The 57,331-nt window shown below is 71.3% G+C and carries 51 protein-coding genes (1 of these 51 cut by a window edge); 22 read left to right on the forward strand and 29 right to left on the reverse strand.

Going from position 1 to position 57,331, the window contains the following annotated elements; genetic code table 11:
- Positions 1–277: 277 nt before the first annotated feature.
- Complete coding sequence (locus tag ACWED2_RS30905) at positions 278–928, forward strand: YqgE/AlgH family protein (protein WP_449694031.1); 651 nt, start codon at positions 278–280, stop codon at positions 926–928.
- On the opposite strand, the gene ACWED2_RS30910 is transcribed toward ACWED2_RS30905, so the two are convergent.
- Positions 925–1,344 carry an SdpI family protein gene (locus ACWED2_RS30910; RefSeq protein WP_449694032.1) on the reverse strand — a complete coding sequence of 140 codons (420 nt, stop codon included), beginning with the start codon at positions 1,342–1,344 and terminating at the stop codon, positions 925–927. The two genes, ACWED2_RS30905 and ACWED2_RS30910, sit on opposite strands and share 4 nt — an antisense overlap.
- Before the next feature lie 66 nt (positions 1,345–1,410).
- On the opposite strand from ACWED2_RS30910, the gene ACWED2_RS30915 reads away from it, so the two are divergent.
- Positions 1,411–2,571, forward strand: coding sequence for an esterase-like activity of phytase family protein (locus ACWED2_RS30915; RefSeq protein ID WP_449694033.1), 1,161 nt, complete (start codon positions 1,411–1,413; stop codon positions 2,569–2,571).
- A gap of 152 nt (positions 2,572–2,723) precedes the next feature.
- Complete coding sequence (leuS, locus tag ACWED2_RS30920; protein ID WP_449694034.1) at positions 2,724–5,564, forward strand: leucine--tRNA ligase; 2,841 nt, start codon at positions 2,724–2,726, stop codon at positions 5,562–5,564.
- A gap of 355 nt (positions 5,565–5,919) precedes the next feature.
- On the opposite strand, the gene ACWED2_RS30925 is transcribed toward leuS, so the two are convergent.
- Positions 5,920–6,657 carry a TetR/AcrR family transcriptional regulator gene (locus ACWED2_RS30925; protein WP_449694035.1) on the reverse strand — a complete coding sequence of 246 codons (738 nt, stop codon included), beginning with the start codon at positions 6,655–6,657 and terminating at the stop codon, positions 5,920–5,922.
- A gap of 367 nt (positions 6,658–7,024) precedes the next feature.
- Here ACWED2_RS30925 and ACWED2_RS30930 point away from each other — a divergent pair, with 367 nt between their 5' ends.
- The 4 genes from ACWED2_RS30930 (at position 7,025) to ACWED2_RS30945 (ending at position 12,388) form a co-directional block, all read left to right on the forward strand.
- The gene (locus ACWED2_RS30930; RefSeq protein WP_449694036.1) at positions 7,025–7,894 is read left to right on the forward strand and encodes a ribokinase; all 870 of its coding nucleotides are present in this window, start codon (positions 7,025–7,027) and stop codon (positions 7,892–7,894) included.
- A gap of 28 nt (positions 7,895–7,922) precedes the next feature.
- Positions 7,923–8,660: a hypothetical protein gene (locus ACWED2_RS30935; protein ID WP_449694037.1), complete on the forward strand. Its 738-nt coding sequence runs from the start codon at positions 7,923–7,925 to the stop codon at positions 8,658–8,660.
- Positions 8,653–10,506 carry a phosphoenolpyruvate--protein phosphotransferase gene (ptsP, locus tag ACWED2_RS30940; protein ID WP_449694038.1) on the forward strand — a complete coding sequence of 618 codons (1,854 nt, stop codon included), beginning with the start codon at positions 8,653–8,655 and terminating at the stop codon, positions 10,504–10,506. Before ACWED2_RS30935 ends, ptsP begins: the two co-directional genes overlap by 8 nt.
- Before the next feature lie 451 nt (positions 10,507–10,957).
- Entirely contained in the window at positions 10,958–12,388 is a 1,431-nt protein-coding gene (locus ACWED2_RS30945; RefSeq protein ID WP_449694039.1) for an MFS transporter, read from the forward strand.
- Between the two features lie 78 nt (positions 12,389–12,466).
- On the opposite strand, the gene ACWED2_RS30950 is transcribed toward ACWED2_RS30945, so the two are convergent.
- On the reverse strand, positions 12,467–13,129 hold the full coding sequence (locus ACWED2_RS30950) for a DUF1707 SHOCT-like domain-containing protein (RefSeq protein WP_449694040.1): 663 nt from the start codon (positions 13,127–13,129) through the stop codon (positions 12,467–12,469).
- Here ACWED2_RS30950 and ACWED2_RS30955 point away from each other — a divergent pair.
- Positions 13,034–14,230, forward strand: coding sequence for a hypothetical protein (locus ACWED2_RS30955; RefSeq protein ID WP_449694041.1), 1,197 nt, complete (start codon positions 13,034–13,036; stop codon positions 14,228–14,230). The genes ACWED2_RS30950 and ACWED2_RS30955 overlap by 96 nt on opposite strands.
- A 3-nt stretch (positions 14,231–14,233) precedes the next feature.
- Here the strand turns inward: ACWED2_RS30955 and ACWED2_RS30960 are convergent, their stop codons facing one another.
- From ACWED2_RS30960 to ACWED2_RS30970, 3 genes are read right to left on the reverse strand one after another with little or no spacing between them, the layout of a single operon-like run.
- Positions 14,234–14,893 (reverse strand): response regulator, encoded by a 660-nt coding sequence (locus ACWED2_RS30960; RefSeq protein ID WP_449694042.1) that lies wholly within the window; start codon positions 14,891–14,893, stop codon positions 14,234–14,236.
- Entirely contained in the window at positions 14,890–16,026 is a 1,137-nt protein-coding gene (macS, locus tag ACWED2_RS30965) for a MacS family sensor histidine kinase (RefSeq protein ID WP_449694043.1), read from the reverse strand. Before macS ends, ACWED2_RS30960 begins: the two co-directional genes overlap by 4 nt.
- Entirely contained in the window at positions 16,023–17,222 is a 1,200-nt protein-coding gene (locus tag ACWED2_RS30970) for an AI-2E family transporter (protein WP_449694044.1), read from the reverse strand. Before ACWED2_RS30970 ends, macS begins: the two co-directional genes overlap by 4 nt.
- Before the next feature lie 263 nt (positions 17,223–17,485).
- On the opposite strand from ACWED2_RS30970, the gene ACWED2_RS30975 reads away from it, so the two are divergent.
- Together ACWED2_RS30975 and ACWED2_RS30980 are read left to right on the forward strand one after the other, a co-directional pair.
- Positions 17,486–18,463 carry a hypothetical protein gene (locus ACWED2_RS30975; protein ID WP_449694045.1) on the forward strand — a complete coding sequence of 326 codons (978 nt, stop codon included), beginning with the start codon at positions 17,486–17,488 and terminating at the stop codon, positions 18,461–18,463.
- Between the two features lie 206 nt (positions 18,464–18,669).
- Entirely contained in the window at positions 18,670–21,972 is a 3,303-nt protein-coding gene (locus ACWED2_RS30980; protein ID WP_449694046.1) for a PE-PGRS family protein, read from the forward strand.
- Between the two features lie 228 nt (positions 21,973–22,200).
- On the opposite strand, the gene ACWED2_RS30985 is transcribed toward ACWED2_RS30980, so the two are convergent.
- Positions 22,201–22,971: a dioxygenase family protein gene (locus ACWED2_RS30985; protein WP_449694047.1), complete on the reverse strand. Its 771-nt coding sequence runs from the start codon at positions 22,969–22,971 to the stop codon at positions 22,201–22,203.
- A gap of 67 nt (positions 22,972–23,038) precedes the next feature.
- Positions 23,039–23,431 (reverse strand): helix-turn-helix domain-containing protein, encoded by a 393-nt coding sequence (locus ACWED2_RS30990; protein WP_449694048.1) that lies wholly within the window; start codon positions 23,429–23,431, stop codon positions 23,039–23,041.
- A 66-nt stretch (positions 23,432–23,497) separates the two neighbouring features.
- On the opposite strand from ACWED2_RS30990, the gene ACWED2_RS30995 reads away from it, so the two are divergent.
- Positions 23,498–23,950 carry a MarR family winged helix-turn-helix transcriptional regulator gene (locus tag ACWED2_RS30995; RefSeq protein WP_449694049.1) on the forward strand — a complete coding sequence of 151 codons (453 nt, stop codon included), beginning with the start codon at positions 23,498–23,500 and terminating at the stop codon, positions 23,948–23,950.
- Here ACWED2_RS30995 and dnaB read toward each other — a convergent pair.
- The 12 genes from dnaB to ACWED2_RS31055 form a co-directional block, all read right to left on the reverse strand.
- Positions 23,947–25,359: a replicative DNA helicase gene (dnaB, locus tag ACWED2_RS31000; RefSeq protein WP_449694136.1), complete on the reverse strand. Its 1,413-nt coding sequence runs from the start codon at positions 25,357–25,359 to the stop codon at positions 23,947–23,949. The two genes, ACWED2_RS30995 and dnaB, sit on opposite strands and share 4 nt — an antisense overlap.
- 503 nt (positions 25,360–25,862) lie before the next feature.
- Positions 25,863–26,654: an ESX secretion-associated protein EspG gene (locus tag ACWED2_RS31005; protein WP_449694050.1), complete on the reverse strand. Its 792-nt coding sequence runs from the start codon at positions 26,652–26,654 to the stop codon at positions 25,863–25,865.
- 85 nt (positions 26,655–26,739) lie between these two features.
- Positions 26,740–28,092 carry a hypothetical protein gene (locus ACWED2_RS31010; protein WP_449694051.1) on the reverse strand — a complete coding sequence of 451 codons (1,353 nt, stop codon included), beginning with the start codon at positions 28,090–28,092 and terminating at the stop codon, positions 26,740–26,742.
- 1 nt (position 28,093) lies between these two features.
- Entirely contained in the window at positions 28,094–28,690 is a 597-nt protein-coding gene (locus ACWED2_RS31015) for a DUF3558 domain-containing protein (RefSeq protein ID WP_449694052.1), read from the reverse strand.
- On the reverse strand, positions 28,687–29,040 hold the full coding sequence (locus ACWED2_RS31020) for a hypothetical protein (RefSeq protein WP_449694053.1): 354 nt from the start codon (positions 29,038–29,040) through the stop codon (positions 28,687–28,689). The genes ACWED2_RS31015 and ACWED2_RS31020 overlap by 4 nt, the downstream gene beginning before the upstream one ends.
- A 141-nt stretch (positions 29,041–29,181) precedes the next feature.
- The gene (rplI, locus tag ACWED2_RS31025; RefSeq protein WP_003098743.1) at positions 29,182–29,643 is read right to left on the reverse strand and encodes a 50S ribosomal protein L9; all 462 of its coding nucleotides are present in this window, start codon (positions 29,641–29,643) and stop codon (positions 29,182–29,184) included.
- Between the two features lie 15 nt (positions 29,644–29,658).
- Complete coding sequence (gene rpsR, locus ACWED2_RS31030) at positions 29,659–29,907, reverse strand: 30S ribosomal protein S18 (protein ID WP_003098744.1); 249 nt, start codon at positions 29,905–29,907, stop codon at positions 29,659–29,661.
- A 51-nt stretch (positions 29,908–29,958) separates the two neighbouring features.
- Entirely contained in the window at positions 29,959–30,465 is a 507-nt protein-coding gene (locus ACWED2_RS31035) for a single-stranded DNA-binding protein (protein WP_206784298.1), read from the reverse strand.
- Between the two features lie 17 nt (positions 30,466–30,482).
- Positions 30,483–30,809 (reverse strand): 30S ribosomal protein S6, encoded by a 327-nt coding sequence (rpsF, locus tag ACWED2_RS31040; protein WP_200876551.1) that lies wholly within the window; start codon positions 30,807–30,809, stop codon positions 30,483–30,485.
- Between the two features lie 114 nt (positions 30,810–30,923).
- On the reverse strand, positions 30,924–31,802 hold the full coding sequence (locus ACWED2_RS31045) for a hypothetical protein (protein ID WP_449694054.1): 879 nt from the start codon (positions 31,800–31,802) through the stop codon (positions 30,924–30,926).
- Between the two features lie 79 nt (positions 31,803–31,881).
- The gene (locus tag ACWED2_RS31050; RefSeq protein ID WP_449694055.1) at positions 31,882–32,790 is read right to left on the reverse strand and encodes a hypothetical protein; all 909 of its coding nucleotides are present in this window, start codon (positions 32,788–32,790) and stop codon (positions 31,882–31,884) included.
- Positions 32,791–32,907: 117 nt separating this feature from the next.
- Positions 32,908–33,708: a hypothetical protein gene (locus tag ACWED2_RS31055; protein WP_449694137.1), complete on the reverse strand. Its 801-nt coding sequence runs from the start codon at positions 33,706–33,708 to the stop codon at positions 32,908–32,910.
- A gap of 110 nt (positions 33,709–33,818) precedes the next feature.
- On the opposite strand from ACWED2_RS31055, the gene ACWED2_RS31060 reads away from it, so the two are divergent.
- Positions 33,819–34,592 carry a deoxyribonuclease IV gene (locus ACWED2_RS31060; protein WP_449694056.1) on the forward strand — a complete coding sequence of 258 codons (774 nt, stop codon included), beginning with the start codon at positions 33,819–33,821 and terminating at the stop codon, positions 34,590–34,592.
- Here the strand turns inward: ACWED2_RS31060 and ACWED2_RS31065 are convergent.
- Positions 34,589–36,139 (reverse strand): glycosyltransferase family 87 protein, encoded by a 1,551-nt coding sequence (locus ACWED2_RS31065; protein ID WP_449694057.1) that lies wholly within the window; start codon positions 36,137–36,139, stop codon positions 34,589–34,591. The genes ACWED2_RS31060 and ACWED2_RS31065 overlap by 4 nt on opposite strands.
- 48 nt (positions 36,140–36,187) lie before the next feature.
- Entirely contained in the window at positions 36,188–37,246 is a 1,059-nt protein-coding gene (locus tag ACWED2_RS31070; RefSeq protein WP_449694058.1) for an ROK family transcriptional regulator, read from the reverse strand.
- Positions 37,247–37,322: 76 nt separating this feature from the next.
- Here ACWED2_RS31070 and ACWED2_RS31075 point away from each other — a divergent pair, with 76 nt between their 5' ends.
- Entirely contained in the window at positions 37,323–38,369 is a 1,047-nt protein-coding gene (locus ACWED2_RS31075; RefSeq protein ID WP_449694059.1) for a Gfo/Idh/MocA family oxidoreductase, read from the forward strand.
- Between the two features lie 54 nt (positions 38,370–38,423).
- On the opposite strand, the gene ACWED2_RS31080 is transcribed toward ACWED2_RS31075, so the two are convergent.
- The 3 genes from ACWED2_RS31080 to ACWED2_RS31090 all read right to left on the reverse strand — a co-directional run bounded on the left by ACWED2_RS31080 (position 38,424) and on the right by ACWED2_RS31090 (position 44,034).
- Positions 38,424–40,616, reverse strand: a complete 2,193-nt coding sequence (locus ACWED2_RS31080; RefSeq protein ID WP_449694060.1) for a transglycosylase domain-containing protein — start codon at positions 40,614–40,616, stop codon at positions 38,424–38,426.
- Between the two features lie 297 nt (positions 40,617–40,913).
- Complete coding sequence (locus tag ACWED2_RS31085; protein WP_449694061.1) at positions 40,914–43,571, reverse strand: transglycosylase domain-containing protein; 2,658 nt, start codon at positions 43,569–43,571, stop codon at positions 40,914–40,916.
- A 67-nt stretch (positions 43,572–43,638) separates the two neighbouring features.
- Positions 43,639–44,034, reverse strand: coding sequence for a DUF5318 domain-containing protein (locus ACWED2_RS31090; RefSeq protein WP_191313503.1), 396 nt, complete (start codon positions 44,032–44,034; stop codon positions 43,639–43,641).
- A gap of 245 nt (positions 44,035–44,279) precedes the next feature.
- Here ACWED2_RS31090 and ACWED2_RS31095 point away from each other — a divergent pair, with 245 nt between their 5' ends.
- The 4 genes from ACWED2_RS31095 to ACWED2_RS31110 all read left to right on the forward strand — a co-directional run bounded on the left by ACWED2_RS31095 (position 44,280) and on the right by ACWED2_RS31110 (position 47,426).
- Positions 44,280–44,825 carry a PadR family transcriptional regulator gene (locus ACWED2_RS31095; protein ID WP_086679623.1) on the forward strand — a complete coding sequence of 182 codons (546 nt, stop codon included), beginning with the start codon at positions 44,280–44,282 and terminating at the stop codon, positions 44,823–44,825.
- A gap of 72 nt (positions 44,826–44,897) precedes the next feature.
- Positions 44,898–45,986 (forward strand): inositol-3-phosphate synthase, encoded by a 1,089-nt coding sequence (locus ACWED2_RS31100; RefSeq protein ID WP_449694062.1) that lies wholly within the window; start codon positions 44,898–44,900, stop codon positions 45,984–45,986.
- 202 nt (positions 45,987–46,188) lie between these two features.
- Entirely contained in the window at positions 46,189–46,707 is a 519-nt protein-coding gene (locus ACWED2_RS31105; RefSeq protein WP_449694063.1) for an RNA polymerase sigma factor, read from the forward strand.
- Positions 46,704–47,426, forward strand: coding sequence for a hypothetical protein (locus tag ACWED2_RS31110; RefSeq protein WP_449694064.1), 723 nt, complete (start codon positions 46,704–46,706; stop codon positions 47,424–47,426). The genes ACWED2_RS31105 and ACWED2_RS31110 overlap by 4 nt, the downstream gene beginning before the upstream one ends.
- On the opposite strand, the gene ACWED2_RS31115 is transcribed toward ACWED2_RS31110, so the two are convergent.
- Complete coding sequence (locus ACWED2_RS31115) at positions 47,392–48,030, reverse strand: HAD family hydrolase (protein WP_449694065.1); 639 nt, start codon at positions 48,028–48,030, stop codon at positions 47,392–47,394. The two genes, ACWED2_RS31110 and ACWED2_RS31115, sit on opposite strands and share 35 nt — an antisense overlap.
- 66 nt (positions 48,031–48,096) lie before the next feature.
- Between ACWED2_RS31115 and ACWED2_RS31120 the strand changes: the two genes are divergently transcribed.
- The 5 genes from ACWED2_RS31120 to ACWED2_RS31140 all read left to right on the forward strand — a co-directional run bounded on the left by ACWED2_RS31120 (position 48,097) and on the right by ACWED2_RS31140 (position 54,507).
- Positions 48,097–48,555 carry a MarR family winged helix-turn-helix transcriptional regulator gene (locus tag ACWED2_RS31120; RefSeq protein ID WP_449694066.1) on the forward strand — a complete coding sequence of 153 codons (459 nt, stop codon included), beginning with the start codon at positions 48,097–48,099 and terminating at the stop codon, positions 48,553–48,555.
- Positions 48,545–49,762, forward strand: coding sequence for an MFS transporter (locus ACWED2_RS31125; RefSeq protein WP_449694067.1), 1,218 nt, complete (start codon positions 48,545–48,547; stop codon positions 49,760–49,762). The genes ACWED2_RS31120 and ACWED2_RS31125 overlap by 11 nt, the downstream gene beginning before the upstream one ends.
- Before the next feature lie 172 nt (positions 49,763–49,934).
- A complete protein-coding gene (locus ACWED2_RS31130) occupies positions 49,935–52,019 on the forward strand; it encodes a PhoX family protein (RefSeq protein WP_449694068.1) in 2,085 nt (694 codons plus the stop codon).
- 179 nt (positions 52,020–52,198) lie between these two features.
- Complete coding sequence (locus ACWED2_RS31135) at positions 52,199–53,833, forward strand: DUF7850 domain-containing protein (RefSeq protein WP_449694069.1); 1,635 nt, start codon at positions 52,199–52,201, stop codon at positions 53,831–53,833.
- On the forward strand, positions 53,830–54,507 hold the full coding sequence (locus ACWED2_RS31140) for an SDR family oxidoreductase (protein ID WP_449694070.1): 678 nt from the start codon (positions 53,830–53,832) through the stop codon (positions 54,505–54,507). Before ACWED2_RS31135 ends, ACWED2_RS31140 begins: the two co-directional genes overlap by 4 nt.
- On the opposite strand, the gene ACWED2_RS31145 is transcribed toward ACWED2_RS31140, so the two are convergent.
- The 3 genes in view from ACWED2_RS31145 to ACWED2_RS31155 are tightly spaced (at most 23 nt apart) and all read right to left on the reverse strand, a layout consistent with a single transcriptional unit that may run on beyond the window.
- Positions 54,504–55,811, reverse strand: coding sequence for an amidohydrolase family protein (locus ACWED2_RS31145; RefSeq protein WP_449694071.1), 1,308 nt, complete (start codon positions 55,809–55,811; stop codon positions 54,504–54,506). The genes ACWED2_RS31140 and ACWED2_RS31145 overlap by 4 nt on opposite strands.
- A 23-nt stretch (positions 55,812–55,834) precedes the next feature.
- Entirely contained in the window at positions 55,835–56,488 is a 654-nt protein-coding gene (locus ACWED2_RS31150; protein ID WP_449694072.1) for a response regulator, read from the reverse strand.
- On the reverse strand, positions 56,485–57,331 hold the final stretch of the coding sequence (locus ACWED2_RS31155) for a sensor histidine kinase (protein ID WP_449694073.1). Its footprint extends 953 nt past the window's final position; 847 of the gene's 1,800 nt are visible here — the last part of the coding sequence; the start codon falls outside the window, past its right edge; it ends in the stop codon at positions 56,485–56,487. Before ACWED2_RS31155 ends, ACWED2_RS31150 begins: the two co-directional genes overlap by 4 nt.

The following is a 57,331-nucleotide window of genomic DNA, read 5'->3' on the forward strand; positions in this document are numbered from 1 at the left end:
TTTGTTTATTTTGTGGTTGTGCTTAATCTTTAATATTTTTTCTTAACAGCACAACCCTTTCGGTGGGTGGCGTGTCCTGTGGGGGGGGGGGGGGCCCCCCCCCCCCGGTAAACACCCTCAGTGCGAGTACTGGGAAGGTGGCGTAGCCACCGACCAAGGGGTGGCCGACGCACTGAGGTCGCCTCTCGGCGGCTATGCGCAGTGTGGCTCCAGCCGGACGGTATTCCACAAAGGCGGTTCTTCAGTGAGCCCGGGGGACACGGAGTGCGCCGGCCACATGTTTCAAACGAGGCTGTTGGGGCGATTGTTCCCGAGCCGAAGTCATTCGCCCGGCCAAGGGTGGGATCATGGGTCTGTGCCAGCGGACGCCGAGGTTGAACCGGGAACGCTCCTGGTCGCCGCCCCCACGATGGTCGACCCCAACTTCCGCCGGACCGTGGTGTTCGTCATCGATCACCGCGAAGAGGGCACGCTCGGCGTCGTCCTGAACCGGCCGAGCGACGTCGCCGTGCACGACGTGCTGCCCAACTGGGGCGGGCACGTCGCCGAGCCGCAGGCGGTGTTCGTCGGCGGCCCGGTCGAGAAGAAGACCGCGTTGTGCCTGGCCGCGCTGCGCACCGGCGAAACGGCGGCGAGCGTGCCGGGGGTGATCGCGGTCCGCGGCCCGGTCGCGCTGGTCGACCTGGACACCGATCCCGAAGTGCTGGTGCCGAAGGTGCGCGGCGTGCGCGTGTTCGCCGGGTACGCGGGCTGGGATTCGGGGCAGCTGGCCGGCGAAATCGAGCGTGACGACTGGGTCATCGTGCCCGCGCTGCCGAGCGACATCCTGGCCTCGCCCGACGGCGACCTGTGGAGCCAGGTCCTGCGCCGGCAGGGCATCCCGCTGGCGCTACTGGCCACCCATCCGGGCGACCTCCAGCGGAATTAGGCGTCTTCCTTCTTGAAGACGCCGCAGCCGCCGGCACCGCACGCGCAGCCGCTGCAGCCGGCCGGCGCCGCCGGAGCCGGGGCGGGCACGCTCAGCGCGGCCCGGTTGCCGAGCACGCCACCGCCCATGACCAGCAGCACCATCGCGAGCACGCCCGCGACCGCGGCGGAGACCAGGCCGCCGGTGGTCGGCATGGCCAGCCCGGCCAGCCCGGTGAGCACGGCGATCGCGCCCCCGGCCATGGTCGGCAGTCCCGCGACGCGGTTGGCCAGCTTGAACGCCTCTTCACTGCGCAACGCCGCCTCGGTGCGCACCCCGGTGCCGCCCTCGCGCGTCAAGCGCTCGCGGAACCCGAGGAACCCACCAAAACCGACGAGCAGACCCAGCACGACCGGAACCAGCGCGATAGCGAACACGGGGTCAAGGATAAGCGTGACGTCCCGGCAACCTGCCGGATACCCTGATCGACTGTGCTACAGGCCATGTCACCGCGTGTACTGCCCACCGTCCTGACCGCTGCCCTGATCGGGGGAATCCTCGCCGCGGCGCCGGCGAGTGCCACCGAGAGTCACCAGCGGCCGATCCGGCTGCTCGGCGAGAAGATCGTTCCGAACGCCCTGCAGTTCCAGGGCACCACGGTCGGCGGCCTGTCCAGCATCGACTACGACCCGCGGACCGGCGGCTACGCGCTGATCTGCGACGACCGGTCGGCGATCAACCCCGCCCGCTTCTACACGGCGACCTTCCCGGTCACCGCCCACGGCGTCGGCGACGTCACCCTCACCGGCACGAAGCCGCTGCTGCGCCCGGACGGCACGCCGTACCCGCCACTCGCGCAGAACGACCCGGCGAAGCCGCAGAACGAGCAGACGATCGACCCCGAAGAGCTGCGCGTCGACCCGTGGAGCGGCGACTACTACTGGTCGCAGGAGGGCGAGCGGACGGCGACGACGCTGATCGACCCCTCGATCCGCGAGGCGCGCCGCGACGGCGAATACGTCCGCGACCTGCCGATCCCCGCGAACGAGAAGATGACGCCGACGGCGGGCCCGCGCCAGAACCTCGTCCTCGAGGGCATCACGTTCACCGGGTACGGCTCGCTGCTGGCGAGCGAGGTCGAGGGCCCGCTGCTGCAGGACGGCCCCGAGGCGACCACGACCACCGGTGCCCTGTCGCGGATCACCCTGCAGTCGCGGTTCGGGCCGGTCCTGGCCCAGTACGCCTACCCGCAGGAGCCGCTGTTCGCCGCGCCCGTGCCGTCGACGGCGTTCGCCACCACCGGCGTCTCCTCGATGCTGGCCGTCGACCAGGCCGACCCGACGAAGTTCCTCATGATGGAGCGCTCGTTCAGCACCGGCGTCGGCAACAAGGTGCGCGTCTACGAGATCGACACGAACGGCGCGACGAACGTCCTGAACGTCAAGTCCCTGGCCGACGCGAAGCACGTCAAGCCGGTGAAGAAGCGGTTCCTGTTCGACGCGGCCGACCTCGGCTTGTCCACTGTGGACAACATCGAGGGCATGACGTGGGGCCCGAAGCTGCCGAACGGCGAGCGCAGCTTGATCTTGGTCAGCGACAACAACTTCTCCGCGACCCAGGTCACGCAGTTCGTCGCACTGGCGGTCCCCTCCGAACGGCTTTGACCAGCAAGTTACGATGAAGGTATGAACACGGCTCGGCTGCTCCTTAGCCTGCCGCGCTGACCGGGCCCGGCCCGGCCGGCGCGGCGACCCCTCATGCCCTGGTGGCTGAGGGGTCGAGTTGTTTCTGGAGCGATCGACGAAGGAAGACGGCGATGACTGAGGCGACAGGGACCGACGTCCCGGCGCACCGCTACACGGCCGCGCTGGCGGGCCAGATCGAGCAGCGCTGGCAGGACCACTGGGCCGACCAGGGGACCTTCCACGCGCCCAACCCCGTCGGGCCGCTCGCCGTCGAGGGGCAGCCGGTGCCCAGCGACAAGCTGTTCGTCCAGGACATGTTCCCGTACCCGTCGGGCTCCGGCCTGCACGTCGGGCATCCGCTGGGCTTCATCAGCACCGACGTCTTCGCCCGGTACCACCGGATGATCGGGCGCAACGTGCTGCACACGATGGGCTTCGACGCCTTCGGCCTGCCGGCCGAGCAGTACGCGGTGCAGACCGGGCAGCACCCGCGCAAGACGACCGAGGAGAACATCCGGACCTACCTGCGCCAGATCCGGCGCCTGGGCCTGGGCCACGACGAACGCCGTCGCATCTCCACGATCGACCCCGAGTACTACCGCTGGACGCAGTGGATCTTCCTGCAGATCTTCAACAGCTGGTACGACACCGAGGCGGGCAAGGCACGTCCGATCGCCGAGCTGGAGGCCGCCTTCGCGGACGGCTCCCGGCCGACGCCGGACGGCCGTGACTGGGCGGCGCTGTCCGCCGTCGAACGGAAGAGGGTTATCGACGACCACCGGCTGGTGTACATCTCCGAAGCGCCGGTCAACTGGTGCCCGGGCCTGGGCACCGTGCTGTCGAACGAAGAGGTCACCGCCGACGGCCGCAGCGAGCGCGGCAACTTCCCCGTCTTCCGCCGCAACCTGCGGCAGTGGATGATGCGGATCACCGCGTACGCGGACCGCCTGGTCGACGACCTGGACCTGCTGGACTGGCCGGAGAAGGTCAAGTCCATGCAGCGGAACTGGATCGGCCGCTCGCACGGCGCCCGCGTCACGTTCAAGGCCGGTGACAACGGCATCGAGGTCTTCACCACCCGGCCGGACACCCTGTTCGGCGCCACGTACATGGTGCTGGCGCCGGAGCACCCGCTGGTCGACAAGCTGGTCACCGAGGCGTGGCCGGAGGGTGTCGACGAGCGCTGGACCGGTGGCGCCGCGACGCCCGCCGAGGCGATCAAGGAGTACCGCGTCGCCGCGTCGCGCAAGTCCGAACTGGACCGGCAGGAGAACAAGGAGAAGACCGGCGTCTTCACCGGCGCGTACGCGACGAACCCGGTCAACGACAAGCAGATCCCGATCTTCGTCGCCGACTACGTGCTGATGGGCTACGGCACCGGCGCGATCATGGCCGTCCCCGGCCAGGACGTGCGCGACTGGGAGTTCGCCGAGAAGTTCGGCCTGGACATCATCCGGACCGTGCAGCCGTCCGAAGGCTTCGACGGCAAGGCGTACACGGGTGACGGCCCGGCGATCAACTCGGGCTTCCTGGACGGCATGGACGTCGCCGAGGCCAAGAAGACGATCATCGACTGGCTGTCGGAGCAGGGCGCCGGCACCGGGACCGTGCAGTACAAGCTGCGCGACTGGCTGTTCTCGCGCCAGCGCTACTGGGGCGAGCCGTTCCCGGTGGTCTACGACGAGGACGGCGAGGTGCACGCCGTTCCCGAGTCGATGCTGCCGATCGAGCTGCCCGAGGTCGCCGACTACTCGCCGGTGACGTTCGACCCGGAGGACCGCGACTCGATGCCGTCGTCGCCGCTGGCGCGCGCGACCGACTGGGTCGAGGTCGAGCTGGACCTGGGCGACGGCCCGAAGAACTACCGCCGCGACATCAACACGATGCCGAACTGGGCGGGTTCCTGCTGGTACCAGCTGCGCTACCTGGACCCGACGAACTCGGAGACGTTCTGCGCGCCGGAGAACGAGCAGTACTGGATGGGCCCGCGGCCCGGCGAGTACGGCGCGGACGACACCGGCGGCGTCGACCTGTACGTCGGCGGCGTCGAGCACGCGGTGCTGCACCTGCTGTACTCGCGCTTCTGGCACAAGGTGCTGTTCGACCTGGGCCACGTGACGTCCAAGGAGCCGTACCGGAAGCTGTTCAACCAGGGCTACATCGAGGCGTACGCGTACACGGACGCGCGCGGCGTCTACGTCCCGGCCGAGCAGGTCGAGGAGCGCGACGGGAAGTACTTCTTCAACGGCGAAGAGGTCACCCAGGAGTACGGCAAGATGGGCAAGAGCCTGAAGAACGTCGTCACGCCGGACGAGATGGCCGAGAACTACGGCGCCGACACGTTCCGGTTCTACGAGATGGCGATGGGCCCGCTGGCCATGTCGCGCCCCTGGGCGACCAAGGACGTCGTGGGCGCGCACCGGTTCCTGCAGCGGCTGTGGCGTCTGGTCGTCGACGAGACGACCGGCGAGCTGCGGGTGTCCACTGAGGACGCTTCGGAGGCGGACCGCAAGGTGCTGCACCGCACGATTTCCGGCGTCCGCGAGGACTACGCGGAGATGCGGTTCAACACGGCCGGCGCGAAGCTGATCGAGCTGAACAACCACGTCACCAAGGTGTACGGCGGGGCCGCGTCGACGCCGCGCGAGCTGGCCGAGCCGTTGGTGCTGATGCTGGCGCCGCTGGCCCCGCACATGGCCGAGGAGCTGTGGCACCGGCTGGGCCACGCGGACTCGCTGGTGCAGGGCCCGTTCCCGGTGGTGGACGAGAAGTACCTGGTGGAGGACTCGGTCGAGTACCCGATCCAGGTCAACGGCAAGGTCCGGTCCCGGGTGACGGTGGCGGCTTCGGCGTCCCAGGACGAGGTGCAGGCCGCCGCGCTGGCGGACGAGAAGGTCGCGGCGATGATCGGCGACGGCTCGCCGCGCAAGGTCATCGTGGTGCCGGGCCGGCTGGTCAACATCGTCCTCTGACGCGAGGGCGGCCACCCACCCGGCGGGGTGGCCGCCACTCAGTGCCACCATGCTCGGCAGACCCATCACCCGGCCGAGTCCGCGGTGTCTTCGCGGCGACCCAGGCGGCGGCCGGGGTGTTGGCCGACGGCGGCCGCGTGATCACGATCGGCAGTTGCGTCACGGCCCGCGAGCTGGGCCCGCGCGGCATCACGGAACCCGGCCGACGGGCCGTTCGCGGCGGACCAGCGCGCCCTGACGGCGTTCGACCGCTACGGCCGCCGTCCGAAGTGGCCGCGGCGGTCGCCTACCTCGCTTCACCCGACGCCGAGTACGTGACGGCGGCCGTGCTGTCCGTGGACGGCGGCCACGCGGCCTAACCCGAGTAGAGCCCGATCTCCCGCGCCAGGTCGGCGAGCATCGACTCGAACAGCACGTCCGGTTTGGACATCGGGATCGGGTAGTTGCCGAAGACCTCGAGCGTGACGTGCCCGTAGAGCCGGGCCCAGAACTGGATCATCAGGTACGTCACGCCGAGGTCGATCTTCTCGACAGGCACGCCCTGGTCGGACTCGACGAGCACGGCGACCAGCGATTCCTGGAACGTCTTCAGGTCGTCGCGCAGCTCGTCTGGCACGCTGCTGGCCGACGGCAGCACGATGTCGTGCCGCGCGAGCACCCGGCCGGCGGCGGCGAGGAAGATCCGCCCGAACGGCTCGTCGACCCGGCTCAGCGCGCTCCCCGACGTCGACCCGATCCCGCCGGTGGGAGAGGCGAAAACGAGCGTGAATTCCTTCGTGTGGGTGAGCGCCCACCGCCGGAAGCCCTTGCAAATGGCGAACAGCTGCAGCACGCCGTCGTCCGGCAGCTCGGCGATCTCCTCGGCGAGGTCGTCGGCCAGGTCGGCGCAGACGTCCAGCCGCAGGTTCTCGACGAGGTCATCACGGGACTCGTAGTACCGGTAGAGCGCGGGCGCGGTGATCCCCAGCTCCCGCGCGATGGCGCGCAGGGTGACCGCCTCCGGCCCCTGCTCGACGAGCAGCTTCCGGGCGGTCCGCCGGATGTCCTGTTCGGTAGCCGCACGCGCGCGACCCCTCCGCGTGGGGTGGCTCATCCGAACAGTCTAGGTGCTTAGTACGACGAATTTTGCGTTAACGGGATGTCCGCCGGTCGGGGTGAAGGGGGCGCCGCCGACGCCGATCACTCGGGGGGCTACGTGATCGGCGCCGGCGACCTGATGCCCTGTCCGGCTTGCGCCGGTGGGGCACCGCCACCACGTCCAGCGTGATGACGCACCTGGAGAGCGGGACCGGGGCCACCAAGTGACGGCCGGGGGACGGGGATCCCCCGATCGAGTGACGGGCTTCCGCTGCTCGCATGATTGTCGCACTCAGCCCCGGATAAGTTACAAAAACCTTCACTTTCCCCTTGCCTGCCGGTGCTGACCTGGTCCGAACGGGTTTCGTGGGAAAGTGCGGGGTATGAACTCGGACGTGCTCGTTGTGGGATCCGCCAACGCCGACCTGGTCGTCGCGGTGGACCGGCGGCCGGGCGGCGGGGAAACGGTGCTGGGCGGCGACACCGTGCTCTCGCCGGGCGGCAAGGGCGCCAACACGGCGGTCGCGGCGGGCCGGCTCGGCGCCGACGTCGCACTGCTCGGCGCCGTCGGCGACGATCCCTACGGCAGGCTGCTGCTCGATTCCCTCCGCGCCGCCGGCGTCGACACCGGGCTCGTGCGCACCAGCGAGCGGCCGACCGGGATCGCCTACATCACCGTCACGCCGGACGGCGAAAACTCGATCCTCGTCTCCCCCGGCGCCAATTCGAGCCTCGAGCCCGCCGACGTCGACGCCGTCTTCGACGGGGTGGAGATCATGGTCGCCTCGCTGGAGGTGCCGCTGCCGACCGTCGAACACGCTGTCGCGCGGGCCGCCGAACAGGGCGTGCGGGTGCTGCTGAACCTGTCGCCGGCGGCGAAGCTCTCCCCGGAGACGCTGGCCAGGCTCGACGTGCTGCTGGTCAACGAGCACGAGGCCGCCTGGCTCACCGGGCCCGGCGCGGACTTCCGGAAACTGCTCGACCTCGGGCCGCGGGCGGCCGTCGTCACGCTCGGCGCGGCCGGTGCCGTCGTCGTCGAAGCCGGATCGGTGAGCCGGGTGGAATCGCCCGAGGTCGCGGCCGTCGACACCACCGGTGCCGGGGACGCCTTCGCGGGCGCGCTCGCCGCGTCGCTCGCCGACGGTGCCGACCTGGTCGCCGCCGCGAAGCGAGCCGTGCGCGTTGCGGCGTTCAGCGTGACGCGGCACGGGGCCCAGCCGTCCTACCCGACCGCCGCCGACCTGGGGGAATGATCATCCCGGTCGCCGTGTTGCAGGACACATGGGCGACTCGTTCGGCTCGGCCTGGTGGCGCGGCTACGCCGCCCAGCTGCGCGCGATCGCGGACGCCCGCCGCCCCGACCGGCTCGCGATCATGCCGCTCGACGAAACCCTCAAGGCGCTCGGCAAGCAGACCGAGATCGACGAAGGCGTCTACGACGTGCCGCTGGAAGGCGTGGTCGGCACGGTCGCCCGCGCCGGGGACTTCGACCGCGAGTTCCGGCCGCGCAACCGCGCGCTGCGCGACCGCTGGGAGCACCTGACCCGGACGTCGGCGGACCTGCCGCCGGTCCGGCTCGTGCGGCTCTCCGACATGTTCTTCGTCGAGGACGGCCACCACCGCGTCGGCATCGCGCGGGCGCGCGGCGCCCGGACCATCCGCGCGAGGGTCCGCTGGATCAGCACGGTCGCCTGCGCGCTGCGCTGCCTGACGCTCGCCGACCTGCCGTCGAAGACTGCCGAGCGCATGTTCCTCGAGCGCGTGCCGCTGCCGGACGACGTCCGCTTCGGGCTGTGGCTCGACGACCCGGCCGACTGGTTCCGGCTCGCCGACTCGGCCGAGGCCTGGGGTTTCCGCCGTATGCTGGCCGGACGGCCCGTGCGCAGCCGCGACGAATTGGCCGACTCCTGGTGGCGCGAGGAGGTCCGGCCGGTGCTCGAACAGGTACGGCAGCGCGGTTTGTGCCCGCCACCACGAGATATCCAGGCGTATCTGAGCTATGGTCTAGACCATGCCTGAGTTTGCTGCCGCCGCGCCCGAGCCCGAAGCCGCGTCCGCGGGACAGACTGCGTCGCCCGAGCCGGATGCCGCCACCGACGCCTCCGCCGAGAAGAGTGCGTCGGCGGGGTCCGATGCCGCCTCCGCGGGAAAGAGTGCGTCGGCAGAGTTTGACGCCGCCTCCGCGGGAAAGAGTGCGTCGGCAGAGTTCGACGCCGCCTCCGCGGGAAAGAGTGCGTCGGCGGGGTCCCTCAGCGGGGTCGCCGTCAGCCCCGGCCGCGCGAGTGGCCCCGTAGTCCGGGTCGCGGAGCCGCTCGGCGAGCCCGCCGCCACCCCCGCCCCGGCCGATCCGGCCGCCGAGGCCGCCCGGATCGCCCCCGCGGCCGCGACCGTCGCCGGCCGGCTGGAAAAACAGGCCGAGACCGCCACCGGCGAGGCCGCGACGATCCTCATCACCACCGCGGCGATGGCGGCCGACCCGGCGCTCGTCTCCCAGGCCGAAACCCTGGTCAAGACCCAGGGCCTGCCCGCCGCGCGCGCCGTCCACCAGGCCGCCGAAGGGTTCGCCGAGGCGCTGGCCGCGGCCGGCGGGTACCTGGCCGAGCGCGTCCGCGACGTTCGTGACGTCCGCGACCGGCTGATCGCCGAGCTGCTCGGCATCGCGCCGCCGGGGGTGCCCGAGCTGGCGTCGCCGAGCGTGCTGGTCGCCCGCGACCTCGCGCCGGCCGACACCGCCGGCCTGGACCCGGCGAAGGTCCTCGCGCTGGTCACCGAAGAGGGCGGCCCCACGAGCCACACCGCGATCCTCGCGCGGGCCTTGGGCATCCCGGCCGTCGTCGCGGTGCGCGGCCTGCTGGCTCTCGACGCGCAAGCGCTTGCGGTCGACGGCGACACGGGCACGGTCGAGGTCGCCGACCCGTCGGCCGCGGTCGTCACGGCGAAGGTGGCCAAGCTCGCCGAGTGGAACGGCACGGGCGCGACGGCCGACGGCCACCGCGTGAAGGTCTACGGCAACGTCGGCTCCCCCGCCGACGCCCAGGCCGCGGCGGACGCGGGCGCCGAAGGCGTCGGCCTGTTTCGCACGGAGTTCTGCTACCTCGACGCCAGCGACGAGCCATCGGTGGCCGACCAGCGAGCGGCGTACACGGCGGTGCTTTCGCCGTTCCGTGGCAAGCCGGTGATCGTCCGGACGCTCGACGCGGGCGCCGACAAGCCCCTGGCGTTCCTGTCCCCGGAAGCCGAGCCCAACCCGGCGCTGGGCGTGCGGGGCCTGCGCGTGGCGTTCGACCGCCCCGAGGTGCTGGACCGCCAGCTGGAAGCGATCGCGGGCGCGGCGGCGGATTCGGGCGCCGAGGTGTCGGTGATGGCCCCGATGGTGGCCACGGTCGAGGAAGCAGCCTGGTTCGCCGGCCGGGTCCGCGCGGCGGGCATCGCCCGCGCGGGCGTGATGATCGAGATCCCGGCGGCGGCGCTCAGCGCCCGCGAGATCCTGGAGGTCGTCGACTTCGTCTCGGTGGGCACGAACGACCTGGCCCAGTACACGTTCGCGGCCGACCGCCAGCTGGGCGCGGTGGCCAAGCTCAACGACCCGTGGCAGCCAGGTCTCCTCCGGCTGCTGAAGCTGATCGGCGACGCGGCCAAGGCCACGGGCAAACCGGCAGGCGTCTGCGGCGAAGCGGCCGCCGACCCGCGCCTGGCCCTGGTCCTGGCGGGCTTGGGCCTGACGAGCTTGTCGATGAACGCCCCGGCGGTCCGCGCGGTGGGAGCAAGCCTGGCGGCAACAACGCTCGCGGAGTGCGAGGCGTTGGCAGAAGCAACCCTGGCAACATCCGACCCGACAGCAGCCCGCGCGGCGGCTCGCCCCTGAGCCACCGACGCCCGACGCAGGCCTGGCCTGGCCGCCTGGCCTGGGCGACCTGCTCGCCTGCCCATTCCGCCTGGTTCGCCCGGCGCTGGCTCCCACGCGCCCAGGCAACCCGTCCTTTCCGGGGCCGGCCGGACCCCGAACTGCCCGGTCCGATCGATTCGCCCCAGCGCGAATCATGCCCCACCCGCAGGGGCGCCCCCCACTTTCAGTCTATCGGTCATCACCGACAGTGCCGATCCGTGCGACCCTGAACCGGCGTGGTTGTCCACATTGATCGAGGGGTGTGGGCAACCCGCCCCAAACCCCAAGCCGCGAACGGCCGTCCCGGAGTCCCCGGGGCGGCCTTCGCCGCGTTCGGACCAGAAAAAGATCCGGCTCGTTGTCGATCCCGGCCGGAGCCGCTCGACGAAGAGGTGAGAAGCGAAGCACCCCGAGTCGGGAGGACCTCACCATGACCGCCACGATCTCCGGCCCGGCCGAAGCCGCTCCAGCCGAAGCCGTCCAGGCCGAAGCGCCGGTCGAAACAGTCCGGGCCGGGCGGCGGGAATGGGTCGGGCTGGCCGTGCTCGCCCTGCCGACCCTGCTCGTCTCGCTGGATGTCTTCGTGCTCGTGCTCGCCCTGCCGAAACTCGCCCTCAGCCTGCACGCCGACGGCACCGAACAGCTCTGGATCATGGACACCTACGGCTTCATGGTCGCCGGCTTCATGGTCACCATGGGGACACTCGGCGACCGCATCGGGCGACGGAAACTGCTGCTCGTCGGGGCTGCCGCCTTCGGGGTCGCCTCCGTCGTCGCCGCCTTCTCCACCAGTGCCGGCATGCTGATCGCCGCCCGGGCCGCGCTCGGCGTTGCCGGGGCCACGCTTGCTCCCTCGACCCTCTCGCTCATCGGGACCATGTTCGCTAACCCGCGGCAGCGGGCCGAAGCCATCGGGATCTGGGCCGGCTGCTTCACCGTCGGCGCCATCGTCGGGCCGCTGGTCGGTGGCTTCATGCTCGAACACTTCTGGTGGGGCTCGGTCTTCCTGCTCGGCGTCCCCGCCATGGTCCTGCTGCTGGTCATCGGCCCGAAGCTGCTGCCGGAATACCGCGACGAGACCGCCGGGCGCCTCGACCTGCCGAGCGTCGCCCTTTCGCTCGGCGCCATCCTGCCCGCCGTCTACGGCGTCAAGGAACTCGCCCGCGACGGCGTCCACCCCGGCGCGGTGCTCGCCCTCGGGGGTGGCCTGATCGTCGGGTACGTCTTCGTGAAGCGGCAGCGCACCCTCGCCGACCCGCTCGTCGACTTCAGCCTGTTCGCCGCCAAGGCGTTCCGGACCGCGCTCGGCGGGATGCTGCTGTTCAGCATGCTCGGCGGCACCACCATGCTCTTCGTCGCCCAGTTCTTCCAGCTCGCCCAGCACCTGTCGCCGGTCGGGGCCGCGCTGGGGCTGCTGCCGGGGATGGCCGCCTCGACCGTGAGCTTCCTCGCCGCTCCCGTCCTCGCCCGGCGGGTCCCGACCGGTGCGCTGATCGCCGGCGGGGTCGCCCTCGCCGCGTCCGGCATGGCGATCCTCGCCCTCGTGGACCCCGCCGCGGGGCCGCTGTGGCCGTCGCTCGGGTTCGCCGTGACGTCGCTGGGTGTCGGGCCGATGGTCACGCTGGGCACCGACCTCGTCGTCGGCTCGGTTCCGGTGCGCAAGGCGGGCGCGGCCGCTTCGCTGGCCCAGACCGTCAACGAGTTCGGCTACGCCTTCGGCCTCGCCACCGTCGGCACGCTGGGCAACGCCGTCGTCCGCGCCCAGGGCCTGCCCGCCGGGCTGCACGTCGTCGCCGGGCTCGCCGCCGTCGCCTTCGCCGTCCTGGTCTGGTTCGCCGCGCGGAACCTGCGGACCCCCTGACCGCGGAAAAGCGAAGGCCTCCCCACCCGATGCCTGGGTGGGGAGGCCTTCTTGACGCCGGGGGCAGAGGGGCCCCGGCTAGCCGAAGAGCCCGCGCCGCGGGTGCCGGACGACCAGCGAACCGCCGTGGACCCGGCCGCTCAGCACGTACCGGGGGTTGCCCTGCCGTCCGTTGCTGCGCGTCTTGTCCTCCATCGAGCCGAACTTGACGTCACCGATCGCGTTGAGGTCCACCGCGGCGTGCTCGGGGATGATGATCTCGACCGAGCCCCACTTGGCGTCCAGCTCGAGGTGCACCACCGGCGACTGCACCTGTGCCTCGGTGAAGTCCAGCTTCGTCGAGCCGTACTTGTTGCGCACCACCAGCTGCGACGGCACCACCCACGGCCCGCCGCGGACGAGCGACGAGTACTTCGCGTTCAGCTCGACGCGCTGCCCGGTCGCGTAGCCGGGGTATCCCACCGGGGGCGCGTACGCCGGAGCGGCGGCCAGGGCCGCGGCCGGGTGGTACAGGCCGGCCAGGTCGGCCAGCACGGCGTTCAGCTCGCCGCGCGTCCTCGACGCGAGTGCGCGGTCGGTGCGCTCGGTGAACTCGTCGAGGTCGATCATGCCGCGGCCGATCGCCTTCTGCAGCACGCCGACGACGTGCTCGCGCTCGTCGTCGGACACCCGGAGATCGCGCTCGCTCAACGGCTTCGTCTCGGTCACCGGTTCCGCCGCCGCGGTCTCTTCCTCGCCCATGTCTTCGATGGTAGAACCGGATCTCACCAGGGAGATCGGGGGAAAACCCTGAACGGACCCGTAGTCCGCGCCGCCGCCGCCGTCGCGGCCGTCGTCCTGCTGTCCGCGTGCACCAACAAACTCCCGGCGCCACCACCGCCGCCGTCGGCTCCCCTGGCGGAGCTTTCCGGCATCCAGGCGACCGGCGGCATCGGCGTCACCGCGCTGCTGCCGACCGCCGGGCCCACCCTGTTCGACGCCGACCGCGGGCCAACGGCCACCCCGCCCGGCTACCCCGGCGGTGACGTCCAGCTGGACGTCGTGCGGGTCGAGAAGCACCTCGTCCTGACGGTCCGCCCGCTTTACCCCCGGGACGGCGAGCCCTTCGAAATCGTCGAGTACACCGGGCCGTCGAGCCCGCCGCGGTCCCTCGGCCGCGCCTGGTCGGTCGCTCCGGACGCCGGCGGCGGAGGCGTCTGGCTGATCCGGCAGGACGCGCCGGACGACTGCCGCCTCCAGCACGTCTCGTTCTCCGACGGCGAGCTCGGCCACGGCCAGCCCGCCAGCTGCCGCACGCAGGTGCGGACCGAGACCAAGCACGGCCTGCTGATCACCATCAACGGCGGTGCCGCCGAGTCGACCGACACCCTGATCGACCCGGCGACCGGCCGCACGGTCCGGCAGGCCCCGCGCATCCTCGGCGCCGCCGGCGACTGGCTGCTGCTCGACGGCCTGACCGACCTGACCCTGGTCGACCTGCGGGACAACAGCAGCAAGAAGCTCAGCCGGCCCTCGATCGGCCCGGCGCCCACCGTGGTGCCCTCGCGCGAAGGAGCCGTCTGGGCCGTCGACTTCGCGAACCCCGCCTACCGCAGCACCAGCACGCAGACGCGGGACATCTGGCTGCTGCGCCCGGACGGGCCGACCTGGGACCACGCTCCCGGGATGCCGTTCGTCACCGAGCACCTCAAGCGCGGTGGCGGCTTCGACTGGTCGGACGCCGGTGACCTGGTGCTCGCCGACCGCGTCCTCGCCGCCTGGCACCCCGGCGAACCGCAGTGGCGCCTGGGCCAGGCCGCCTTGCCCGCCGGCAACTGGTCGGGCTTGGCGGTCCTGCCCTGAGCCTCACTCCTCGTCGAGGCCGTGCTCGATCGCGTACCGGGCCAGCTCGACGCGGTTGTGCAGCTGCAGCTTCCGCAGCGTCGACTGCACGTGGTTCTCCACCGTGCGGTGCGAGAGCACCAGCCGCTCGGCGATCTGCCGCGCGGTCAGCCCCTTCGCGACCAGGCGCAGGACGTCGGTTTCGCGCTCGGTCAGCCGCGGCGGCTCGGCGCCTTCGGCCGGCGCGTCGGCCATCCGCCGGTACTCGCCGAGCACCAGCCCGGCCAGGCCCGCGGTGAACACCGGGTCGCCCGCGGCGGTGCGGTGGACGGCGTCGACCAGCTCCACCGCGGACGCCGACTTCACCAGGTAGCCGGACGCACCGGCCTTCACCGCCTCCAGCACGTCCTTGTGCTCGCCGCTCGCCGAGAGCACCAGCACCTTCGTGGCCGGCAGCGCCGCGGTGATCTCGCGGGTGGCGTCCACGCCGGACGTGCTGCCGAGGTTGAGGTCCATGAGGACGACGTCCGGCTGCACGGTCCGGGCGATCCGCAGCGCCGCCTCGGCGTCCGGCGCGGTCGCCCGGACGTCGAAGCCGTGTTCGGTCAGGTCGCGGGCCACCCCGTCCCGCCAGATCGGGTGGTCGTCGACCACCATCACCGAAATCCGCGGTTCGTCGCTCATCTCGCACCCCTCGTGCTCGGCACCCTGACCTCCCACTCCGTGCCCCGGCCGGGCCCGGTGTCGAGGGTCGCGCTCCCCCCGAGGTCGCGAACCCGTCCCCGGATGGATTCCACCACGCCGAGGTGCCCTTCCGCGGCGGCTTGCTCGAGAACGCCGTCCGGTATGCCCGGTCCGTCGTCGCGGATGCTCACCACGACCTCGTCGCCGAGGTCCTCCAGCAGCACCCACGCGCGCGCGTCCGGGCCCGCGTGCTTCTCGACGTTCGACAGGGCTTCGCGGGTCACGGCGACCAGCTCGCCGGTGACGTGCGCCGGCAGTTCGACGTCGTCCGCCGGGGCCGAGACCTGCACCGACGACGTCGCGAGCACCTGCAACGCGGCGCGCAGGCTCATCGTGCCGCTGTCGGTCAGCTGCACCGGCTCGGTCGTCACCAGCGACCGCAGCGCGATCTCCTGCTCGCCGGCCAGCCGGGCCAGCTCCGCCGCTTCGCCGCCGACCTCGTTGCCACGCTTGCGGACCCGCGCGAGCACCTGCAGCACGCTGTCGTGGATCGACCGGGCCAGCCGCTCCCGCTCGGCGGTCGCGGCTTCCTTCCGCAGCGCCTGCTCCAGCCGCGCCGCCGACCGGCGGGCCATCGTCGACGCCATGCCGACCAGCAGGCCGGCGGCGGCGAGCAGGACACCGTCGCGGGCGACGTCGAGGTCGAACTTCTCCCGCGCCAGCGCGGTCGCCACCCCGACGACCAGCCCGGCGAGCACCCCGCCGGCCGCGCCGAACCGGGCGCCCGCTGCCACCGGCGGCACGGCCGCCCACACCGTGGTGATGAGCGGCACGTTGAGCGCGAACTGCGCGTCGCTCAGCACCCAGGGCGAGGTCAGCAGCAGCCCGGTGGCCAGCACGAGGTCGAAGACGACCAGCGACGGCGGCCGCGTGCGCTCGCGCAGGTAGAGGAAGCTGCTGACGACCGACCACTGCGCCATCACGCCGAGGACCGTCCACGCCAGCCACTCGCGCCGGTACTCACCGCTCTGGACGATCACCGTGCCGCAGGCGAACGCCCAGGTGAGGAAGCGGAAGGCCAGCACGCCCCGCCACATGGGCGTGACGGGGTCGGGCGTCCGCCGGACGGTCACTTCTCGTCTTCGCCGCGGGTCGGCACCGTGGCACCCGGGGTGCCCGGCTCGGCGTCGTTCGGCTGCGCGGCCTGGTCCTTGAGGACGTTCACCTCGGCCGGATCCGGGTCGGTCTCGTGCAGCAGGGACCGGACGCCCGCGTTGAGTACCGCCAGGATCGGCACCGCCATCAGCGCCCCCGCGATCCCGCCCACGACCAGGCCGACGGTGATGGCCAGGATGACGGCGAGGGGGTGCAGCTTCACCGCGCGCCCGAGCAGCAGCGGCTGCAGCACGTGGCTTTCCAGCTGCATCACGCCGACCACGATGGCCAGCACGATCACCGCGCCGATGAAGCCGTTGGTGACGAGGGCGATCAGCACGGCGATGCCACCGGTGAGGAGCGCGCCGATGATGGGGATGAAGGCGCCGAGGAACACCAGCGTGGCCAGCGGGATCACCAGCGGCACGCCGACGATCCACAGCCCGATGCCGATGCCGACGGCGTCGACGACCGCCACGGCCGCGGTCGCCCGCACGTAGCTGACCAGCGACGCGAACCCGCGGCGCCCGGCGACGTCCACGCGGTTGCGGACCCGGCCGGGTGCGACCCGGACCAGGAACGTCCAGATGCCGTCGCCGCCGCTGAGGAAGAAGATGGTGATGAACAGCGTGAGCAGGAAGCCGGTGACGATCTCGCCGACCGTGCTGGCCGTGGTCAGCGCCGTGTCGGTGAGCCAGCTCTGGTTGTTCTGCAGGAACCCGAAGACCTGGTTGATGAACTCCTGGATCTGCTCCTGGCGCAGGTGCACCGGACCGTTGATCAGCCAGTTCTTGATCTGGTTGAGGCTCTCGTTCAGCTGCTTCTGCAGTTGCGGCAGGCCGCTCGAGAACTGCGTGACGACGAAGGTCAGCAGACCGCCCAGCACGGCGAGCCCGGCGATCAGCACGATCGCCGTGGCGAGCCCCCGCGGGAACCGGACCGCCACGAGCTTCTGCACGGCCGGCGCGAGCAGTGCCGAGAGGAGCAGGGCGATGCCCAGCGGGATCACGACGACGGACAGGCGGCCGATCACCCATCCCACGACGTACAACGCCGCGGCCACCACGATCAACCGCCACGCGAGTGCGGCACTTATGCGCAGGCCCCGGGGGATCAGCCCGGTGACGTCCTCGTGCTCCGGCAGGAACGGGTCTTCGCGTCGCGCGTGGGTCACTGGCTCACCGTAGCGGCTGGACTGCCCGATTCGGCCTCTTTCCCGCGGCCGCGTCCGACACGCGTGACGGCCAGGCATGATCACTGAACGTCAGAGCGGATTACACCGTGTGTCTTTCACACGATGGGGGCATCAAGTCGTGTCGAGGGTGCGCGGCGCCGCGCCGGTTTGATTAGGTCGCTTCCGCAACAACCGGATCACGAAGCTGTCGACGACGGGGCCACCGGCCCCGTCCCCGAAAACGGAGAACGAGGAGACGACGAGTGGCGACCACGGCGACGAACGAGGGGCAGGGCGCGAAGCGCGTCGGCCGTCTCGTGTCGCGTGCGCTGCTCCTGCTGGGTGGCGCGATGGCGGGTACCGCCGCCGCGTGGCTCGTCTCCGACGCCTCCGCGGCCGCCGACACCGTCCAGGTGGGCACCGCCTCCGTCACCCCGGTCACCGACGCCACGACGGCCGGGATCGGCGACGCGAGCCGCGGCACCGGGCACTTCGCGGGCGAGGTCGCCGGCGGGGTCGCCGACGCCGCCTGCCACCAGGACGCGACGACGTGGAGCGAGCCGCAGGCCCCGCGCTGCGGCCGCACCGACGCCGGCACCGTCGGGCACGAGGTCTCCGAGACCGTCAGTGCCTCGGTCACCGACCTCGCCGACGACGCGGTGCTGAGCCCGGCCGAGCGCACCCTCGGCGCGGTCGAGCACATCGCGCGCAAGCCGGAGGACACCCGCCAGGTCGTCGAGCAGACCATCGCCCCCGCGCCGGCCACCGACTTCGGCCGTCAGGTGTGGCAGCTGCTCGACCCGGCCGGCCACGGCGACCTGGTCCCGCTGCCCGTCCTCCCGGGCGTGGCCCCGGTCGAGGACGAGCCGCTGACCTCCGGTACCGGCGAGGAGGCGGGCACGCCCGCCGTCTCGACCGTCGAACTTCCCGCCGCGCTGCGAGCCGCGCTCGCGATGCCGGCGGGTGGACAGCACGACGTCACCGGTGCCGCGGGCCAGTCCCGCGACGGGCACCGTGAGCTGCCGTCGCCGCTGACTCCGGCGCAGCTTCCGATCGCGCCGGCCGTCCCCACCGCCCCGGGTGGCAGCACGGCCCCCGGTGGACACCTCGACGGCTTCAACTTCGGCGTCCCCTTCTGGACGACCGAAGCCGTCGACTCCGCCGTCGCGGCGATGAGCCGCGCCGGCCTGCGCCACTCGCTGCGCACCCCGGGCGAACAGCCCGGCGTCACTCCTGACTGAACACCTCCCTCCACGGGTCGCTGACGTACCCACGTCCGTCCTTCGCTGACGGCGTCGCGTCCGCGCAACACCCGTGACACGGCGGTGCGCTTTCTCGCGCCCGCAAGAAGTTCCACCTCCCCCTGGTGCGGCTCGGACTTGTCCCGATTCGACGAGCGCACCTCCATGAACCCGCAAGGGAACCCGAAATAAAGGAGAAAAACCCCATGCAGACGTGGGCAAAGCGCGGACTCCAGACCGCATTTGTCACGGGTGGGTTGCTGATGCTGGGCACCGGCATCGCCTCGGCTGACGAGAACGTCAGCCCTGACACCCCTGCCTCGCCGCTCGACCTGAACGTCACGGCTCCGATCCAGGAAGCCAACAACGCGGTCGGCACCCCCTTCGGCCAGCTGGACCTGCCCGCCGGGCAGACGGAGCTGAGCACCAAGCCGGTCACCAAGGCCGCGAACGAGGCTGCGAAGCAGCTCGACGACGCGAGCCCGATCAGCGAGAGCACCCTCGGCGGGGCCAGCAAGGCCGACGGCGCGGGCAAGTTCACCCCGGGGCACAACAACCTCAAGGGCAACAAGATCACCGGCGACGTCGTCGTCCCGATCCAGATCGTGGACAACGCGATCGGCGTGATCGGCGACGCGAACGTCGCGGGCACCGACCACTCGCAGACCTGGAGCCACGACCAGGACGTCAAGACGACGGGCCAGGACTCCAGCCTCGCGGGCAACGCCGTCGTCCTCGACTGGGCGCTCCCCGTCCAGATCGCCGGCAACGGCGGCGGGGTCGCCGGCGGCACCGGCCGGGTGACCGGTGGGTCGGCCAGCCAGAGCACCACCGAGACCGGGGACGTCGCCACCAACGGCGACGGCTCCGCGCTGTCCGGCAACGTGGTGGCGGGCCAGTTCGCCACCCCGGTGCAGGTGACCGGCAACGCCGCGTCCTACCTGCTCGGCAACGGGCAGAGCCACGGCTACTCCGCCGACACCGTCGCCGCCTCGGGCGGCTCGCTGCTGAGCTCGGGCGACCACGCCTCCGGGTCGGGCAACGTGGTCGGTGCGCCGATCGCCCTGCCGGTCAAGTTCAACTGCAACTCCGGTGCGGTGTGGGGCTCGCTGTCGAACTCCGACGGCTGCAACACCTCCGCCGACGCCACGGCCGGCGCCGACCGCACGGTCCGCGGCGGCAGCCCGACCTACCTCGCGACCAGCGGCAACGACTCGTTCCTCTCCGGGAACGCCGGGTCGGCCGCGCTGTCCCCGATCGCGAACGTCGCGGGTGTCGCGGGTTCGTGGATCGGCAACGCCTCGGCGGGCATCCCCTGCGCCGGCAGTTCCTCCAGCACTGTCGACTCGGGTGGCCTGGTCACGACCGCCGGTGACAACTCGAGCGGGTCGGGCAACGTCCTGAACCCGTCGGTCGCGCTGCCGGTCGAAGCCTTCGGTGTGGGTGGCACCTACATCGGCCAGGCGGACGCCGTGCACGACAACACGACCGACGCCAACGCGGGCGACGGCAGCTACACCCGGGGCAACGGCGCCGTCCTCGGCGGCAACACCGTGAACACCCAGGCCGCGGGCGCGCCCGAGGTCTTCGGCATCGGCGGCAGCCACATCGGCAACGCGACCGGCACGGCGACCGAGGACAAGACGGTCACCGCCGGCGGGTACGACGGCACGCTGGGCAACAACTCGTCCGGCTCGGGCAACATCGTCCAGGTGCCGGTCGCCCTGCCCGCCGAGGTCTTCGGCGTCGGCGGCTCGTTCATCGGCCAGGGCTCCGGCGCGGCCGACGAGACCAAGGTCGTCCACGGCGGCGGCGGTGGCAACACCAACGACGACAACGGCTTCCTGAGCTCGAACCTGGGCGCGGCCCCGCTGTCGACCCCGGTGCAGGTCGCCAACATCGGTGGCGCCTTCATCGGCCAGGGCCACGGCAAGGGCTCGACCGACACGACGTCCATCGCGGGCGGCGACCTCAAGGCCGCCGGCCCGGCCGGCGCCGGTGCCGGCAACATCATCGAGGCCCCGGTCGCGCTGCCGGTGCAGGCGATGGGCGTCGGTGGCGCCCTCGGCGGCATCGGCACCGGCGAGAACGACAACATCACCGACGCGAAGGCGGGCGGCGACGCGCTGACCGACGGCCGCGACGGTGCGCTGACCGGCAACATCGTGAAGGCCCCGATCGCGGGCGCCGGCACGGTGTTCGGCGACGGCATCGCCGCCGCCGCGCTGGGCACCGGCAAGGGCACCAACGACGTCGCGTCGGAGGCGGGCGGCGACGCCACCACCAACGGTGACCGCGGCAGCGTGGCCGGCAACATCGTCGGCGTGGACCCGCTGGCGGTGGCGCAGGTCTTCGGTGACGCCGCCAGCGTCGCGGGTGTCGCCAAGGGCGCCGGTGTCAACATGACCGCGGTCGAGAACGCGGGCGACGACACCACCTCCGGTGTCGAAGGCGCGATCTCCGGCAACATCCTCGACCTGCCGGTGACCGCGATCGCGCAGCTGTTCGGCGACGCGGTGACCGTGGGCGGCGTGGCGCACGCCGTCGGCGACAACATGCTGACCACGCACAACGGCGGCAAGGCCGTCACCGCGGGCGACCAGTCGGCGCTGTCGGGCATCAACGCGTACCACGCGTTCGCGCTCCCGGTGCAGATCTTCGGCGTGCCCCTCGAGCTGCTCGGGGTCGCCACCGCCCACGCGACGGACGCCACGAGCATCGACGAGGAGGCCGCGGACGCCATCGCGTTCCCGGCCGAGGGGTCGGAGCTGGCGGCCGACGAGCTGCCGTCGCTGGCCGCCCTCCGCAGCAGCCTGCCCACCCAGGGCGAGATGCCGTCGGTGGACGGGCTGACCGGCAAGCTGCCGATCACCAAGCTGCTCGGTGGGCTGCCGTCGTTCGACGGGCTGACCAGCGCGCTGCCGCTCGCCGGGCTGCCCACCCAGGGCGTGCCCACCCGTGGCCTGCCCGCGCTGCCGGCCACCGCGCCGGTCGCCGAGCGCGCTGACGTGCCGTCGGCGGGCGGGCTCACGAAGCTGGTGCAGCTGCCGGCTCTGCCCACCGCCTCGGTGCTGCCCGCAGTGGCCGGGCTGGCCGCCGTCGGTGAGGCCCTGCCGGGTGGCACCGAGCGTGCCGACCTGCCGACCGGTGGCCTGCCCGCCCTGGGTGGCGTTCCGGCGCTGCCGAAGCCGACCCTGCCCACCGCCTCGGCGCTGCCCGCGGTGACCGGGCTGTCGGCGCTGGGCTCGCTGGGCTCCCTCGGGGGCCACGGCACCGAGCGTGCGGACGTGCCGGCCGCCGGCCTGCCCGTCGCGCTGCCGGCGCTGCCCGCGGTCCTGCCGGGTCGCACCGAGCGTGCGGACCTGCCCGTCGCGCTGCCGGCCGCGCCGGCCGTCCCGGTCAACGCCAAGCTGCCGGTGCTCGACAGCACCCCGCAGGTCCCGGCGATGTCCGGCCTGGACTCGACCGGCTTCCTCGCGAAGCTGCTGGGTCTGGTGAAGCGCAAGTAGTGCGGTGAAGCCGGCGGGTGCTCCGGAACCGGGGAACCCGCCGGCCCACGAACCCCGCTGTCACGGCGGCCGGCGCTCCACCGCGCCGCGAGGGCGACCTCGCACGGAGCGTTCCGGCCAAGAGACCGCGGACGCGGGACCACCCGCGAACACCGAATAGCGCTCCTTCCCTGGAGACGGCGAGCCCCAGGAGCCACCACGGCTCCTGGGGCTCGCTCGCGTCCCGGGTCAGGAGAACTGGAGGGAACGCTTCGCCAAGCCGTGCCAGAAGCCGTCGATCACCGTGCGCCCGGAGCCCTCGTCCGAGGTGGCGCCGAGGGAGACGAACAGCGGCGCGAAGTGCTCGATCCGCGGGTGGGCGAGCGCCGCCGCCGGCGCCTTGCGCCGGAAGTCGAGCAGCGTGTCGACGTCGCCGCTGCGCAGCACCTCGTCACCCCAGTGGTCGAACTCGGCCGACCACGCGGGCGGCGTCCCGTCGGTGGCGCGGGCCATGCCGCTCAGGTTGTGGGTGAAGAAGCCGCTGCCGATGATCAGCACGCCTTCGTCGCGCAACGGCGCGAGCTTGCGGCCGACGTCGAACAGCTCCCGCGGGTCGAGCGAGGGCATCGAGACCTGCAGCACCGGGATGTCGGCGTCCGGGTACATCTCGACCAGCGGCACGTAGGCGCCGTGGTCGAGGCCGCGCTCCGGGGCGTCGCGCACCGGCGTCTCCGGCGAGCGAAGCAGCTTCCGGACCTTCTCCGCCAGCTGCGGCGCGCCGGGAGCCGCGTACTTCACCTGGTAGTAGCGCTCGGGGAAGCCCCAGAAGTCGTACACGAGCGGCACGGTCGTCGTCGCGCCGATGGTCAGCGGCGCCTCTTCCCAGTGCGCCGACACGACCAGGATCGCGCGCGGCTTCGGCAGGTCGGCCGACCAGGCCGCGAGCTGGCGGGTCCACGTGGTGTCGTCGGCGAGCGGCGGCGCTCCGTGGCTGAGGTAGAGGACCGGTGTGCTGGTCATCGACGGCTCCAGTGTTTGAAAGTTCAACTACTAGAGTAATCGACGTCCGCGCGTCCCGGGATATTCCTCAGGCGGCTTCGAGGTTCGCGGCGCACTGCGCCAAAGTCCGCAGGGTGGCGCGGTAGTCGTCCTCGCTGATGCCCGCGACGGTTTTCGCGCGGAACTCCTTGATGCGGGCTTCGACGCGGGCGTGTGCCTCGCGGCCGGCGGCGGTCAAGGCGCCGTCCTCGGCGACCCAGCCGCGGGCACGCAGGTCGGCCACCTTCGACGTCATCGGGCCCTCGCCGGCGACGAACGGCGCCATCGCCGTGTCGACCTGCTCCGGCGTGCGGGCGCCGAGGGCGATCGTGTTGAGTACCTGCCAGTGCCGGCGGGTCAGTGACTCCGCGTCGAGGACCTGGTTCATGGAGGATTCGAGGAGCTCGTGGAGGTGGCGAAGCCACCAGCCGAGGGGTTTCATGAGGACTCCGATATGTCAGCGAGCAACTACATGTAAAAGTACATGTAGTTTGGAGGTGGGGCAACCATGACGGACGCCGTGGCCGACGTCGAGCGCGCCATGATCGCGATCCGCCGCAGCCAGCAGCGGCGGGCGCTCAGCCGGATCGGCAAGGCGAGAGGGCGCGGCGCGCACGACCCGGTGTTCGAGCTGCTCGACGTCGTCGAGGAGCTCGCCGAGCGCGGGGAACCCGGCACGGTGACGGCCTTGGCCGCGGCGATGGGTGTCGACCAGCCGCGCGCCAGCCGGCTCGTGGCGCGCGCCGTCGAGCAGGGGCTGCTTCGCCGCGAAGCCGATCAGCGCGACGGACGGCGTGCGGTGCTCGTGCCGACCGAGGCCGGCCAGGCGCACCTCGACGAGCTGCACGCCTTCCGCCGCGGGGTGTTCGCGGAGGTCATGGCGGACTGGCTGGAGGAGGACCGCGAGACGTTCGGCAGGCTCCTCACGGCCTTCGTCCGCGGGTACAGCGCCCTCGGTTAATCGTGCGAGAGGTCGACGAAGCGGCTGTAGTGCAGCTGGTGCGCGACGGTGATCGTCGCCGTCGGGCCGGCGCGGTGCTTCGCGATGATCAGGTCCGCCTCGCCCGCGCGCGGGTCGTCCCGCTCCCAGGCGTCGGGGCGGTTGACCAGGATGACGAGGTCGGCGTCCTGCTCCAGTGAGCCGGACTCACGCAGGTCGGACAGCATCGGGCGCTTGTCCGTGCGCTGTTCGGGACCACGGTTCAGCTGGCTGATCGCGATCACCGGGACCTCGATCTCCTTGGCCAGCAGCTTCATCTGCCGCGAGAACTCCGAGACTTCCTGCTGCCGCGACTCGACGCGCTTGCCCGAGGTCATCAGCTGGAGGTAGTCGAGGACGACGAGTTTGAGGTCGTTGCGCTGCTTCAGCCGCCGCGCCTTCGCCCGGATCTCCATCATCGTCATGTTCGGCGAGTCGTCGACGAACAGCGGCGCCTCGGAGACCTCGCTCATCCGGCGGGCCAGCCGCGTCCAGTCGTCGTCGGACATCTTGCCACCGCGCATGTCGGCGAGGCGGATCTTGGCCTCGGCCGAGAGCATGCGCATGACGATCTCGGTGCGGCTCATTTCCAGCGAGAAGATGACGCTGGTCAGGCCGTGGCGGATCGACGCCGAGCGCGCGAAGTCCAGCCCCAGCGTCGACTTGCCGACACCGGGGCGCGCGGCGACGATGATCATCTGCCCCGGGTGCAGGCCGTTGGTCAGCTCGTCGAAGTCGGTGAACCCGGTCGGGATGCCCTGCGACTGGCCGCCGCGCGAGGCGATGGCGTCGATCTCGTCCATCGTCGGCTGCAGCAGCTCTTCCAGCGCGACGTAGTCCTCGCTGGTCCGCCGCTCGGTGACGTCGTAGATCGCGGCCTGCGCGCGGTCGACCACTTCGTCGATGTTCGCGCCGTCGGCCGCCGCCGCGCCGTAGCCGTACTGCACGATCCGGGTGCCCGCTTCGACCAGCCGGCGCAGCACCGCCTTCTCCGAGACGATCTCCGCGTAGTACCCGGCGTTCGCCGCTGTCGGGACCGTCGCGATCAGCGTGTGCAGGTAGGGCGCGCCGCCGACGCGGCCCAGCTCCCCGCGCCGCTCCAGCTCGGCCGAGACGGTGATCGGGTCGGCGGGCTCGCCGCGGCCGTAGAGGTCGAGGATGCAGTCGTAGATCGCCTGGTGCGCGGGCCGGTAGAAGTCGTCGGGGCCGAGCGCCTCGATGACGTCGGCGACCGCGTCCTTCGACAGCAGCATGCCGCCGAGCACGGACTGCTCGGCCGCGATGTCCTGCGGCGGCTGGCGGTCGAAGCCCCCACCGCCACCGGGACCGGGGTCGCTCGGACCCGGGTCTCCCTCCGCATACATCGGACTGCGGTCGTCGGTCAGCGCCACCGCCCCGGACACCTCCTCATCGTGTCGAACACCCGTTCGATTATGCCGGATCTTCGCTCTCGAAGCACGTGGCCGGTGCTCATGCGCCCGGCCACCGGACCCGTCCCCGATGATCGGCGACAACGCCGGCCGGCTGCCGCAGACACGCGGAGCGCCACCGTGAGTACAGGCCCGAGCGGGCACGCTAGATCCCCCGGACGGCCGATGGCAATTCAGGGTGGGGACCCTTCTGTGGACAACCTGGGGATGAACGGGGGTAACCAATCACAGGTGCTGCGAGAGCTGTGGACAAGTTGGGGACAAGCGTGATCGGCTTTGGTGAATACGCAGGTCAAACGCTGTGTATAAGGTGTGGAGAACTCGCGGAAAACTCGTCCGGCGTGTCGCGGGAAGTCCGTTCTTCGGCGTGTCGTGGACCAGCTCGAACCCATTGAACCGCGTGACCTGTGGATGAATATCACGGAGGGTAGACGCGTCACTCGGTGGGCTGAACGGCGCGTTCGTCAGGCCGCGGTGAGGCGGCCCTGTGCGCTGCGTAACCGGTCAGCGAGAACGCGCTGGTCGGCCGGGGTGAAGGCGATCCGGTTCTCGCCGCGCCCCGGAATCTCCTCGGTCAGCCATCGGCCTTCCGAGGTATCGATGTAGTTCACCGGGCGTTCGATCCGGTGCCGGGCGCCAGTGCGGTTGCGGGCCGCGACGTAGAGGCTGCCGCTCCCCATCCGGCGCAACGCGAGGATCCGGCGGAGCTCTTCGACCTCCTGCGAGCCCTCGGCCGGGCGGTCGCTGCGGAGCACCGCGAACCCGACGCCGTCATCGCCGCGGGCCGTCCCCTCGATCTGGCTCTTCGGCACCGCGAGCGGCGTCCCGCGGCCGGGCGCCAGCTTCGGGATCTGGCCGAGGAAGTCGTCGAGCAACTCGTGCGGCTTCGTCGACTCCAGCACGACGACGTCCAGCTCCTCGTGCTTGGCCAGCACGAACGCCTCGCCGCCGGCGCTGCCCGCGAGCAGCCGGTAGCTCACCGGCTTGCCCTGGAACCCGCCGTCGATCCAGCCGTAGTACTCCAGCTGCGGCCGGGCGATCGCTTCGATCGTCGCGACGAACCCCGGGTGCATGCCGCGCGGGCCGAACAGCCCGGCCTTGGCGAGCTCGGCGTTGGTCCGCTCGTCCTCGGCGCGCTGGGCCTCGTCGCTGTACCAGGTGGGCGTCTCGGACAGCACCGTGTGCGGCTCGCCGCCCCGGCGCCGGATCAGGTTGATCAAGGTGCCGGTCGTGATCGTGACCTGCCTGTCCAGCACCGCGCTTTCCCCCAGTAGATCGTTGGTGAACCCCGCACGAGCCGGGCGCGCTCATCTTGGCACGCGCCCGGCCGTCCCGCGTGCGCTACTCGCCGATGACCGGCGGCGCGGTCAGCTCGTCGGTGCCGAAGATGTCGTTCGGGTCGTCGCCGAGCAGGTACTTCGACGTGCGTTCCTCGTCGCCGCCGCCCTGGCCCTTGGCGCCGCCGGGGTGCATGCCGCCCATGCCACCCATCCCGGACGCACCGGCGCGACCCGCGCCCGTGCCGCCCATCGCGCCGCCGGCACCCGCCCCGCCCCGGCCGGCCCCGGCCGCGTCTCCGGCGCCGGGCATGGCCGCCCCGGTCGAGCCGCCGGGCCCGAAGCCGACGCCGCCCGGGCCGAAGCCCGCCGACGGGTCGCCGATCCCGCCCGAGCCGCCCGGGCCGAAGCCGCCGCCCGGGATGGAGAAGTCGCCCGCGCCACCCGCCCCGCCGGGACCGAAGCCGCCGGCCCCGGGGATCTTCGGCGGCGTGAACCCCGACGAATGGGTGCCGTCGCTGAAGTTCGGCGGGGTGTAGTTGCCCGCGCCGGGGATCTTCGACGGGTCGTAGTTCCCGCCCGGCACCTTCGAGGGGTCGAAGTTCGGCGGCCTCGACGGGTCGAAGCCCGGCACCTTGCCCGGGTCGAAGCTGCCACCGGGGGTGTTCGGCTGGCCGGGGAAGGACGGCACGCCGCCCGGACCCGGCATGTTCACGCCGGGCACCGAGCCGGTGCCGTTGGGGTTCCCGCTGCCGTTGTTGCCGTTGCTGTTGCCGTCTTCGCCCGGCTTCTTCTTGCCGTCCTTGCCGCCGCCGTCGACGTTGACGTTCTCCTGCTGACCCTGCAGCGCGGCGTACGCCGGCATCTTCTGGCCGTTGTCGTTGCTCGCCTTGTAGTAGGTGTTGAAGGCGTCGACGTTGGCCTGGCCCTTGGCGTTGTAGTCGCGGATCGCCCGGTCGGTGTCGGTCGTCCACGGCGTCACCGCGTTGAGCAGGTTGTTCTTCGGCGGGTCCTTCGGCACCTGCTGCACCTGCGCGTGCACCGTGGTGAAGGCGTTGTGCTGCTCGCCGAGGTACTTGTCCGAGTCGGTGAGCTTGGTGCCGGAGTCCTGCATCCACACCCGCAGCGGGTGGGCGCCGGCGTTCTGCGCCGCCTCGGCGCCGCCGCCGGTCCAGGCCGCGTCCATCTCCTTGGCCAGCGCGTCGATCGTGCCGAGCCGTTCGGCGTACGCGCCCTTCAGCCGGCTCGCCGCGGACTGGCCGTTTTCGATCGAACCGGCGCCGGGGCCGGTGGTGATCTTCTCCCAGATGTCGTAGCAGTCGATCTTGCGGTCACCCTGCACCGACGTGTGGTCGTCCGAATGCGTCGTCGCCATGTTGTACGCGGCGAAGCCGCCCAGGAGCACCAGTTCCAGCATGTCAGCCCTCCTTCAACGTCTGCACCATCGCCTCGCCGAACTTCTGCGCCACCGGGCACGGGTCCGACGCGCCGGCGCCGTGGTCGTACTGCACCAGGATGTTGACCGACAGCTCGTCGGTCACCCCGACGAACAGGCCGCACTTGCCCTTGTTGCGCGAGTCCAGCGCCGCCGCGTAGACGGCCGGGTAGCCGCCGATCTGCGTCTCTTCCCAGTACGCGTCGTTGGCCTTCGTGTCGTAGACGTCGCTGAGCCCGTTCTTGTTCGCTGTCACCGTCGTCACGTCGATCTGGTTGCCCGGGTCGGCGGTCTCCTGGAAGGTGCAGCTCGGGCCGTTGCCCGTGGAGCGCGGCTCGCCTTGGCCGAGGCTGAGCGAGGAGCGCGCGGACGCCGACAGCGTCGCGCAGGCGTCCGAGGTGATCGACGCGGTGTTCAGCGGGCTCGGCACCTTCGGCGCGGAGCCGCCGCCGGCGGCCTCGCTGCTCGATACGGCCGTGGACGGCGCCGGGTTGGCGGTGCCCCGGGTCTTGGCGCCGCAGCCGGCGAGGGCGAGCACGGCGCAGGCCAGCGCCGGGACGGCGATGAGTCGTCGGTTCACGTGGCCTGGTTCCCCGTCTTCGAAAGGTCGGCGGAGGCGTCCGACTCCTTGGTGGTGATCTTCTGCTTCGCGGCGGTGAGCGCGTCGATGTAGTTCTTGACGTAGTCCTGCATCTTCTGGTTCTGCTCGAGGAACGCCTTGCCGGAGGGGTTCGCGAGCTTTTCCCAGTCGCTGCTGGCGAACTCCTTGCCGGGCGCCTTCACGTTCGCCATCAGGTTGGCGTCTTCGAAGTCGCGCTTCAGGTCGGCCTGCAGGTCCTGCCACTTCTTGATGACGCCGTCGATCTTGTCGGCGTCGAACGTGAAGCCGCCGCCACCGGCCGGCGCGGACATGTTGACCTCGTTAGCCATGCGATCCCATCCCCTTCGCGTCCTCGCCCATTCTCCTCCGACGCCGCCGCGGTGTCCGAGGTTCCCCGGAAAGCGTGAAGGCGGGCCACCCACCAGGGGTGACCCGCCTTCTCACGACGTACTGCCTTACTGTGCCGACCCCTACTGGGCGACGGCCTTGACCTCGAGCCGCACGTCGACCTTCACGTCCGGGTGGAGCCGGGCGCCGACCGAGTGCTTGCCCACGGTCTTGATGTGGTCGCGCAGCTCGATGACGCGCTTGTCGAGCAGCGGGCCACCGGCCGCCTTGATCGCGTCGACGATCTCGCCGGCGGTGATCGAACCGAAGAGCTTCTTCGAGCCCTCGGCCGCCTTGCCGGTGAGCTGGATGGCGCCGAGGCCCTCCAGCGTCGCCTTGATCTCCTTGGCGTGGTCGAGGTCGCGGATGCGACGGCTCTCCTGCGCGCGCTGGATGGTGCGCACGTTCTTCTCCGCGCCCTTGGAGGCCACGATCGCGTAGCCCCGCGGGAGCAGGTAGTTGCGCGCGTAGCCGTCCTTGACCTCGACGATGTCGCCGGGGCCGCCCAGGTTGGCCACGTCCGTGGTGAGGATGATCTTCGCCATGTCTCCTGCCCTCCCTTAGCGCGCGGTCGAGGTGTAGGGCAGCAGCGCCATCTCGCGGGAGTTCTTGACCGCGATGGCGATGTCACGCTGGTGCTGGCTGCAGTTGCCGGTGACGCGACGGGCACGGATCTTGCCGCGGTCGGAGATGTACTTCCGCAGCAGGTTGGTGTCCTTGTAGTCGATCAGTTCCGGGCGGCCCTTCTTCTCGGCCTTGCAGAACACGCAGACCTTCTTCTTGGGCTTCCGAATGGGTGGCTTGGCCACTGTCTACTCCTGGAAATCAAATCTTGTGGATGTGTGCGCTCTCGCGCGAGATCAGAACGGGGGCTCGTCCGAGAAGCCGCCGCCACCGCTGCTCGCGGCCGGGGCGGAACCCCACGGGTCGTCGGCCGGCATTCCGCCGCCGCCACCGCGGTTCCCGCCGCCACCGCCGCCGCCGAAGTCACCGCCGCCACCGCGGCTGACCTTGTTGACCTTGGCCGTGGCGTAGCGCAGCGAGGGGCCGATCTCGTCGACCTCGAGCTCGACGACGGTCCGCTTCTCGCCTTCCTTCGTCTCGAACGACCGCTGCTTCAGGCGGCCCTGCACGACGACGCGGGCGCCGCGGGTCAGGGATTCGGCGACGTTCTCCGCCGCCTGCCGCCAGATGTTGCAGCGCAGGAACAGCGCCTCGCCGTCCTTCCACTCGCCGGACTGCCGGTCGAGGGTGCGCGGGGTGGACGCGACGGTGAAGTTCGCGACCGCCGCACCGGACGGGGTGAAGCGCAGCTCCGGGTCGGACGTCAGGTTGCCGACCACCGTGATGACGGTGTCTCCAGCCATCGGGGTTCCCCTTGGGCTCAGGCCTTGGCGGCAGCGGGCTTGGCCGCGGCGCGCTTGACCTCGCGACGCATGACCTTGGTGCGGAGCACGGTCTCCTGCAGCGAGAGCTGCCGGTCGAGCTCCTTGACCGCGTCGGCCGAGGAGTTCAGGTCCAGCAGGGCGTAGATGCCCTCGGCGTGCTTCTTGATCTCGTACGAAAGGCGGCGGCGGCCCCAGACGTCGACCTTCTCCACGGAACCGCCCGAAGTGCGGATCACGTTGAGGAAGTTGTCCAGCGTGGGGGCGACCGTGCGCTCGTCGAGCGTGGGGTCCAGGATGACCATTACCTCGTAATGGCGTGACACAACCACTCACCTCCTATGGGCTCGCGGCCACGGGCTGTCCGTGGCAGGAGGGTTTGTCCAGGTAAGGCTACCTGGGGGTACCGACAGGACCGGACAGTGGGTCTTCTCGGGGGGTCAGGCGGCCCGGCGCAGCACCCAGGTGCGGACGAGCCCGGCGGTCACCCCGGCGAGCACGATCACCGCGATCAGCATGGGCAGCTGCACGTCGTTCGGCGCGCTGTTCGAGGCCAGCGACTGCGCGTTGCCGGCGTCGCGGATGTCCGCGCCCTGGCCGCTCTGGCCGCTTTGGTCGCCGGTCTGCGGGGCCGACACGTCACCGGGGAGGGTGCCGTTCGCCGGGTAGCGCACGCCGGGGGCGACGGCCGTGCCGGCGGTCGCCGTCGGGATGCCGCTGTAGTCGCGCATCGGCGCGCTGCCGCCCGTGCCGCCGGCGGTGCCGGGGTTCAGGTTCGAGAGGTTGCCCGACGCGCCGCCGGGAGCGGTGTCGGCGCGGCCCTGCGTGGCGCCGGTGCCGCTGCCCTGCTGGGCCGGGGTGCTGGGCGCCACGTAGTTGCCGGCCAGCAGCGTGAGACCGCAGCCCTTGGCGACTGTGCTCTCCACGCTGTCCAGGGTCTTGTTCCAGTCGAACCCGAGGCCCCACGTGCCGGAGTTGGCCAGCGCGGTGCGCACGGCCTTGCCGATCGCGGCGCCGCTCGCCTCGCCACCCGCGGCGTTCGGCACCTGGCCCACCGGGATGGAGTGGATCTTGGCGATGGAGTCACCCGCCCAGCTCCCGACCGCGAGCGTCCCGGCGTTGTTGGCGCCGTTGGTCACGAGCGTCTTGACCGAGGTCCCGTCGATCGCCACCTGGTCGCCCATCTGCCCGGTGACCGAGCCCGTGCAGCTGTTGCTGACGAGGGTGGTCGCGGCGGAGGCGGTGCCCGTGGAAAGGAATGCGCCGCCGACCAGGAACGCGGCGATGGCGGTGACGGTCAGGGTCTTCCGCACGAGCATTTCCTCCGGGGTTATCGGGGCGTCGTCCTGAACAACAGGGTCAACGAGGGCGATACGCGAAAGATACTCGGCAGTCAGATCAATTCGCAGCGGCCATTCGGCGGAGTACCCAGGTGCGGACGAGGCCCGCGCTGACTCCGGAGAGTGCCAGAACCGCGATCAGCAGCGGCAGGTTCGACCCGTTCGTGAACCCGTCCGATGCGGACGGTAGTGCTTCGGCCTGGCCTGCGGTCTGCACGCCGGAACTGCCGTCCGGCGTGCCCTCCGGGCTGGTGAGGCCGTACTGCGGGGCGTAACCCGGGATCTGGCTGCCGTACCGGATCGCCGGCGACGGCGAGAACAGCCCGGCCGTCGCGAACGGGATGCCGCTGTAGTCGCGCATCGGGGCGTAACCCGTGCCGAAGGTGAACGGGAAGCCGCCGAACACCGGCGTGCTCGCGAAGCCGGGCAGGAGCGGGCTGTTCGCGTCCGGGATCGGCATGGTGCCCGCCGGGGTGCCGCCCTGCGGCGCGCCCCCGGAGCCGCCCTGGGCCGGCGGCTGCTGCTGGGGGTTGCCGCCCGAGCCGCCGGGTTGCTGCGGGGCTGGCTGGCCGCCGCCGCTGAGCGAGCGGAGACCCTGCTGGGTGCCGCTGGTGACGCCTTGGACACCCTGGTTGATCGCGCTCGCCGCGGGCGCGCCGATCACCGGCACCGGCGAGACGACGGTGTTCACCACGTTCACGGTGACCTGGCAGAGGGTGCCGAGGACCGCGTTGATCGTCCCGGTCAGCACTTTGGTGCCGTCCGTGACCACGCCGAGGTTGAGCGGGAGGCCGAGCAGCGGCGTCGTGGCCTTGACCGTGTCGCCGGGCTTGGCGCTGATCGTGTCGCCGCACTTGGCCGTGATCGTGTCCGCGGAGGCCGTTCCGGGCATGCCGAGCAGTGCCGAACCGGCGAGGACGACCGCCGTCGCACCGACCGCCGTAGCCCTCCGTGTCCGATCCTGCATGCTCGCCGCCCCTGCTGTCGTCGCCTACTGCCCAGTACAACGACGCTAAGGCAGCCGGGTGACGCTCGCTCGTTCAAAAATGTCCGGCATTCGGGTGGAAGGCGGCGTCACCGTGCGTCAGGCGGGGCTGCGGCGGATCCAGGCCCGGACGAGCGCGGCCGCGACGATCGCCAGCGCCAGCACCGCGAGCAGCATCGGCAGCTTCGCCGGTGGCGTGACCGCCGGCAGTGCCTCCGCCGTGCCGGACCTCTGGGCGTCGACCGTCGGCGGCGGGACCTGCCGGCCGGGGATGATCTGGGCGATCACCGGCGCCTGCACCAGGCTGCCGGGCAGCAGTGCGGCGTTGGTGTAGATGCCCGAGATCGCGTCGCCCGGCAGGCCGGCGTTCCCCGGGCCGGAGACCACCGGGCCGGTGCTGCTGCCCGGCGGGTTCGGCCCCGGGTTCGGCGGGTTCGGGGCGGGCGGGGCCGGCGGAGCGGGCTGCGGCGGCTTCGGGCCCGGCGACGGCGGCAGCGACGGCAGCTCGGAGGCCACGCCCTGGGTCAGGTTGCCGACCGCGTTGACCGTGCCCTGCGCGGCCGGGCAGACGCCCTTGGCCGTGGCGTCGCCGACCAGCGGCACCTGGCCGATGCCGAGCGCCTTCACCGTGTCGCCGAGCGGCAGCGTGAGCAGGGGTGCCGAGCCGTCCGTGTTCCGCGAGCTCGAGTCGAGGCCGACGGTGAGCTGGTTCGGGGCGTTCAGCGGGGCGCCGGCGTCGAGCGTCAGACCGGACGCGCTCCCCTGCTGCAGCGTCGCCTCACAGCTGCCGCCGAGGGTGGGGCTGGTCTCCGCGTTCGCCACGCCCGGCGCCGCGAGCGCGGCCGAAGCGGCGATGGTGAAACCCAGTGCGGTGATCCGGGCGACGTGCTTCCCCATCATGCCCTCCGGCAGTCGGACCAATCTGGATCACGGAACGCGCTCACGGTACTCCACGAGCGTCACCAACCGGTCCCACAGGGGAAAGATGCACCCGGAGTAGCGTGCTCGGCATGCTGATTGGCGCCCATGTCCGTGACGACGACCCGTTGACCGCGGTCGCCGAGCGCAAAGCCGACGTCGTCCAGTTCTTCCTCTCCGACCCGCAGGGCTGGAAGGCCCCGAAGCCGCACCCGCACGGCGAGGCCATCGCCGCGGACCCGGTCGAGGTGTTCATCCACTCTCCCTACCTCATCAACGTGGCTTCGCTGAACAACCGGATCCGGATCCCGTCCCGGAAGAACGTCACGCAACACGCGGACGGCGCCGCCGCGATCGGCGCGAAGGGCCTGATCGTGCACGGCGGGCACGTCGGCGCGAACGACGACGTCGAGGCCGGGCTGGACAACTGGCGCAAGCTGTTCGAGCGCGAGCAGGAGAAGGGCGGCTTCAAGGTCCCGATCCTGATCGAGAACACCGCCGGCGGCGAAAACGCGATGACCCGCGACCTCGACGTGATCGCCCGGCTGTGGGACAAGGTCGGCGAGTTCGGCGCCGGGTTCTGCCTGGACACCTGCCACGCGTTCGCCGCGGGGTGGGACCTGGCCACCGCCGTGGAGAAGGTCAAGGCCATCACCGGCCGGATCGACCTGGTGCACCTCAACAACTCCCGCGACGAGTTCGGCTCGACCCGCGACCGGCACGCCAACGTCGTGCAGGGCGAGGGCACGATCGACCCCGAGGTGCTGGTCGCCGTCGCCCGCGAGGCGGGTGCCCCGGTCGTCGTCGAGACGCCGGCCGACGGGCAGGCGACCGACATCGCGTACCTGCGGGAACAGCTCGGTTAGACGGACACGGCCTTCCGGCGGCGCCGGGTGGCGTTCGGGATGATCACGTCCCGGGCGCCGTCGAGGAAGCCGCCGGCCGGGTCGTCGTCGCCGTCCATCCGCACCAGGTCGGTCGCCGGGCGGTAGATCTCCCGCACCACCAGCACGCACAGCCCGACGACCGCGAGGTCGCGGACCACGACCGTGCCGAGGAACCAGCCCTCCGGCAGGCCCTTGTGGTCGACGCCGAGGTAGTAGAACATCCGCGGCACCCAGACCACGGCGTCGATCAGCATCCAGCCGAGCAGCAGCCGCCAGCGCGGGATGGCCAGCACCGCCAGCGGGACGAGCCACAGCGAGTACTGCGGGCTCCACACCTTGTTGGTGAGCAGAAACGCGGCCACCACGAGGAACGCGAGCTGACCGACGCGCGGACGGCGCGGCGCGGCGAGCGCGAGGTAGGCGATCCCGGCGCAGCAGGTCAGGAACAGCACGGCCACCGTGACGTTCAGGTACGTCGGCGTCTGGTTCTTCTCCAGCACGCCGTCGAACCCGGCCCAGCCGGTGGTGTACGAGAAGACGTTGTACAGCGAGTCCGGGTCCATCGGCCGCAGCGTGCTCATCCGGAAGAATTCCCACCAGCCGCGGGTGGCGGTGAGGATGAACGGCGCGTTCACCGCCAGCCACGTCACGACGGTGGCGCCCGCGGTCTTCCAGAACGGCGTCAGCTTCCCGGCGCGCAGGCACAGGAAGAACAGCACCCCGACCAGGAAGAGCGGGTAGAGCTTCGCCGTCGCGCCCAGCCCGAGCAGGAGGCCGGCGAGCAGCGGGCGTTTGCGCGCCCAGGCCAGCAGGCCGGTCGCGGTGAACGCGGTCGCGATCGCGTCGAAGTTGGTGAAGGCGTGCACCAGCACCAGCGGCGAGATCGCGACCAGGACCATGTCCCACGGACGGCGTTTCACGGTGCGGCCGGTCGCCCAGACGGTGACGAGCCAGGCGAGCCCGAGGAAGAACGCCGTGATGTCGAAGTAGATCGCCACCGGCAGGGCGCCGGGCAGCCAGCCGGACTGGGCGACGTTGTACCAGCCCGCGGCGAGCTTCGCGTTCGCCCACTGGAAGAGCCCGGTGAGCACCGGGTACTCCATGTACCGGGTGTTGTTCTCGGCGGTCTGCGAGCTCTCCTTCCACGACGTGTAGTACGGGAAGGTGCCCGGCCGGTCGAGCCGCTCGGAGCCGTAGAGCGGCACGATGTCGGAGTAGCACATCGCGACGAACGGGCGGCCCGCGCGCCAGTCGAGCTGGGTCGCGCCGCTGGAGTCCTGGTACTGCTGGATGCAGGAGCCCTTGCCGAACCAGCACAGCATCAGCGCCAGCGTGGCCAGCAGCAGCCCGACGCGCTGGGGTGACCAGAACCAGTGCCTGCCGACCGCCGCGTGCTCACCCAGCGGGCCGCCCAGTGGTCTGGTGACCGCCGCGGCGAGGGGCTCGTTCCAGCTCGGGACGACCCGTTCCGCCCGGGTCAGCGTCACGGGAGCGGGTTCCGCTTCCCGCGTGGTCTCCTCTGGCACGAGGCGGATCGTATCGGTGATCGGCGTGCGTGGCGGTGAAGCCGGTGATCATGCCGGATTCGCGTAGTACGAGGCCAGGACCTCGGCGGCCGCCCCGCGGGTGACGATCTCCTCGCCGGAGGCGTCTTCCACGACCTCGATGCGCTGCCAGTGCGGCAGCGGAAGCAGCTCTTCGAGCCGGGCCGAGACGGCTTCGCGGTGGACGTCCGGCTCGTCCCGGACCGCCCGCCCGGCCAGCACGATCCGCTCCAGGTCGAGCACCTGCACCAGGTCGGCGAGCCCGATGCCGAGGAAGCCGGCGGCGGTCCGCGTGTCGGGGGCCTGCTTGGCCATGATCTCGACGCAGCCGCGCCGCCCGCAGGCGCAGCGCGGCCCGTCGTAGGCGATCGTGGTGTGCCCGAACTCACCCGCGTTGGTCCGCGGGCCGCGGTAGAGCCGTCCGTCGATCAGCAGGCCGACGCCGATGCCGGTGCCGACGAGCACCACCGCGGTCGCCGTCGGGTCGCCGTGCGGCCAGAGCCGGGCGAACGCGGCGGCGTTGGTGTTCTTGTCGAGCGTCACCGGCAGCCCGGTGCGCTGCTCCAGCAGCTCGCGCAGGGGGACGTCGTGCCAGCCGGGCATGTTCGTCGCGTCGCGGACCAGGCCGGCGCGGTGGTCCAGCGGGCCGACCGCGCCGAGGCCGAGGCCGAGCACGTCGAAGCCGTCGGCGAGCTCGAGCGCGGTGGCGCCGATCGCGTCGACGGCCTGCGCGGGCGTGAAGCCGGGCGGCAGCGGGCCGCCCGCCGTCTCCTCGACCTCGCCGACGAGGTTGCTGCGCAGCACGCGGTACTCGTCGCGGTCGAGGCGCGCGCCGAGCGCGTGCCTGGCGCCCGCCCGGATGCGCAGCAACGTGCGGGGCTTGCCGACGCCGGCCGACGGCTGCCGCTGCTCGTCCAGCAGGCCGGTGTCGAGGAGCTCGGGGACGATCTTGGAGACGGCCTGCTGGGTGAGCCCGGTGCGTTCGGCGAGCTCGACCCGGCTGAGGCCGCCGGCGCGCAGGATGTGCGTGAGCAGCAGGGCACGGTTGTGCTCGCGCACGTCGCGCAGGTTCACCCCGGTGTCCGCCATGGACAGGATCTTCGCACGGCCGGCCAGTTAGGCAACGCTGTTGTTTTATTAAGGGCGCGCGGGGTTTAATGACGGCATGGCGGACGACTTGCGCGTGGGCATCCTCGGGTACGGCATCGGGGGACGCGTCTTCCACGCGCCCCTGGTGGCGGCGACGCCCGGGCTCACCCCGGCGGTGATCACGACGTCGGGCAACGCCGCACAAGCGCGGATCGACCACCCGGGCGCGGAGGTCGTGCCGGACGCGGACGCGTTGTTCGAGCGCGCGGGTGACCTCGACCTCGTCGTGGTCAGCACCCCGAACCGCACGCACGTGCCGCTCGCGCTGCGGGCGATCGAAGCCGGCCTGCCGGCGGTCGTCGACAAGCCGTTCGCGCCGACCGCCGCCGAAGCCCAGCAGGTCGTCGACGCGGCGAAGGCGGCGGGCGTCGGCCTGACGGTGTTCCAGAACCGGCGCCTCGACTCCGACTTCCTGACCGTGCGGAAGGTCCTCGACTCCGGGCGCCTCGGCGAGGTGTTCCGCTTCGAGTCCCGCTACGACCGCTGGGTGCCGAAGCCCAAGGACAACTGGCGCGAGTTCGGCGACCCCGCCGAGGCCGGCGGCCTGCTCTACGACCTCGGCGCGCACATCGTCGACCAGGCGCTGCAGCTGTTCGGCCCGGTCAGCACGGTCTACGCGGAGGCCGACCGCCGCCGCGCCGGCGTGCAGGTCGACGACGACGTCTTCGTCGCCCTGCACCACGCGAACGGCGTCCGCTCGCACCTGTGGGCGACCGCGCTGGCAGCCACCCTCAACCCGCGGTTCCGGCTGCTCGGCGACCGGGCGACGTTCACCAAGTACGGCCTCGACGTGCAGGAACCGCAGATCAAGGCGGGCCTGCGGCCCGGCGACGCCGGCTGGGGCACCGAGCCCGCGGCGGACGCCGGGAAGCTCGGCGTCGGCCCGGAGATCGAGACCGTGCCCACCGAAGTCGGCCGCTACGAGCAGTTCTACGCCCAGGTGCGTGACGCCCTGCGCGGTGAAGGCGAGTTCCCGGTCGACCCGGCGTCCTCGGTCGAGGTCCTGCGCGTGATCGAGGCCGCGCACCGCTCCGGCGTCGAAGGCACCGTGGTCGAGCTCTGACCCCCTGACCGGCCGTGACCTCGTTGACCCCCAGCTCCGAGGTCACGGCCACCTTCACGGCCCGGCCGGGGTGGTCACGGGCCCGACGTTCGCCTGGCCGGTGTCGTTCCCGTTCCCGGCTCTGGGTGGCCGGCCGTCGCGCCGTCCCCCGCGGTTCTGCTGTTGCTGTTGCTGCTGTTGGAACTGCTGAAGCTGTTGCTGGAACTGTTGTTGCTGTTGCTGGAACTGGTTGTCGCCGCGGCCGACGGTGACGCCCTGATCCTGCTGCTGGAACTGCTGCTGTTGTTGCTGCTGCTGGAACTGGAGCTGCAGCTGGAGCTGGTCGTCCTGCGGCGAGGTGATCGCCTGCACCCGGTCGAACCGTTCGGCCGGCTTCCCGGCCAGGTAGAGCTGCATGAACCGCTGCCACACCGGACCGGCCACGACCGACGGGGTCAGCGGCTGGCCGGTCGGGCCGCGCAGGGCCTTGTCACCGTCGCCGCCCACCCACACCGCGGCGGAGACCGAAGGCGTGTAGCCCACCATCCACGTCTGCGAGTTCGTGTTCGCCGCGGACGCGGGTTCGTTGTCGCCGGGCGTGTGCTGCTGGGTGCCGGTCTTGCCCGCGCATTCGTGGCCGACCGGGCAGGTCAGCCGCGAAAACGGGATCACCGGCGCCAGCGCGGCGGTCACGTTCCCGGCGATCTGCCTGCTCTTGCCGCGGTCGTTGTCCGCGAACGCGTCCGTCGCGCGCACGTCGGCCTCGTAGGCGGTTTCGCCCTCGGAGTTCGTCACCTTCTGCACGAAGTGCCGGCTGTGCTGGACGCCGCCGGCGGCGAAGGTCGCGTACGCCGCCGCCATGTCCGCCGGCGTGACCGCGGTCTGGCCACCGCCGATGGAGATGTTGTTGTCCCCGGTGAACAGCACGCTGCGGCCGCCGGTGTCCTTCGTCCGGATACCCGCCTCCTGCGCGGCTTCGGCCACCCCGCCGGGCTTGGTCACGTTGAGCACCATGTCGTAGAAGACGGTGTTGGTGGACCGCTGCATCGCCTCGGCCACCGTGCACGTCTCCGAGCAGCTGCTGGTGGCTCCGGCGTTGCGCACCGGCAGCGGCACGTCGGGGAACGTCCGCGGCGAGCGGCCGTCGAAGACCGCGTTCAGCCCGCGGCCGCCCTTGAGGAACGCCGTGAGGTCGAACGGTTTCATCGACGACCCGGGGTTGTGGGCCTCGTCCGCCCAGTCGCGACCGGCCTGGTCCTCGCCGTTCGGGCCCTTCACGATCGGCGCGCCGCCGTAGTAGGCGAGCACGCCGCCGGACTTCGGGTCGACGGCGACGAGCGCGTCGAGGATGCGGTCGTCGGTCTGCCCGGCCATGCCCTCGGCCACGGCCTTCTCGGCGGCTTCCTGCGCCTTCGAGTCGATCGTCGTGAACACCTGGAACCCACCCGAGTAGTACTTCTCCTCGGGGATCCCCGCCGCGGCCAGCTCGGCCTTGACCTGCTTCTTGACGAACGGGTTGAGCTTGGTCCCCTGCTGCCGCGATTCGACGAGCGGCACCGGCGTCGGGAACTTCGCCGCCTTCCGGTCCGCGGCCGTGAGGTACCCGTTGCGCTGCATGCGGTCCAGGGCCGTGCCCCACCGGTCGCGGGCGACCGTCGCGTTCTCCGACCGGCCCGGCTGCTGGATCAGCCCGGCGAGCAACGCGGCCTCGGAGTAGTTCAGCTGAGCGGCGTCCTTGCCGAAGTACGCCTGCGCCGCCGCCTGGATGCCGTACGCGCCGCGGCCGAAGTAGATGATGTTGAGGTAGGCGGTGATGATGTCCGCCTTCTCGTAGGTCTGGTTCATCTTGAACGACTTCGCCAGCTCGACCCACTTGCGCGTCAACGTCGGCGCGTCGTCGCCGGAGGCGTTCTTGATGTACTGCTGCGAAATCGTCGAGCCGCCGCCGGACCCGCCGGTGACCTGGTTGTAGGCGGCCCGCGCGATACCGGTGAGGTCGAAGCCGGAGTTGGTCTCGAAGGACGCGTCCTCGGTGGCGATCACGGCCTTCTTGACGACGTCCGGGATCTGGGCCGGGCTGAGGATCTGCCGGTTCCCGCCGGCGGGCACGTCCTTGCCCATCTCGGTGCCGTCGGCGTAGAGGTAGGTGACCGCCTGGCCCTGCGACTGCGCGACCTTGTCCGGCGAAGGCACGTCGACGGCGAAGTAGGTGATCACGAAGGCGACCGCGGGCACCAGGAAGAACAGGCCGGCCAGCACGTACAGCACCCGGCGGACGATCTTCCAGCGGCGTCTCCGCTGGTCCGGCCGGGCGTCCGGGATGACGTCGGTGGCGGGGTCGTCCGGTTCGGCCGGCCGCGGGAGGGGCCGGCGTGGCTGGTAACGACCACGCGGAACCGGCCTTCGGCCGGACCTCGAGCGATTTCGGTCGGTGTACACGGGCCGTCCTCCGGTACGCCGGTGGGCTGCGGGCGCAGACCCCTCGACACTCCACACGGACCACGGACGGCGGTGGTTCACCGGAAACGCGAAGGCCCCGCACCGGGAACGGTGCGAGGCCTTCGGTCATCCTTCCGAGCCGGGTGGTCTGCCGAGCCCGTCGCCGCCGCCGGGCAGCGACGGGGTCGTCGGCGGCCGCGGCCCGCGCGACCTGGACGTCGAGGTCTCGGTTTCGGTGGGCGTCTCCGTCGGCGTCTCGGACGGCGTCGAGGTCGGCGTCTCCGTCGGCGTCGCCGTCTCCGAGGGCTTCGTCGGCGTCGTGGTCACCTCGTTGACGTCCTTGCCGAGCGGCTCGACCTTGTCGAACTTCTCCGGCGGCTTGCCCTTGAGGTAGAGGTCCAGGAACTTCGCCCAGGTCGGGCCGGCGATCGTCGAACCGAAGATCGGCTTGCCCTTCGAGTCGTGCAGCGGCTGGTTGCCGTCGCCGCCGACCCACACCGCCGCCGACACCGACGGGGTGTAGCCCACCATCCACGTCTGGGCGTTGAGGTTGCCGTACGACGCCGGGTCGCCTTCCTTGGGCGAGTACTGCTGCGTACCGGTCTTGCCGGCGCACTCGTGGCCGGTCGGGCACTTCAGGTGCGAATGATCGATGACCGGCTTCAGCGATTCGGTGACGTTGCCGGCGATCTGCTGGCTCTTCGCCGCGTCGTTGTCGAACGCCGGGTTGGACTTGATGTTGTTCTCGTCGAACTCCACCTCGTCCTGGGCGTTCGTCAGCTTCGAGACGAAGTGCTGCTCGTGGTAGACGCCGCCGCTGGCGAACGACGCGTACGCCGCGGCCATGTCCCTCGGGGCCACCTGGGTCCTACCACCACCGAGCGAGATGTTGTTGTCTCCGGCGAACAGGGTGGCGGTGCCACCTTCGTCGGTCGTCCGGATACCGGCCTGCTTCGCCGCCGTCACGACCCCCGACGGTTTCACCTTGTTGAACACCATGTCGTAGAACACGGTGTTCGCCGAAATCTCCATCGCCTTCGCGACCGTGCACTGCGGACCGCAGCTTTCGTTCTCGCCCGCGTTGCGGACCGGCTTGGCGACCCCGGGGAACGTGCGCTTGTCCGAGCCGTCGAACGTGTCGCCGAGGCCCCCGCCCATCTTGAGGAACCCGGTCAGGTCGAACGGCTTCATCGACGAGCCCGGGTTGCGGGCCTGGTTCGCCCGGTCCTGCCCGATCGCGTCCTTGCCGTCCTTGTCCTTCACGGTTTCCGGGCCGTAGTTGTAGGCGAGGATCCCGCCGGTCTTCGGGTCCACGGCGACGAGCGCGGCGAGCAGTTTGTCGTCCGTCTGGCCCTTCATGCCCTGCTCGACGGCCTGGTCCGCCGCGTCCTGCGCCGCCGGATCGATCGTGGTGTAGATCTTGGCGCCGGTGGAGAACAGCTTGGTCTCGTCGTAACCCTTCGCGCCCAGCTCTTCCTTGATCCGCTGCTGGAGCTGGAAGGTCATCTTGCCCGCGTTCTGCTCCTTGTTCGCGTTCTTCGGGATCGGCGTCGGGAACTGCGCGGCCGCGCGTTCGTCGGCGCGCAGCCACTTGTTGGCCACCATCTGGTCCATCACGTACGTCCACCGGCGCTGGGCGTAGTCCTGGTTCTCCGATTTGCTCGGTCCCTGGATCAGGCCGGCCAGCAGCGCGGCTTCCGACGCGTTGAGGTCCTTGGCGTCCTTGTTGAAGAAGGACTTCGCGGCCGCCTGGATGCCGCTCGCCCCGCGGCCGAAGTAGATGATGTTCAGGTAGCCGGTGATGATCTCTTCTTTGGACTGCTGGTTGTTCATCTTGAACGACTTCGCCAGCTCGGTCCACTTGCGGGTCAGGGTCGGGGCGTCGTTCTCCGTGGCCTTCTTGATGTACTGCTGGGAGATGGTCGACCCACCGCCCTGACCGCCGGTGGCCTGGTTGAACACCGCGCGGAGGATGCCGGTGACGTCGAAGCCGGAGTTGGTCTCGAACGTCGCGTCCTCGGCCGAGTACACGGCGTGCTTGACGACCTCGGGGATCTCGCCCGGCTTGAGCAGCTGGCGGTTGCCGCTCTTGGGCACTTCCTTGCCCATCTCCGTCTTGCCGTCGGCGTAGTAGTAGGTGATCGGCTGGCTCTGCAGGGCCGCGACGCTCTCCGGCGTCGGCACGTCGACCATGAAGTAGGTGATCACGAACGCGATCGCCGGCACGACGAAGAAGACGCCGACGCACGCGTACGCGACCCGCCGGATGATCTTCCAGCGGCGCTTCTTCCGCTGCTCCGGGGTAAGGACCTTGCGGCCCTTCTCGTCGAGCTCCTGCTGGGGCTCGACGTCGTCGGCGAACTCGTCGAACCGGTCGTCGTCGTACGGGTCGTAGGTGTCTTCGGTCCCGTTGTGCGCGTGGTGGGTGATGAGATCCGGCTCACGTGCCGGTTCCGGATCCGGGCGGCGGCCACCGGGAGGCGGCTGCCGGAAGCCTTGCGGGGGCGATCCGGGCGGTCCACCGGGACGGCGGCCGCCGGGTGGTGGCGGCTGACGACGGCCGGCGCCGCCCTGGGGGGCTTGCGGGCGTCGTGGCTGCTCACCGGGCCACTGCTGGCCACCTTCGTCGCCGGCGGGCCAGGACGGCCGGGCGTTACCCCGAGGCGGGGTAGCGCGCCGCGGCGACTCACCGGGCCACGCGGGGCCCGCGTCTTCACCCGGCCACTGGGCGCGGCGAGGTGCGTCTGGCTCCTGGTTCGGCCAGGAGCGGTTGTCGTCGGTCACGGATGGGCCTCCCGGATCAGTACCCGCAGGGGCACTGACCTGCGTGTTGCGATGGTCGTACGGTGGCTCACCGGCCCGCGGTCCTTCGCGGACCCGCCGGTTCCCCTGTGCCCAGGACGTATGACCGCACCAAGTGGTTCCAGTGGCACGCCCGGCACACTTCGACGTCGTACACGGTGAACTCGGCGAACGAGCCGGCCATCCTGGCCAGCTCTTCGGGGGTCCGGGCCGAGCCCGCGACGTGCTTGAGCTCGTCGCCGTAGACCCAGGACACCAGGGTCAGCGGCTCCTGGCGGCAGATCGGGCACGGCTGATCGCCGTCCCGGCCGTGGAACTTCGCCGCTCGCAGCAGGTACGGGCTCGCGTCGCAGGCTTCGTAACTGCCGACGCGCCCGGAGCGGACTTCGGCCAGCAGCGCACGGCGCTGCAGCGCGAAATCCACGACCTGCCGCTGGTTAATCACGAGGACAGAGTACGGGCTCTTCCTGTGACGTCCACGCCCCCTAGCGCGGGCAGGCCGCTGACCGGGGTGGACACGCCGGACGTTCGATAACTCTCCGGTGAATTTCGCCCCCACTGGGTACTGGGGCAAGGTTAGCTTCGCCACTTCGATGTATCGGCGCGATATAGTGGCTGAGTAGGTTGGATCGAGGCGCTCGTTCGGAGCAACGCGGGTGGTCTCGGTTTGTTCCCGAAAGGGGGTGCGGTGTGCTGGAGTTCGCGATCCTCGGTCTTCTGCACGAAGCGCCCATGCACGGGTACGTGCTGCGCAAGCGGCTGCACGAGACGCTCGGCACGTTCCGGACGTTCTCGTACGGCTCGCTGTACCCGACCCTGCGGAAGCTGCTGCGGGCCGGGTACCTGGTCGAGGAGCTGGACGAGGCCGACGACCGGGCGTGGTCGCGGCGCGGGCGGCGGGTCTACAAGCTCACCGCGGAGGGCAAGGAGCGCTTCGGTGAGCTGCTCGGCGACGCCGGGCCGCAGACCTGGGACGACGAAGGTTTCGGCGTCCACCTGGCCTTCTTCTCGCGGACCCCGGCCGACGTGCGGATGCGGATCCTCGAGGGCCGCCGACGCCGCGTCGAAGAACGCCGTGAGGGCATGCGGGCGGCGTTGGCCAGGGCCGAGGAGAAGATCGATCGCTACACCCGCGAGCTGCACCGGCTGGGGCTGGAGACCAGCGAGCGGGAGGTGCGCTGGCTCAACGAGCTGATCGCGCACGAACAGGCCGAGCGGCAGGGTCCGGAGACCTGAGCCGCCCGGCGCGGGCCGCAGCGTCGCGGCACCTGACCTACTGAACAGACACGGATTGAAGGAGAAACCCCCATGGGCGAGAACCGCCGCGTACGGGTGGCCATCGTGGGCGTCGGCAACTGTGCGGCGTCGCTGGTCCAGGGTGTCCAGTACTACCGCGACGCGGACCCGGCCACCCGCGTCCCCGGTCTGATGCACGTCGACTTCGGCGGCTACCACGTCCGCGACATCGAGTTCGTCGCCGCGTTCGACGTGGACGCCAAGAAGGTCAGCCGCGACCTGTCCGAGGCGATCTTCGCCTCCGAGAACAACACCATCAAGATCGCCGACGTGCCGCCGCTCGGCGTCACCGTCCAGCGCGGTCACACCCACGACGGCCTGGGCCGCTTCTACCGCGAGACGATCGAGGAGTCCGACGAGACCCCGGTCGACGTCGTCGCCGCGCTGCGCGAGGCGCAGGCCGACGTGCTCGTGTCGTACCTGCCCGTGGGCTCCGAGGTGGCCGACAAGTTCTACGCCCAGGCCGCGATCGACGCCGGTGTGGCGTTCGTCAACGCGCTGCCGGTGTTCATCGCCTCCGACCCGGAGTGGGCCAAGAAGTTCACCGACGCCGGCGTCCCGATCGTCGGCGACGACATCAAGTCGCAGGTCGGCGCCACCATCACGCACCGCGTGCTGGCGAAGCTGTTCGAGGACCGCGGCGTCCAGCTCGACCGGACGATGCAGCTCAACGTGGGCGGGAACATGGACTTCCTGAACATGAAGGAGCTCGAGCGGCTCGAGTCGAAGAAGATCTCCAAGACCCAGTCCGTCACCTCGCAGGTCGACCGCGAGCTGGGCAAGGGCAACGTCCACATCGGACCGTCGGACTACGTCCAGTGGCTCGACGACCGCAAGTGGGCGTACGTCCGGCTCGAGGGCCGCGCGTTCGGCGACGTGCCGCTGAACCTGGAGTACAAGCTCGAGGTGTGGGACTCCCCCAACTCGGCGGGCATCATCATCGACGCCGTCCGCGCCGCGAAGATCGCGCTCGACCGCGGCATCGGCGGCCCGATCCTGTCGGCGTCCTCCTACTTCATGAAGTCGCCGCCGGAGCAGTACGACGACGCGACGGCTCGCGACGCCGTGGAGAAGTTCATCCGCGGCGAAGTCGAGCGCTAAGCCGTCCCCGGAGAAGGCCGTCACCGCTGGTGGCGGCCTTCTCCGCGTGTTGGACACCGTGCCGGTCTTTACCCATCCGACCACAGCCACGGCCGATGGCTTGGGAGCGGAGGTTACGTGTCGTTCGGGGGACGGCCTACTTTTTGGCCGGATGGGTAAACCGGTGGGGCGGGGCAGGCGTTGGCGGGGTGTGAGTGCGAGCGTGGGCGAAAGCGCGCCGGGGGACCTGGGCGCGCCGACCTTCCACGACCTGTTCCGGGAGTACTTCGGCCAGATGACCCGGCTGGCCCACCTGCTCGGCGCGGACGACGCGGAGAACGTCGCGCAGGAGGCCTTCGTCAAGCTCCACCAGCGCTGGGACTCCCTGACCGACCACACGCGGGTGGCCGGCTACTTGCGCACGACCGTGGTGAACATGACGCGGTCGCGGACCCGGCACCTGCGCGTCGTCCGGCGGACCCCGCCGGACCGGCCGCCCGACGAGGTGTCGGCCGAGGTCAAGGCGGTGGCGAACTGGGAGCACCAGCGCTTGCGCGCGGTGCTGGTGCGGCTGTCGCGGCGGCAGCGCGAAGTGCTGGTGCTGCGGTACTGGCTGGACTTGAGCACGGTCGCCATCGCTGAGACCCTCGGTATCTCACCGGGCACGGTCAAGGCGACGACGCACCACGCGATGGAGAACCTGCGCAAGCACCTGGGGGACGACCCGGGAGGTGAGCGATGACCGACCTCGAACGCAAACTGGCCGAGACGCTGCGAGAACAGGCCGGGGAGGTCACGCCCAACCTCGAGGCGGCCTGGGCGGAGCAGCAGCGCCGGCAGCGGCGGCCTTCGCGCGGCCGCCGGGCCGCGGTGTGGATCGCGCCCCTGGCCGCGGTCCTGGTGGTGCTGACCAGTGTGGCGATCGCCACGCAGGTCAACATCGCCCAGCCGCCGCCGCAGCCCGCGAAGCAGCCGGGACAGGAGCTGGTGTTCGCCAAGCCCGAGATCGCGCCGCAGAACCTGGCCGGCAGCCGCGAGCCGGTGGCGCTCATCGACTTCGCCGGCCAGACGAACACCTGGACCTCCTACGCGACCAACCCCACCGACCCGGCGGGCCGCCCTTGGTTCTGCGTCGAGACCTTCGCCAAGGGCACCACCCACGGCGGGCTCGGCTCGCAGTTCGGCATCGAGTCGCCGTCGTGCGTACCGCGGTCGGACGGGGTCGTCCGGGCCGGGTATGTGGGTAAGGACGGAGGCCCGCTGCCGGCGGGGAAGGCGGTCATCCTGGTCAGTGCCGAGGTTCGGGGCCTGCGCCTCTACGACGCGGCCGGCGACCTGAGCCCGGCGAAGGAGGTCGGCGCGCTAGGGCGTGACCGGGTGTTCCTCGCCGACGTGAAGCCGGGTTCGCCGCCGGTCCGCTACGAGATCAACCCAACCCAAGCGCTCCCGGCAAGTCGGTGATCTTTTCCGCCACCGCCGTGGCCTGCTTCAGCACCTCCGGGTCCGGCGGGAAGTGCGGGTTCGGCACCGCATAAACCGCCATCCCCGCCGCCAGCGCGGACCGCAGCCCGTTCGTCGTGTCCTCCACCGCCGCGCAGTCCGCGGGCGCCACGCCCAGCAGCTCGGCCGCCCGCAGGTACACGTCCGGCGCCGGCTTCCCCGCTCCGACCTGCTCGGACGACACCGCCGCCCCCACCGGCAGACCCGTCACGTCCAGGAACCCCTTGATCAGGATCACCGGTGACGAGCTCGCGATCGCCACCGGCCACCGGGCCGACACCTGGCGCACGACGTCCACCGCACCGGGGATCAGCGGTGGCTCCGCCGCGTACCGGGCGGCCATCCGCTTGACCACCAGCGTGGCGATCTCGGCCGGGGTGGTCCGCGCGCCCAGCTCCTCCACCAGGTAGCGCGCCCATTCCGGGGTGCTCATCCCCTGCTGTGCCCGGGTCGCCTCCTCGCGCCAGGTGCCGCCGTGCTCGGCGACGACCGCGCGCCGCACTTCGTCCCAGATCCGCTCGGAGTCCACCAGTACGCCGTCGAGGTCGAAGATCACCGCGTCCATGGCCCGAGCCTAGCTTGTGAGCGGACTTACTTAGCTACCCTTACTAATTTTTGTTAGCCTGGCTAAGTGACTTCCGCGATCACCGATCTCGCCCACCGGCTGCGGCCGCTGGTCTTCCGGCTGTACCACCAGGTGCGCCGCCAGACCCCGCAGCTGACGCTGACCCTCACCCAGGGTTCGGTGCTGAGTGAGCTGGTCAACGGCGGTCCGCGGCGGATGAGCGCGCTGGCCGAGCTCGAGCAGGTCAAGCTGCCGTCGATGACCGACGTCGTCGGCAGGCTCGAACGGCTCGGCCTGGCGACCCGCCGCCCGGACCCCGCCGACGGCCGGGCGGTGCTGGTCGAAGTCACCGACGAGGGCCTGCGCTTTTACACCGAACTGGTGACGGCTCGCGAGGAATTCCTGCGCGAGCGGCTCATCGCCATGGACGAGACCGACCGCGCCGCGATCGAAGCCGCCCTGCCCGCTCTCGCCAAATTGCTCGTCGACACCAAGAAGGAGGAACTGATCAGCGATGAGCGCTGAACACCACTCGAGCCTGCTGGACGCGGTCAAGGGCCAGCCCAAGCAGGTGTGGATCACCGCGTTCGCCGCGGTCATCGCCTTCATGGGGATCGGCCTGGTCGACCCGATCCTGCTGTCCATCGCCAAGGGGCTGGACGCGACGCCGTCGCAGGTCACCCTGCTGTTCTCGTCCTACCTCGGTGTCCAGGTCGTCGCGATGCTGCTCACCGGCGCGGCGAGCGCCCGCTTCGGCGCGAAGCGGACCGTCCTCGTCGGGCTGACGCTGATCGTCGCGGCCACCGCACTGTGCGCGGCCGCCGGGTCGATCGAGCAGCTCGTCGGGCTGCGTGCGGTCTGGGGCCTCGGCAACGCGTTCTTCATCGCGACGGCGCTTTCGGTGATCGTCGGTGCCGCGACCGGCGGCCAGTCCGGCGCGATCCTGCTCTACGAGGCCGCTCTCGGTGTCGGCCTGTCGGTCGGCCCCCTGCTGGGCGCGCTGCTCGGCAGCATCTCGTGGCGGGGCCCGTTCCTCGGCACGGCGATCCTGATGGCGGGCGCGCTCGTGCTGTGCGCGGTCTTCCTCGACAGCGACCGGCACGAGCGGCGGGCGCCGGTCAAGCTGCTCGACCCGCTGCGCGCGCTGAAGCACCCCGGCCTGCTGCGCACCTCGGTCGCTTCCGCGCTGTACACGGCCGCGTTCTTCGCGGTGCTCGCCTGGTCGCCGTTCGTCCTCGGCTGGAGCGCGATCGCCGTCGGCCTGGTCTTCTGCGGCTGGGGCCTCTGCGTCGCCGTCGCCGGAGTCGCCCTCGCGCCGCGGCTGGCCGCCCGGCTCGGCGAGCGGCACGCCGCCGCGGCCGCCGTCTTCGGGTACGCCGTGCTGATGCTGGTCCTCGCCGTGCCGAGCAAGCCGGTGCTGGTCGCCGGGATCATCGTCTCCGGGCTGGTGTCCGGCCTGCTGAACACGCTGTTCACCGGCACCGCGATGGCGATCAGCGACGCGCCGCGCCCGGTCGCCAGCGCGGGCTACAACTTCTGCCGCTGGCTGGGTGGCGCCGTGGCCGCGACGCTCGTCGGGCACGTCGCCGAGTGGTTCGGCTCGCCGCAGGCGCCGTTCGTCGCCTCCGCCGTGCTGTGCGTGGTCGCGGGTGCGCTGCTCTCGTTGCGGGAGAAGAAGGCGGACCCGCACACCGTGCCGAAGGAAGCGGTGCTCGTCGGCGAAGAGTTCTGATCTCACGCTGGGCGACGGCCCCTGGACCAAGTGTCCGGGGGCCGTCGGCCGTTCAGGGGGCCCGCGCGTGGGCATTGCGAGCAATACACCCGTTGTTCATCCAGAAGTCTGGATCGGCTGGTTTTGGGCACATACGGTCGCTTCGTTCCCGAACTCCCACCATGGAGGCGCTGTGCCCGACCGTCTGCTCCCGCTGTTCCCCGCGCACGCGGGTGGACGTTCCCCGATCACCTGCGAGTACCGCTGCGGCAACGCCTGCGCCCACCCGGAGGCGAACGAGACCGACAACGAGTACTTCGGCGACATCGTCAAGGACATCAGCCGCCGCCGCGTCTTCAAGGCCGGCGCCGTGATGGCCGCCGCCGCGGGCGGGTTCGCCGCGCTCTCCACGGGTACTGCGGCCGCCGCGCCCGCCGACGTCTCGGCGAACGGCCACGGCGGCCCGAAGCCGCGCCCGGTCCCCGGCACCGACTTCACGCCGGTCCCGCCGAACAAGCTCGACGCGGTCAGCATCCCCGACGGCTACGCCCAGCGCGTCGTCGTCCGCTGGGGCGACCCGGTCGTCGCGGGCGCGCCGAAGTTCGACTTCACCAAGCAGACCGCGGCCGCGCAGGCCAAGCAGTTCGGCTACAACAACGACTTCGTCGGCCTGATCCCGCAGGACCCGCTGGGGCTGTCGAACCTGCTCGTGGTGAACCACGAGTACACGACCGAGGTCCACATGTTCCCGGCCGACCAGTACGACCCGGCGAACCCGACCGAGGAGCAGGCGAAGATCGCCTGGGCGGCGCACGGCCTTTCGGTGCTGCAGGCCCGCCGCGACCCGATCCACGGCGGCCTGGAGGTGGTCCCGAGCCGGTACGGCCGCCGGATCACCCTCGACACGATCTTCGAGGTCCGCGGCCCGGCCGCCGGCTCGAAGTTCCTCCAGACGTCGGCCGACCCGACCGGCCGCAAGGTCCGCGGCACGCAGAACAACTGCTCGGGCGGCGTGACGCCGTGGGGCACGGTGCTCTCCGGCGAGGAGAACTTCGACCAGTACTTCGCCAACTCCGACAAGGTCACCGACCCGGTCACGGCGGCGCGGCTCAAGCGCTACTCCGTCGGCGCCGGCACGAGCACCCGCAAGTGGGAGCGGTTCGACAAGCGCTGGGACGTCGCGCAGGAGCCGAACGAGCCGAACCGGTTCGGCTGGGTCGTCGAGATCGACCCGAACGACCCGAACTCGACGCCGATCAAGCACACCGCGCTCGGCCGGTTCAAGCACGAGGCCGCGAACATCAAGATCACCGCCGATGGCCGGGTCGCCGTCTACTCCGGTGACGACAGCCGCTTCGAGTACATCTACAAGTTCGTCTCCAAGGGCAAGTACAAGCCGGGCAACAGCGCGCACGCGCGTCGCCACAACTCGGCGCTGCTCGACGAGGGCACGCTGTACGTCGCCCGCTTCACCGGCGACAGCCCGGCCGCGGAGATCGACGGCAAGGGCACGCTGCCCGCCGACGGCGAGTTCGACGGCACCGGCGAGTGGATCCCGCTGGCCAGTGGCAACAAGTCCTTTGTGGACGGCTTCACTGCCGAAGAGGTCTACGTCTTCACCCGCCAGGCCGCCGACAAGGTCGCCGCCACGAAGATGGACCGGCCGGAGGACATCGAGCCGAACCCGGTCAACGGCCGGATCTACGCGGCGCTGACCAACAACAGCGACCGCGGCGCGGCGGGCAAGGCCGGCGTCGACGAGGTCAACCCGCGGGTGAGCAACAAGAACGGCCACGTCCTCGAGTGGGAGGAGAACTGCGGCGACGCGGCGTCGACGAAGTTCTCCTGGCGGCTGCTGCTGGTCTGCGGTGACCCCAAGGCCGCCGACACCTACTTCGGCGGCTTCCCGAAGGACCAGGTCAGCCCGATCTCCTGCCCGGACAACGTGGCCTTCGACCGGCACGGCAACCTGTGGGTCGCCACCGACGGCAACGCACTCGGCGCGAACGACGGCCTGTTCTCGGTGCCGGTCACCGGCCCGGAGCGCGGCCACGTCAAGCAGTTCCTCTCGGTGCCGGTCGGCGCCGAGACCTGCGGCCCGGTCGTCACCGACAACCTGGTGCTCGTCGCCGTCCAGCACCCGGGTGAGAACGCGACGAGTTCGGCGAACCCGACGTCGCACTGGCCCGACGGCGGCACCGCGCAGCCGCGGCCGGCCATCGTCTCGGTGTGGAAGAAGGGCCGCTTCGGGCTGCCCGGCCGCATCGGCGAGCGCTAACGCACCGGGCCCGCACCGCCGAAGGTTCAATGAACCTTGTTCAGCCGTCGGCAGGCGCGAGAGGTCGCTTCGGGTCCACCGCTCGCGATCCGTAGCGCCTGCCTAACCAGAACAAGGTTCACTCTTAAGTGGACGCTTCTCGGCCGGTGCGGGCTCCCACTGCGCGCCATAGTCGAGAGGTGATCTTCTCGGGGCGCACGGCGGCGGTGGCGGTGGTGGCGATCGCGGCGGCCGTCGTGCCCGCGTCCGCGTCCGTCGCCGAGGACGCGCCACCGGTCTGCGGCGGGCTTGCGGCGAACCCGAGCGTCGAGCTCATGGCGCGCAACGGCGCCCCGGACGGGTACGTGTTCGCGCCGGCCGCCCCGGTCCCGCCCGGAACTCCGGCGACCAAGGTGCCGAAGCTGGCGACGGAGCACCAGTACGCCGTCGACGGGCAGCGGTCGGCGGCCATCCAGACGCCGGACGGCAAGACCAGCACCGCCTACCAGACCGAGCGGTTCGTCCCCGGCGGCGTGTACGCGCTCAGCGTCTGGACCGCTTCGCGCGCGCCGCGGTACGAACCCGGCACCGGCCTGCGGTTCTTCGACGCCACCGGCACGCAGGTGCAGGAGACCAAACTGGTCGCCGACCACTACGTCGGCGACGACGCCCTCGTGCGGCAGAACTTCCCGGCGGCGACGGCACCGGCGAAGGCGGCCGCGGTGAAGTTCTTCGCCACGACCACCCTCGACCGGCTGTACTGGGACTGCGTCGACCTCCAGCTCGCGGCGTACTCGGTGAAGAAGGAAGTGCGGAACCCGGCGACCGGCGCGTGGGCGTCGTTCGCGACGGTCACCGCGGGCGAGACCGCGCACTACCGCGTCACCGTGACCAACGAGGGCACCCAGGACCTGACCGGGATCACCGTGCAGGACCCGTGGTGCACCGGCTCGTTCGAGCCGTTCGCGCTGGCCGCGGGCGCGAACCGGCAGCTGACCTGCGACCACCGGGACCTCACGGTGGCCGACAGCGGGCACGTCAACACGGCGAAGGTGACCGGCGTGCACTACGCGGGCGGCACCCTCGGCGACAAGACGGCGTCGGCGACGATCACCGTGCTGCCGCCGCCGGCCATCGCGAAGATCGGCGACTTCGTCTGGGCGGACCGCAACCGCGACGGCCTCCAGGACCCGGCCGAGCCCGGCGTCGCGGGCGTCAAGGTGACGCTGAAGGACGGCGCGGGCGGCACGGTCGGCACCACAGCGACCGACGACAAGGGCAAGTACAGCTTCGAAAAGCTGAAGGACGGCACGTACCAGGTCTGCTTCGCCGTCCCGGTGGACTTCACGGTGACCCGCCGCGACGCCGGCAGCGAGGACCGCGATTCGGACGCCGGCCCGGACGGCTGCACCGCGGCGCGCACCGTGGGCGGCCCCGCCCACGAGGACTTCGCGGCGGACCTCGGGCTGGTGTCGCCGACGAACCGGATCGGCGACCTCACCTGGTCCGACACGAACGGCGACGGCCGGCAGGACGCGGGCGAGCCGGGCCTCGGCGGCGTCAAGGTGGTGCTGAAGGACGCCGCCGGCAAGGAAGTGGCGAGCGTGGTCACGGGCCCCGACGGCTCGTACGGCTTCGACGCCCTGGAGGACGGCACGTACCAGGTGTGCTTCACCGCGGACGGCCACCACCCGACGGCCAAGGACACCGGCGACGACACCGCCGACTCCGACGCGGACCCGGCGTCCGGCTGCACGGACCTGCGCACCCTCGGCGCCGGAAAGCGCGAAGACCGCACGGTGGACGCCGGGTTCGCCGCTACGGTGAGGTCATGACGGATCTTCCCCTGGCCCTGGTGACCGGGGCCTCCCGCGGAATCGGCGCGGCGATCGCCCACCAGCTGGCCCCGACCCACCGGGTGCTCCTCGGCGGCCGCGACGCCGACGCACTGGCCGCGCTGGCGAAGGAGCTCCCGGGCGCGAAGCCCTGGCCGGTGGAGCTGACGGACCAGGAGTCCCTGGCGGCGGCGGTCGCGGACATCGCCTCGCTGGACGTCCTGGTCCACTCGGCGGGCGTCGCGCGCTTGGGCCGTATCGAGGACGCCGATGTCGCAGCGTGGCGGGAGAACTTCGAGGTCAACACCCTGGCGGTGGTCGAGCTGACCCGCCTGCTCCTCCCGGCACTGCGCGCGGCCCGAGGACACGTGGTGGTGATCAACTCGGGAGCAGGCCTGAACGCCCGCCCGGGCTGGTCGCCGTACGCGGCGAGCAAGTTCGCGGTCCGCGCCTTCGCCGACGCCCTCCGCGAGGAGGAAAAGGACATCCGCGTGACGTCGGTGTACCCGGGCCGCACGGACACGGAGATGCAGCAGGAGATCTTCGCGGGCGAAGGCCGCGAGTACGACAGGTCGCACCTGCTGACGGCGGACTCGGTGGCGACCGCGGTGGTGACGGCGGTGTCAGCCACCCCGGACGCCCACCCGACGGAGGTCATCCTCCGCCCGCGTTAAGCCCGCAGCCGGGCGGCGGTGTCGGCCACACCGGCCTGCACCTTCGCCCGGTCCACCTTCACCGATTCGCCCTCGGCCACCACCTGCTCACCGGCGACCCAGACATCCCGCACCCGCCGCGATCCGGCCGCCCACACGAGGTTCGACAGCAGCTGCACGTCCGGCACGTCCAGCCCGCAGGCGAACGCCGGGTCGTCCAGGTCGACGTGCACCAGGTCGGCCCACCGCCCCGGCTCCAAGGCACCGATGTCCGACCGGCCCAGCGCCGCCGCGCCACCGCGGGTGGCCAGCAGGAAGACGTCCGCCGCCGTCAAGACCGTCGAGTCACCGGTGGCGAGCCGGGCGAACATGGCCGCGAGCTGCAGTTCTTCCCACAGGTCGAGGTCGTCGTTGGAGGCCGGGCCATCGGTGCCCAGGCCGACCGCGACCCCGGCGGCCCGCAGGTCCGCGATCCGCGCGATCCCCGAGGCCAGCTTCGCGTTCGAGCCAGGGCAATGCGCCATGCCGACGCCGTGGGCGGCGTACAGCGCGATGTCGGCGTCCGACAGGTGGATCGAGTGCGCCGCCAGCACCCGGCCGTCCAGCATGCCCAGCTCGCGAAGCAGTGCCGGCACCGATCCGTGCGTCTCACGCACAGCCGTGTCCTCGGCCGCCGCCTCGGCGACGTGGATCTGCACCAGAGCGCCGCGCGCGGCCGCCGACTCCGCCGTGGCGCGCAGCCCGGCGGAAGAGAGCATGTACGCCGAGTGCGGGCCGTAACCCAGCTCGATGCGGTCGCCGTGGCCGAAGCGGAGGCCGTCCGTGTCGATCCAGCGCTCGATGCCGGCCAGCTGGGCTTTCCAATCGAGGCCCGGCAGCTCCATCACCGGCGGCGCGACCAGCACGCGGCCGCCCGTCGTGAGGACCGCGTCGACCAGCTGCTCGCCTTCGAAGTACATCTCGGCGCTGGTCGTGACGCCGTGGCGGAGCATCTCGACCGAGCCGAGCAGCATGCCGGTGCGGACGTCCTCCGGGCGCAGCTTCGCCTCGGCCGGCCAGATGATCTCGTTGAGCCACGGCAGCAGCGGCAGGTCGCCGCCCATGCCGCGCAGCAGTGTCATCGGGCTGTGCGCGTGCGTGTTGACCAGGCCGGGCAGCAGGATACCGGTCAGGGTGGTGACCGGTGCGGCGGACTCGGGGGCGGTGGCCGCCGGTCCGCAGTAGGAAATGCGCCCGTCGGCGTCGACGTCGACGACCGCGTCACGGAGAAGCGAACAGGACGGGTCGGCGGGGAGAACGACAGGGGCGTGGAAACGGCGTTGCATCTCTGGATACTACGCACCCGGAATCACGAAACGACTCCGCTCCGCCACGCCCACGCCGCGGTCTCCACCCGGTTCCGCGCGCCGATCTTGCTCTGCACCGACGCCAGGTGCGTCTTCACCGTCGACAGCGACATGAACAGCTCCGCGCCGATTTCGGTGTTCGTCAGCCCGCGGGCGGCCGCCTTGACGACGTCCAGCTCGCGGGCGGTCAGCGGCTCGGACGGGGGCGGGACCTGCCGCTTCGCCGCGCCCGACCCGTCGAAGTGCTTGAGCAGCCGGACGGTGATCTGCGGTGAAACCAGCGCGTCGCCGCGGTCGGCCGCGCGGACCGCCTCGATCAGCAGGGCCGGGCCCGCGTCCTTCAGCAGGAACCCGGACGCCCCGTTGCGCAGCGCCGTGTGGACGTACTCGTCGAGGTCGAAGGTCGTGACGACCACCACCTTCAGCGGGTCGGTCACGTCCGGCCCGGCCAGCTGGCGGGCCACCTCCAGGCCGTCGAGGCCCGGCATGCGGATGTCGAGCAGACAGACGTCCGGGCGCAGCTCACGGGCCTTCGAGACCGCCGAAACGCCGTCCGCGACGTCGGCGACGACCTCGATGTCGTCCTGCGCGTCCAGGATCATGCGGAAGCCCATCCGCACCATCTCCTGGTCGTCGGCGATCAGTACCCGGATCACTCGTCCCCTTCCGTGTCTTCTCCGGCCGCCAGCGGCAGCCAAGCTTCGACGCGCCAGCCGCCGTCCGGGCCGCGCCCGGCCGACAGCCGGCCCTTGAGCAGTGCGACGCGTTCGCGCATGCCGACCAGACCGTAGCCGCCCGACCCGCCGGCCGGCCGGTGTGCCGTCGCCCGCCCGTTGTCGGTCACCTGCAGGTGCAGCTCGGCGCCGCTCACCTCCGCGACGACGAACGCCTCGGTCGCGCCCGCGGCGTGCTTGCCGACGTTCGTCAGCGACTCCTGCACCAGCCGCAGCGCCGAGCGGCCGACCTCGTGCGGCAGGTCCGGCGGCAGGTCAAGGTGCATCGACGTCGGGACGCCGTGGTTGGCGCTGTCGACCAGTTTCCGCAGGTCGGCACCCAGGTCGGTGGTGGCCTGCTCGCTGAACTCGCTCGACCCCGCCGGCGCGTCGCCGCGCATCGAGCGGACCAGCCGCCGCATCGCCGCGAGCGCCTCGACGCCGGCGTTTTCGATCCGGCCCATCGCGTCCACCGCGATCTGCGGGTTCTTCTCGGCCATCATCCGCGCCGCCTGCGCCTGCACGACGATCCCGGTGACGTGGTGGGCGACGATGTCGTGCAGCTCGCGGGCCAGCGCCATCCGCTCGGCGGTCTGCGCTTCGCTCACCGCGGACTGGACGGCCGTGACGCGCTCGGCGTCCCGCGAACGCAGCATCAGCCCGATGGCGACCGAGATGCCGAGCATCATCGTCGCGGCGAACGCCAGTACCGACAGGACCTCGGGGTCGGTCTGCAGACCTCGTGACCGGTAGGAGTTGAGGATCGCGGCGAGCGCGACGACGGCC

It is taken from the genome of Amycolatopsis sp. NPDC005003 (genome assembly GCF_053600695.1).

Bases quoted from the DNA above. Each gene is read 5' to 3' on its own strand.
- ACWED2_RS30905 (WP_449694031.1), top strand. From the start codon at position 278: ATGTTTCAAACGAGGCTGTTGGGGCGATTGTTCCCGAGCCGAAGTCAT.
- ACWED2_RS30915 (WP_449694033.1), top strand. From the start codon at position 1,411: ATGTCACCGCGTGTACTGCCCACCGTCCTGACCGCTGCCCTGATCGGG.
- leuS (WP_449694034.1), top strand. From the start codon at position 2,724: ATGACTGAGGCGACAGGGACCGACGTCCCGGCGCACCGCTACACGGCC.
- ACWED2_RS30925 (WP_449694035.1), bottom strand. From the start codon at position 6,657: ATGAGCCACCCCACGCGGAGGGGTCGCGCGCGTGCGGCTACCGAACAG.
- ACWED2_RS30930 (WP_449694036.1), top strand. From the start codon at position 7,025: ATGAACTCGGACGTGCTCGTTGTGGGATCCGCCAACGCCGACCTGGTC.
- ACWED2_RS30935 (WP_449694037.1), top strand. From the start codon at position 7,923: ATGGGCGACTCGTTCGGCTCGGCCTGGTGGCGCGGCTACGCCGCCCAG.
- ptsP (WP_449694038.1), top strand. From the start codon at position 8,653: ATGCCTGAGTTTGCTGCCGCCGCGCCCGAGCCCGAAGCCGCGTCCGCG.
- ACWED2_RS30945 (WP_449694039.1), top strand. From the start codon at position 10,958: ATGACCGCCACGATCTCCGGCCCGGCCGAAGCCGCTCCAGCCGAAGCC.
- ACWED2_RS30950 (WP_449694040.1), bottom strand. From the start codon at position 13,129: ATGGGCGAGGAAGAGACCGCGGCGGCGGAACCGGTGACCGAGACGAAG.
- ACWED2_RS30960 (WP_449694042.1), bottom strand. From the start codon at position 14,893: ATGAGCGACGAACCGCGGATTTCGGTGATGGTGGTCGACGACCACCCG.
- ACWED2_RS30980 (WP_449694046.1), top strand. From the start codon at position 18,670: ATGCAGACGTGGGCAAAGCGCGGACTCCAGACCGCATTTGTCACGGGT.
- ACWED2_RS30985 (WP_449694047.1), bottom strand. From the start codon at position 22,971: ATGACCAGCACACCGGTCCTCTACCTCAGCCACGGAGCGCCGCCGCTC.
- ACWED2_RS30990 (WP_449694048.1), bottom strand. From the start codon at position 23,431: ATGAAACCCCTCGGCTGGTGGCTTCGCCACCTCCACGAGCTCCTCGAA.
- ACWED2_RS30995 (WP_449694049.1), top strand. From the start codon at position 23,498: ATGACGGACGCCGTGGCCGACGTCGAGCGCGCCATGATCGCGATCCGC.
- ACWED2_RS31010 (WP_449694051.1), bottom strand. From the start codon at position 28,092: ATGCTGGAACTGGTGCTCCTGGGCGGCTTCGCCGCGTACAACATGGCG.
- ACWED2_RS31020 (WP_449694053.1), bottom strand. From the start codon at position 29,040: ATGGCTAACGAGGTCAACATGTCCGCGCCGGCCGGTGGCGGCGGCTTC.
- rplI (WP_003098743.1), bottom strand. From the start codon at position 29,643: ATGGCGAAGATCATCCTCACCACGGACGTGGCCAACCTGGGCGGCCCC.
- ACWED2_RS31035 (WP_206784298.1), bottom strand. From the start codon at position 30,465: ATGGCTGGAGACACCGTCATCACGGTGGTCGGCAACCTGACGTCCGAC.
- ACWED2_RS31045 (WP_449694054.1), bottom strand. From the start codon at position 31,802: ATGCTCGTGCGGAAGACCCTGACCGTCACCGCCATCGCCGCGTTCCTG.
- ACWED2_RS31050 (WP_449694055.1), bottom strand. From the start codon at position 32,790: ATGCAGGATCGGACACGGAGGGCTACGGCGGTCGGTGCGACGGCGGTC.
- ACWED2_RS31055 (WP_449694137.1), bottom strand. From the start codon at position 33,708: ATGATGGGGAAGCACGTCGCCCGGATCACCGCACTGGGTTTCACCATC.
- ACWED2_RS31060 (WP_449694056.1), top strand. From the start codon at position 33,819: ATGCTGATTGGCGCCCATGTCCGTGACGACGACCCGTTGACCGCGGTC.
- ACWED2_RS31070 (WP_449694058.1), bottom strand. From the start codon at position 37,246: ATGGCGGACACCGGGGTGAACCTGCGCGACGTGCGCGAGCACAACCGT.
- ACWED2_RS31075 (WP_449694059.1), top strand. From the start codon at position 37,323: ATGGCGGACGACTTGCGCGTGGGCATCCTCGGGTACGGCATCGGGGGA.
- ACWED2_RS31100 (WP_449694062.1), top strand. From the start codon at position 44,898: ATGGGCGAGAACCGCCGCGTACGGGTGGCCATCGTGGGCGTCGGCAAC.
- ACWED2_RS31110 (WP_449694064.1), top strand. From the start codon at position 46,704: ATGACCGACCTCGAACGCAAACTGGCCGAGACGCTGCGAGAACAGGCC.
- ACWED2_RS31115 (WP_449694065.1), bottom strand. From the start codon at position 48,030: ATGGACGCGGTGATCTTCGACCTCGACGGCGTACTGGTGGACTCCGAG.
- ACWED2_RS31125 (WP_449694067.1), top strand. From the start codon at position 48,545: ATGAGCGCTGAACACCACTCGAGCCTGCTGGACGCGGTCAAGGGCCAG.
- ACWED2_RS31140 (WP_449694070.1), top strand. From the start codon at position 53,830: ATGACGGATCTTCCCCTGGCCCTGGTGACCGGGGCCTCCCGCGGAATC.
- ACWED2_RS31145 (WP_449694071.1), bottom strand. From the start codon at position 55,811: ATGCAACGCCGTTTCCACGCCCCTGTCGTTCTCCCCGCCGACCCGTCC.